Source organism: Streptomyces sp. B15, from assembly GCF_018070605.1.
In the GTDB taxonomy this organism is placed as follows: domain Bacteria; phylum Actinomycetota; class Actinomycetes; order Streptomycetales; family Streptomycetaceae; genus Streptomyces; species Streptomyces smyrnaeus.
In genome coordinates this window covers 54,860-111,865 of record NZ_JAGPXJ010000008.1, presented here as the reverse complement: position 1 = coordinate 111,865, position 57,006 = coordinate 54,860, and the positions used below count along the sequence as shown (strand labels likewise).

Genomic DNA, 57,006 nt, shown 5'->3' with positions numbered 1-57,006 from the left:
TTCGACGGCGCTGATCCTGCTGGTCTCCATGATGTTCGCGAGGACGAACGGACGCCGGTCGGTGTCTCGCAGCAGCGACCCGCGCCCCTCGACCTCGACCACATGTCCGTCCCGGTGGCGGATGCGCAGATTGCCGCGCCAGCTTCCGGTGCGACCGAGGCTGTTGCGGCGGGTGCGGCGCTCGACGTCGTCGCTCTCCAGGAAGTCCTCGATCGAGCGGCCCACGGTCTCCTCGGCCGGCCAGCCCAGGATCTCCTCGGTGGTCGGACTCCACACCAGCACGGTGCCGTGGCCGTCGAGCATGACGATCCCGACGCGGAGGGTGTCGAGGAGCGAGGTCGCCTCGTCGGCGGGTTCGGTGCTCACACGGCCCACGCCCCCGGTCGGGATCTGGATACGTCCAAGATGGACCAATTATCCACACGTCGAGCACGCTGTGCTGTCGTACGCACACGGAGCGTCGCAGGGGTACGGAAGTCCGATGCCCCGGTAGCCCACCCGGTGCCGGTTGGCCGAGATCCGCCGGTACCAGGCGTCAGGTGTCAGGCGTCGGTGACCGAGGCCCCGCCGGGCGCGGGTGCCGGGTGGTCGAAGTTCGTCCGGCGTCAGGCGTGGCCGTCGTCCGCGCGCTCGCCGTGCGCGGCGAGGCGGTCGCGGTGTTCCACCAGATAGCCCTCACCCTGTTCGCTCAGCCGTTCGGCGAGATGCTGCGCCTCACCCCGAGTGGCATAACTGCCGACGCGGTAGCGGTTGCCGTGGCAGTCCTGGCGGATGAGCTGCCAGGGCAGCACCGCTTCACTGTCGCCGCTCGCACTTCGCATATGCCAGAGCTTACGCCCGGCCCTCACTCACCGCATTCAGCTTTGCACACCGGGCCAAATCTTTCGGCCATCTGTTCGCTCTCGCGGAAAGTGCGCCGGCGCGCGGGCCGGGGAGCCAGAAGATCGCCCCCGAGCGGACGGCCATGGCGGAGGGAGACAGAAAGAGCCTGCTACTTCACCGGAAGGTGGTACGCCAGCCTGAAGCGGTCGGCGGGCACCACCACGTCCGCCGTCTCCACGGGCCGCTTGCCCGCCAAATACGTACGCGCGATGACCAGCACCGCATGACCCGGCACGCCTCCCAGCGCCGTCATCTCCTCGGCCCGGCCAGGACGGGTGCCGACCTCCTCGGTCACGTTGTCCACCACCAGGTCGATCGCCGCCATCCGCTCCACCACCCCCCGGCCGCCCAGCGGGCCCTCCTCCGGCAGCATCACCGGCGTCCGGCCGGTCACCGCCAGCGGCTCCCAGGAGGTGGAGAGCATCACCGGGGCACCGTCGACGTGGAAGACGTAGCGGGTGCGCATCACCCTCTCGCCCCGCTCGACGAACAGCCGCTCGGCGATGTCGGCCGAGGCGTCCTCCTGCTCGCTCTGCGACTCCCAGGTGCCCTGCACCCGCTCGTCGGACTGCTCCTGCCGGAAGGGGGTGCACTCGCCGAGCGAGCGGTAGCCCGTACGTGAGACCCGGCGCGCGGCCGGGAGCTCCCGTACATAGGTTCCGGAGCCCGAGCGACCCTCGACCAGCCCCTCGGCCATCAGCACCTTGCGCGCTTCCAGCGCGACCGTGTCGGAGACGCCGTACTCCTCGCGGATGCGGGCCTGCGAGGGGAGCCGGGCTTGCGGCGGCAGGGAACCGTCCGCGATCTTCTTGCGCAGATCCGAGGCCACACGCAGATACGCGGGCTGCTCACCGAATGGCACGTGTGCCCTCCCCGTTTCGGCCAGATACTGGGTGAAGCCGACTGGTGCTGAGTCCTGCTGACGGTCAGCAACAGCTTGGCAACAGAGGGTTGTTGGCCGCAACAGTCGGCCAAAGTTTCACCCGATGTGATGAGCGCCTGCTCAGACCCCTCACACCCCCTCCTTCCGCCCGCGCTCGGAACGGAACCGGGGCGCACGGGGAGTTCGGGACGGAGCGGGCCCGACGCGGACGCGCCCGGCGCCGAGCGCCCCGCTAGAGTTCCGCACCACCGGCCCTGGGAGCACGCTCGATGACCTTCCGACAGCACATGAGACAGATGGCGGTGGACGCCCTCGCGGAATTCCCCGATGCGGAGGAGTCCGGCCTCTACACCGTCACCTTCCGGATCGACAGCGTCGACCAGGACCCTCGCTTCCCCTGTCTGGCCCTCGGCTACAACACGGAGGCCGAGGTGGCCCGACTGCTCGCGGAGCCGAACCCGCCCGAGCCGTGGGACGCTCGCTGGAACTACGCGTACTTCCCGCCCTCCGGGCTGGAGGGCGTCCGCGTCATCGGACACGACGAGGAACACGACCCGCGCGGAGCCGCCTTGCACCGCCGGGAAGCAGCGTCCAACGGGCTCTGGTACGAGGACGACGCCCCGCAACCGCTCCAGGACGAGCGGGCGGACCTGCTCGACGCCGAGTTCCACGAGTTGTGCGTCGAGGTGGCGCGGCAGCTGCACGCCGACGGCGACCTCGTACGCACCCTGGGGCGACCGGTGCCCGTGATCCTCTACGACATGTTCGACCCGGAGGCGATGTTCGCCCTCACCCGCGCCGCCAACCCGCCGGAGCCGGCCGCCGACTTCCTCAGTGGACAACAGGCGGACGAAGAGGCAGCGGAGGAGACGGCACCGGACGTGTGACCGGGCCACCGGTCCGGCGTCGTGGCGGGTGGGAACCGCCCGCGCCGGCGCCGCCCGCTCCGGCGCCTCACCGCGCGGCCTCAGCCGCCCTCCGTCTCCCCCTGGCTCGCCTCCCGCGTACTGCTCTCCCCCTGGCTCGCCTCCCCTTTCATCGCGAACAGCACCATGGTGGCGCTGACCCGTACCGCGCCGTCCGTGCCGGGCGGGAGGGCGTGCCGATGCAGGTCCTCGCTCAGCTCCTTGGCGCTCTCCCGCACCCGCGCCCACACCTGCGGCTCCAGCCAGACCTCGGCGTCCGTCATCTCTCCCCGCACCTCGGTGTCCCGCTGCGCCGTTCGCCGCCGCAGTTCCTCGCCCAGCGCCCCCGCTAGAGCGAGGTACGCGTCGACGCCCTGCGGAGTACCACGACCCACGCGTTCCCCGCTGTCCGGATCGTGGCGGTACCGCTTGGCCGTGCCGCCGCGTACGGCGACCTCGGCCACCGCGTCCACCAGTCCGGCGGCGTGCAATCGGCGCAGGTGGTAGCTGACGTTGGCCTGTGACTGGTCGAGGACGCGCGCCGCCTCGGCCGCGCTGTACGCCTGGCCGGTCAGCAGCGAGAGCAGCCGCAGCCGCAGCGGGTGGGCCAGCACCCGCAGATCCGCGACCGAGGTCTCGGTCGCGGCCGAGCGGCCGGACGGTTCGGCAGGGCCGGACGGTTCGGCAGAGCCAGGTGGATCGGAAGGGCCGCGTGGGTCGGTGCGAGGTTCGGGCACCCGGTCAGTCTGCCTCACACCCCGACGTCTTCCCGAGCGCCCTGATCCGGCACCGCTCCACCCGTCGTCAGCCCCCGCACCTGGCTGCTGCACAGCGCACCCACCGTCACCAGCGCGACGAGCGCGACCCCGCACAGCAGCGTCGGGCGCACCCCGAAGCGTTCCGCCAGCGGTCCGGCCGCCATCTCGCCCATCGGGAGGGCGAGGGTGGAGCCGAGCGCGTCGTAGGAGTAGACACGGGCCAACTTCTCCTGCGGAACGTTCTCCTGGAGGGAGAGGTCCCAGGCGACGCTGAATTGCTCGATGGCGATGCCGTTCACGAACATCGCCGCCAGCAGCAGAGCCACATCGGCCGACTGCGCGAGGGCGAGGAGCGGGAGCGCGTCCAGCGCGACAACGGCGACACCGATCCGCAGCGCGTGCCGGGAACGGGAGCGGGCCACCAGCAGCCCGCCGATCAGCGCCCCGGCCATCTGGGCCGCCAGGACGAAGCCCCAGACGGTGCGGCCGAACGTCGCGTCGGCGACCGTCGGCCCCAGTACCTGGATGCCGCCGGCCGCGACCGCGTTCACCACGAAGAACTGGAGCACCACCACCCACACCCATGTACGGGAGACGAACTCAGTCCAGCCCTCGCGCAGTTCCTGCCAGGGCCGCACCGGCTCGCCGGCCGGGGCGGGTCCGGCGTCGTGCCGGGCCGGCTCGCGTCCTGCGAGACGGTAGGCGAGCGCGGCGCCCAGGAACGCCACCCCGTTGAGCACCATGCCCCATCCCGGCCCCGCGACGGCGGCCAGCAGCCCGCCGAGCGACGTGCCCGCGATCATCCCGGTGTTGATCCCCATCCGGGAGAGGGCGTTGGCGGGCCGCAGCTCATCGGGCGGCACCGTGAGCGGAAGCAGCGCGGCAGAGGCCGGTATGGAGACGGCGGCCACCGCTCCTTGCACCACGCTGAGCACGAGGAGCACACCCATCGGCGCCCTGTCCGCCAGCACCGCGAGCCCGACCCCGCCTTGTACCAGAGCGGCGGACAGTGCCGCGCCCTGCAGCACCAGGGCCCGGGGCAGCCGGTCGGCCAGCAGCCCGCCGAACAACAGCAGCACCACATTGCTGATCGACCGGGCCCCGACGACCAGCCCCACGTCCACCGCGGAGCCGCCCAGGTCCAGGACGGCGAAGGCCAGTACGACAGGCGCCATGGAGTTTCCGAAGAAGGAGAGCGCCCGGCCCAGCGCGAGTTGGCGGAAGCCGCGTCGGCGCAGCAGGTCGCGGAGCCCGGCACGGCCGGGGCGGGAAGCGTCGGAAGTGGTCACGCAGTGAGTGTGCGGCACACGGCGCCAACCGTCAAACACTTCTTTGAAGGTAGGGTCGGGAGCAGCCCGTCCCGCTTCCAAGGACGGAGCCCTCCTCCGCCCTGCGACCGAGGAACAGCGCCCGTCATCCGTGCCACCGTCACCCCATGAGCAGCAGCCCCCTCACCCACGCCTGGCCCGAGCACCTGTCCGTGGGCGCGGTGCGCTTCGCCCGCCCGACCGCCCACTTCGATGCCGTCCGCGCCTTCTACCGCGACGACCTCGGCCTGCCCGTCCTCGCCGAGTGGCGTGACCACGCGGGCTACGACGGAATCGTCCTGGGCCTCCCCGGCACCCCCGTCCACATGGAGCTGACCCAGCACGGCGACCCGCCCCACATCCCCGCCCCGCACCCCGAGAACCAACTGGTCCTCTATCTGACGGACCAGGCGGCCCACGACCGCGCGGTGGCCCGGCTGCGCTCCCGCGGCCACCGCCCCGTCCCCGCCGCCAACCCCTACTGGCCCGACCGCGGAGCAACCCTCTTCGAGGATCCGGACGGCTGGCACGTCGTCCTGGCCCCGTGGGTCTTCGGCCGCACCCCACCTTCGCCACAGCCGGCCACCGAAGACACGGACGAGGGGCGTCGGCCGCAGTGAGGCGACCCGCCCTGACCTGCGGCGCCTCCAGGAAACGCAACAGCTGCTGGTGACCGCGGCGGTCGCGGTCACCAGCAGCTGAAGCGGGCCGGTCGGACGGTGAGCCCTCCCCGCCGGACGGTGCGGGATCAGCCGACCGGGTCCTTCACCGCCCCGGCGGCCGGCGCCTCCGGCTCGGTCGGCGTCTGGGGGTCGATCAGCGCCTCCGGCTCGACCGTCGCCTCCGGCCCGACCGTCGTGCCGCCCCGCGCCTCCAGTTGCTTGGTCAGCGGATTGCGGCCCAACTCCGGGTAGTCCGACTTCAATGCCCGGAGCAGGGAGAACATCATCACGAAGGCGATCACGAAGAACGGCAGCCCGATGACCGTGATGACCTGCTGCAGGGCATCCAGCCCTCCCTTGCCGGTGGCCGCCAGCAGGGTGCCCGCGACCACGCCCTGGGTGACGGCCCAGAAGACACGCTGCCGGGTGGGGCTGGGCAGCTTGTCGTCCACCCGCTCACAGAGCATGTCGACCACCATGGCGGCGGAGTCGGAGGAGGTGGTGAAGAAGATGACCACGATCAGCACCGACAACGCCGACACGAGGGTGGCCGCCGGGTAGTTCTCCAGGAAGGCGAAGAGCGCGCCGGGGACGTCCCCTTCGTCCACGACGGCCTTGACCAGTCCGCCCGAGCCGTTCATCTCGATGTCGAACGAGCCCATGCCGAAGATGCTGAACCAGATCACGGTGAAGGCGGTGGGCAGCGCCAGCACGCCGAGGACGAACTCACGGATCGTACGCCCCTTGGAGATACGGGCGATGAAGATACCGACGAACGGCGACCAGGTGATGGTCCAGGCCCAGTAGAAGACCGTCCAGCTGCCCTGCCAGCCGCTGTCGGCGAAGGTGTCGTTCCAGAACGACAGCGGCACCACGGAGCTCACATAGGTCCCGGTCGTCTCGACGATGCCCTTGGCCATGAAGAGCGTGGGACCGGCGAGGAGGACGAAGAGCAGCAGGCCGATGGCCATCAGGATGTTGATGTTGGACAGGATCTTGATGCCCTTGTCCAGACCGCTCATCACCGAGGCGGTGGCGATCGCGGTGACCACGGCGATCAGCACCACCTGGACGAGCTTGTTCTCCGGGACGCCGAAGAGTTCGTTCAGCCCGCTGTTGATCTGCAGGGTGCCCAGCCCGATGGAGACCGAGACCCCGAAGAGGGTGCCGACCACGGCCGTGACATCGACGCTCTTGCCGATCGGCCCGTTGATCCGGTCGCCCAGCAGCGGGTGCAGGACCGAACTCAGCCGGAACGGCAGTCCCCGCTGGTAGACGAAGTAGGCGAAGGCCAGCGCCGGGAGGCAGAAGATGGCCCAGGTGTGCAGGCCGAAGTGGTAGAGCGCGAAGGCCATCGCCCGCTCGGCGGCGTGGGCCGACTCCGGCTCGACGCCCTGCTCGGGCGGTTTGGCGAAGTGGCTGATCGGCTCGGCGACCCCCCAGAACATCAGGATGGTGCCGATCCCGGCGGCGAAGAGCATCGCGAACCAGGCGCCGTTGCTGTATTCCGGCCGTGTGTTCTGCCCTCCCAGCCGCACATGCCCGTAGCGGCTGAGCGCGATCCAGATCAGGAAGATCACGAACGAGGTGACGCCCAGGATGTAGAACCAGCCCAGATTCTTGAGGATCCAGTCCGAGGCGGTGGTGAAGACGCTGTCCACCTGGTCGGTCAGCGAGATGGTGGTGAGGACGAAGAGGATCGTCAGGGCCGCGGAGGTGAAGAAGATGACCGAGTCGGTACGGAGACCCAGCCTGCGTTGCAGCTTGTCCAGCATGGAGTAGTCCCAAGAGGTGGGGAGGGAGTTCACTGAAGCGCTCCGGAACCAGCGGGCGTCATGGGATGTGCGTTCGCCAATGATCGTCCCGGCCGCGTTGAGCGTTGATGGTGGCACTCCCGATCAACCCCTCGCACCCCATGGCCCGTTCCGTTGCACATTCGTGACTCCTGAGGTAACTGCCCGGTGAGCAAGCGATGTTGGTGACCCTGAGTGCCAGTCGGGCGGTTACCGACGGTCGGATCAAATGCTCAGATTCCGCTCTTGCCCGGCCGCCGTCGGAATCCTCCCCCGGCGCCGGAGTTGATCGGTCACATAAACGGGCGCAAAGGGTTGCCGGACTGCGGCGGAGCGCGACGACCTGGCCGGGTGAGCGCGGGCGACCCACCAGGCGGCCCGGCCTGGGAACAGGCGAGGAGACAACCGTGAACTTTTGCGCCGGGTACGGCATCACACGTGGGGACGGGCCGGTGCGGCGCGGTGGTCGGACAGAGACGGACGGGACGGCGACCGACCGGCGACAAGCAGCGACGAGGGCAGGTGAGAGCAGTGGACGAGCCGAGCGACCCGGACACGAGGCGACGGTGGCGGACCCGCCACGACGGCGCAGCCGGGGACCAGGACGAGGACGAGGACGCGCGGCCGCCCGCCGAAGGGTGCCGCCGCCCCGGCGTTCAGGCCTCCGACGTGCTTGCCGCCCTCGCACTCGCCATCGGCGTCGTGCTGGGGACCGGCACCTGGCGCGCCTACCTCGCCCATAGCATGGCGCCGGAGGGCGAGGAAACGGCCGAGAGCCAGGGGCGGGCCCTGGCCGGGCCGAAGGAAGGCACCGGGCCGGCGAGGGTGACGGCGAACGCCGCCCCCGCGCACCGCTCCGGTGTACACCACTTCGGAACGCGGCGCCCCACGCGAGGCGTCATCCACCCTGCCCTGTGACGCGCGCTGTCCGGCGGCCGCTTCGCGGGCCCGGGCGCGCGGGCCGCCACGCGGCGGTTCGAAAAGAGGCGGCGGCGGTTCGCAAGACGCGGACCCGTGATGAACTTTCCTGTCGTGCCCATCATCAGACTGTGTACAACGGAAGAGCCGGGCGGAGGGGACTCGGCTCTCCGTATCAAGGGGACGCTCGCGCGGAATGATCAGGAAGTGACGACAGTGAGAGAACAGCAGCAGCACGCGGCGCGGACAAGCGGCCGGGCCCAACCAGCAGCCTCCGGGCGACGGCGCGTCGACCGGAGCACACGCCTGGCAGCGGTTGCCGCGGTGGGGGCTGCCGCAGTGCTGCTGACCGGCTGCGGGAGTGAGGGGTCGGGGTCCTCCGCGCCCAAGAAGGTGGCCGGAGAAGCGGCACCCGCACCCGCCGACTCCCCCAAGGACTCGTCGAAGAAGCGGAACACGTCCCCCTCGTCGTCGTCCGATCCACACGGCGGCGGCGCCAAGGACGACGACGCGCCGCCCGCGTCGTCGGACGACAAGAACGAGGACTCCGCAGGGGCGACGGGAGGAGGCTCCGGGGGCGGGGCGGCCGACTCCGGCTTCTGCAAGACCCCCGGGCTCGCGATGAGCACCTCGAGCGGCATGGCCGAGGGCACCCTTCTGGTGAACCTCAGGAACACCAGCTCCGCCACCTGCACCCTGCGGGGCTTCCCGGGGGTCGACCTCAAGAGCAATGCGGGCTCGTTCAACGCCGCCCGCAACAACACCGCACCCCCGACGGTCACGCTCCAGCCCGGCCAGACGACCCGCTTCACCCTTCACTACCCGCGCAACGACACCGGCGGCAGCGGTGTGACCGTCACCAGCCTCGTCGTCACCCCGCCCAACGAGACCCAGTCCAAGACCCTGCCGACCAGCATCAATCTGCCGGTCTCCGACAGCCCCACACCCCCGGTCACGGTCGGCCCCGTCGGCGCCGGCAAGTGACTGCCGGCGCCCAGTCCCTCCACCCGGGCGGCAGTTCTCACCGGGCGCGTGTGTCGGCCGCCGTCCCGGGCAGCCGCCGGGCGCACACGCCCGCTCCGGTCACCAGCACGGCCAGTCCGCCGATCACGAAGATCCCGGTCCACCCCAGCCGGGAGATCCGCGCGGTGTCGCACACACGGGTGCGCCAGGCCAGCGCGCTCTCGTCCCACTTGTCCTCGCCCCAGCGGGCGGGCCGCAGCACCGAGCCGCAGGTCACCGGCGAGCGCTTCGCCAACTCTCCGTCCGCGGCAGCCGGAACACGGGCCTCGATGCCGGTCGCCAGCGACAGCACGGCCGCGGCCAGGAACACGGCGGTGACGAGCAACCAGATGAGCAGAGGGTGTCTTCCGAAGGGGACCCGCCAGTGCGAGGGCGCCCGGATCTCCTCGCCGTCGAGCCGCATGCCCGCTCGCTCCGCACGAGTCGACTTCTCGAGGCGCCGCATGAGCCCCCCAGCACAGCACGAACAGTTCCCGGAGCCTACTGCACCGCGATCCGCGGAGTGTCCGGCCACCCGATGGCGCCGCCGGTGCGAGCGACGCGGTGCGGTGTCCGGATCGGCGGCTCAGCGGGAGGCGTGCGCGGCCCGGTCGAGGAGGCGTCGCCACACCCCGTAGGAGATCGCCTCCTCGGTGGGACGCAGCCCCATGCGGTTGCAGTGCATGTGCAGCAGGGCCAGGACGATGTCGCCGCGGTCCGCCTGGAGTTCGCCTCTCCCCTCCAGCTCGGACATCTGGCGGGTGAGCCGCTCCGCGGCCGGGCGCCACACGGCGGCGGTCCGGTCGAGCAGTTCACGGGCCGGGCCGTCTTCCGCGCGTGCGGCCCACAGACTCCGCCCGGCCGTCCGGTACAGGCCGCCGCCGGAGTTGCGCGACGCCGCGATGCGGGCGAGAGCGTGGCGGGCCTCGGGTTCGGGGATCAGGGAGGCGCACAGCCGGTCGAGGGTGAGGGTGACCAGCGCGGCACGTTCCTGGGACGCGTCCAGGCCCAGGTCCGGCAGTCCCGGCAGACCGGTCCCGGAGCGGCGCAGGTGCCCAAGAAGCTGGACGACGGCCGCGCTGTCCTGCCGGAACCATTCCTCGACGTCGGCGATCAGTTCGGGACCGCCGTACCGCTCGACCTCTCGCTGATAGCTGACGAAGGTGTGGTCCGAGATGTGTCCGCCCTGGGCGAGGTCGTAGGCCCAGGCGGTCACCTCGCGCAGGACGTCCGCTCGCGCGGCCTGATCGGGCACGAAGAACCGCACCCGCAGATGGGGGGCCGGATCGCCGTAGCGCAGGAAGAACGGGGCGGCCACGCCGTACTGTTCGGACAGTCGTCCGGCGAGGCCGGCCAGGCCCACGCCCAGCAGCGCGTCGTGCGCGTCCGGCTCGGCGTAGAGCTTCACGGCGAGCCAGTCGCTGCCGACCCGCTTGATCCGTGCCCCGGGATCCTCGGCGGCTTCGCGGACCGGGCGGGACCGCACATGCCGGGCCACGGGGCCCGGGTCCTCACCGGTCCGTACGAGGGGCACCACGATCTCGGAGGCGTACACCTCACCGGCGGCATCCCGCAGGAAGCCCTCGTCGGGCGCGGGCAGGACCTCCTCCAGGACGATCCCGTCCTCCGGAGCCTGTTCCAGGCTGTCGCGCAGCTCACGCAGGGAAGGAGCGCTGGTGAGATCGAGCAGCAACGTGTTGTCGTTGCTGGCGATGTTGACCAGGCGGGGCACCATCCACCTCTCGGCCCAGGCGCCGACGGCGTCGGCGAACGCGGCCAGTCCGACGCCGCCGCCGTCGCCGTCGGAGGGGCTGCCGGACGGTGTGAGCTCGCCCGGCCGCAGCCGCCACCGCGCCCGGCGCAGCACCAGGTTGCCCCGCTCGACACGGGGCAGGAACGGCATGGTCCAGATCAGACCTTCCCAGCTGAACCACGAGACCGTGCTGGAGAGGGACTCGGAGACCTCCAGCAGGAACCGGCACGGGTCCGGCGCGCCCGCCCAGGTGAGCATCGTGCGATCGGTGACGTGCAGCCGCCGGCCCAGGGTGCGGCTGCGCAGATAGAGCTTTCCGTCGGCCACGCCGACGAGGACGTCGTCCAGCCGGATGACATGACTCTCGTCCCGGCCCGGCGTGACGTTGACCGGTAGTTCCCACGTGTGCGTGGTGGGGCGGATCAGGACGTTGATGGACCGGGCGTCCTGAGGGAGGGAGGACAGCTCGGCGCAGACGGCGTCGCCCTGCCGCTGCTCCTCGGCGGCGGCCAGCTCCCGCAGCGACGCCCGGGTCCCGTCGTCGAGGAGATCGTGGAAACGGGAGAAGGTCCGACCGCCCATCCCCACCCCGGCGGTACCGCAGACACCGCGCCAGTGATCACGACCGGGCCCCGGTGGCAGCAGGCCCAGGTGCAGATCGAGGACGGGCATCGGCGGCCGGTGGTCGTCCTCGGCGGCCGAGGCCTCGGCGAGCTCGTCGAACAGCCGGTCGTCGAGCTGGACGCTCAGCTCCCGGCGGGCCAGGGCCCCGGTGACCAGCCGGGTCAGCACGGCCTCCCGTGACGACCCGTCCGGCACCTGAGGCCCGTCCGCGGACTCAGGGACGACACCGGGCAGCGGGTACGACCGTCCCGGGGAGCGGTATCTGCGCGGCGGGCCGAGGCCGGTCTCCGGGGTCAGCGCCTCCAGCAGGGGGATCTCGGAGCAGTGGCCGTACCGTTCGCAGAACGCGTCGGCGTACTCCTTGAGATGCGGCGGGTAGCGGTCCTCGGCGCCCACCCGCAGGAGCACATGGGCGGCCTCTTCGGCCAGGTCGGCCACCGGCCGGGGAAGGGCCAGCGGCGCGTCGAGGTTCAGCGCCGAGTCGAGCTGGAGGGTCGGGCCCCTATGACCGCCGATGGCATCGGGCATCGGCGCGCTCGCCGTGCCGAGCAACTCCGATGCCGGGATCTCGCCCTGGTTGAATGCGCCGATCGCCGCCTCCATACCGTCGACAGCGCGCGCGACGGCGGGGTCGGTGACGGGCGGCAGCACCGAGCGGAGCAGCGAGTCGGCCCGGTCCGTCCGGCCGGCCGGCGGGACGAGCAGCCGGGGGCGCTCGGCGGTGATGAGGATGTCGCTGTCGAACAGGCCCTCGATCAGCGTGGTGATCCGCTCGGCACCGGCGTTCGGATAGGCCTCGGTGAGCGCGGCGGTGAGGTCGCCGAGCGTCGTCGGGGTACGGGTGAGGTCGAGCACGGTCCGTATCGGCGCGGTCAGCCGTACGCTGACGGAGCGTCGGCCCTTGGGCGTGGCCCGCCCCTCGCCGTCGTTCGCGCCGGGGAGGGCGGGTTGCGCCCTGTCGTTGAGCCCATAGCCCTCGGCGGTGGACAGCCACACCCGGCCGCGGGCCACATGGAGCAGATCGTTGCGCCGCACCCGCAGATCGCGAGGGCGCTCCGCGCCGAAGGCGAGCCGCTTCACCAGATGCATGACCCACCCGGAGTCCGCGCGTGCGCGGGCCCTTCCGATGGCGCCGTGCCCGAGCCGGGTGCGCTGCTCGGCACCGAACACGCCGGTGGCCACGCCCGCGAAGAGGCCGAACGGTGTCGAGCGGAAGCTCATCCGGTTCAGGTAGCGGCTGAGGCCGCGCACCGCCTTGCGCCGATTCTTGCCGGTGAGACCGTCGAACCGCTCGACCGCGTCCGCCAGATGAGGCGAGGCGGCCCGCACAGCGTCCGGGACGCCCGGGGTCCACCACAGCTTGAGGAGCTGATCCGCGTAATCGTCCTGCCAGGCATCCGTGCGCACGGCGTCGACATCCGCCATGGGCAGCGACCTGAGCAGTTCGAGCATCGGGCGTGCGGGCAGGGCCGGCGCCCTGAGCATGAAGAACCCGCAGGCCCGGTAGATGTCGGCGCCCTTTTCGTTCATATCTCCCCCGCTCCTCGATCCCCGTTCGGTGCCGCCCCGCTCCCGCCCGGCCCGTACCCGCTCGGGGGCCTGGGGGTCAGGAACAGCACCTCGTCCCACTCGGCCGCCGCGTCGGACACGGCGCCCAGAAGGGCGAGCAGCACTCCGGCCGCACCGGTCAACAGGCCGGCGTTGTGCTCCTGCCGCCCCCACGGGTCGTAGTCGGGGAAGAGATAGGGGTGGTCCGGGTCCGCGTACGCGCACATCCGCGACAGGAACTCGTCGTGCATGCGCCGCAGATCCGGCAGGCCGGTCTGTGCGGCGGCGCGACCGTAGATGGTCACCAGCCCCGCCAGCCCGTGGCACAGCGTGGGCGAGTTGAGACGCTGATCCTCGGCAGGGGTGCGTTCGAGGCCGAGGAGCGTGGCCACCGCGAGGTCGGTCGGCTCCGGGTCGCCGCAGGCCGCCGAGGCAGGCAGCAGGGAGGCTGCGATGCCGGGCGGGCCGTAGCACCACGCGCTCCTGGCCGGTACCTGCTCAGCGTCGGTGTCGGGGCGCCCCGTGTCCGGGTGGGGCAGCAGAAGGTTGGCCCACGCCGGATAGTTGAGGCCGTCGATGCGCAGCGCGTCGAGCATCCGGGCGAGGTCGCGAACTCCCTGCCGTACTCGGCGCGACCGTGCTTCTTGCCCCGCGCTGCCGACCGCGCTGCCGACCGCGTTGGCGGCGTCGGGACGGCAGAGGGCCGCGAGAATACCCGGCGGCCCATGGGCGAATCCCAGGTTGTAGACGCCGTCGGGAAAGTTCTTCACATATCCCGGAAGGGGCGTCGGCTGTCCGTCGGGGCCCGGAATACTGGGGAAATGGGCGGGCGCGCAGAACCACCTGAGCGTGCCGCCGTCATCCTGGGACAGCTCCACCAGGTAGTCGACCAGGCGGCCCGTGGCCTCCCCGACCGCGTCCGTCGCGCGCCCGCCGAGGACACCCGCCGCCTTGGAGAGCGCAGCGAGCCAGCCGGCCGCGCCCCCGATGACGTCGTAGTCGTGCGAGGCGACGCTTCCCGCGGCGGTGTCGAGCTTGATCGCCAGCGTCTGCCGGGCGAGCTGGTCCGTCATCGTGGCGAGCGTCGGAAGGTAGCGCGGCTCCACTCGGGCGTACTCGGTCACCGCCCAGACGACACCCGCGGTGCCGAGGTACAGACCGGGCGCGTGCAAGGGCGCGGCGGCACTCGCCTCGGCGGTGCGGCGCAGTTGGAGCCGGCCGGCTTTGAAGTAGCGGTCGTCGTCGAAGACTTCGGCGGCATATCGGAGGGCGAGCGCGATGCCGGGGGCACCGTCGGCGAGATCCGCCTTCCCTTCGGCTTCCCCGGCCGATTCCATGAGCCGGTCAGCCACCTCGCGAGCCAGACGCAGAACCTCGTCGTCGGTCACTTTCCCCGCGGAACGGGACTCCATAGCGCGGCCGTTCCCTCTCTCAGCCCTCTCGGCCTTCTCAGCGAATCTCAGCCTTCTCGGCGAACGACCATACGGAGGGCTCGGAAATCCCCTGTGCACGGACTGCAGGGCCCTCCGCGTGGCTCGCCATGGATGTGCGTCACATCAGATGTGGCGTGTCAGCAGCACCCGCTGAGCGTGTCGGTGCACAGCGATGTGCGCGACGTCGCGCAACCGCCGTTGTCCGTGGCAGCGGCGGAACTGGTCGAAACCTCCGCGTGGCCAACACGCAGGTCGAGGGAGAATTCGTCTTCCAGCAGGTCTTCGCTCATTTTGTTCCTTCCGAATGGAAGTCAGCACGGACTTCCCTGTGACATCGACGCGTATGAACGCCGGACATCTCAGGGACTTCTGGAACGTAGTGGAGCATCATGAGCAGCGTCAACACATCTGTCACAGCTGCCACTTGAGGTATTCACCGCCCTGCGGGGAGCCCGCAACAGCGCTGAGTACCAAGACGTCGACAGACCGAGACGATTGCCAGTTCAGCCGACCGTGACGGCAGCGGGGAAAGCGGAATTCCACCGTGTTGACGTATCGGTATTGTCCCTTTTTGGAAGGATTGATATGCCGAACTGCTGCTGAAGTGAAATTTAGTCGGCCGTCTCGCTGTGCGGCCTGCGCGTCGAGCACGCCCCCGTGGGTCTTGCCGAGGCGGTCGAGCACCCACCGGGCAGTCGCCGCCCGGCGCGCGGCTGCGGGAGCTCGATGAGAACTGCACACGATGCGGCGATGAGTTTTCCCGTCCCGGCCGGTCCACCGTTCGTCGAGTGATCACAAAACGCGAAGCAGGGGGAGCGACATGAGCCAGTTGCTGCGGGTCCAGAACTTCACCGTCTCAAGCGACGGGTTCGGCGCCGGCGAGGGCCAGAGCCTCGAGAAGCCGTTCGGCCATGCCGATCCGGGAACCTTGCTCGCCTGGGCCTTCGCCACCGACCACCCACCCGTCAGCCGCTCCGGACCCGCCGGCAGCCGAGGCCTGGACGACTACTTCACGCGGGACCACCCCCGCAACATCGGCGCCGAGATCATGGGCCGCAACAAGTTCGGGCCGCAGCGCGGGCCCTGGCAGGACCACGAGTGGCAGGGGTGGTGGGGTGACGAGCCCCCGTTCCACACGCCGGTCTTCGTCATGACGCACCACAAACGCCCGTCGTTCACGCTCTCCGACACCACGTTCCACTTCGTCGACGACGACCCGGCCACGGTGCTCGCCCGGGCGAAGGAGGCGGCGCAGGGCCGGGACGTCCGGCTCGGCGGTGGGGCCACGACCATCCGGCGGTTCCTCGAGGCCGGCCTCGTCGACACCCTGCATGTGGCAGTCGCCCCGACGAAGCTCGGCTCCGGGTCCCGGCTGTGGGAGTCCCCCGACGAGCTGCTCGACCGGTTCCACCGAGACGTCGTCCCCAGCCCGAGCGGCGTGACGCACCACCTGTTCTGGCGCAAGTGAGCCGATCAGCCGTCGGGGCACGCCAGACGTTGCCCCGGAACTCCACCCCAAAGCTCTGACCTGCAAGAATGCCAGATCTTCCCACTGCCGCCGGCACGGGATCCGCGAGAGAGTGCCGGACGGGCTGAAATGCGGCCCGTCCGGCAGGACCGGGGCCTTCGGGGCGGGGGCCTCCGGGAGCAACGGGTAGGGCCGAGCCCCGGCAGTGCCGGCCTCAGCGCAGTCGGACCGGCAGTTCCTGGTAGCCGTTGATGCCCAGGGACGGCACCCGGGAGGCGGGCCGCCCCGTGAGAGCCACTCCCGGGAAGGCAGCGAAGAGCCGCTGCAGGGCGATCTCGGCTTCCAGCCGGGCCAGCGATGCACCGGGGCAGCGGTGCGGGCCGTAGCCGAAGGCGAGATGCCGGGAGGCGTCGGCGCGGCCGGGAGCGAAGACCTCCGGATCACCGTCCGGGAAGGCGTGCGGGCAGCGCTGAATGGCCGACAGCGGCACCAGTACGGCCTCTCCCTTGCGGATCGTGTCCCCCTCGACGTCCACGTCGTCGAGTGCGTAGCGGAACATCACATGACGAGTGGGCGACTCCCAGCGCAGCGCCTCTTCCACGATGCCGGGCCACGGGTCCTCCCCCGCGTCCTGCCGGGCTCTCGCGGCCTGGAGCGTCTCGGGGTGGGTCAGCAGCCCCTTGACGGCGTGGCAGATCAGATTGGCCGTCGTCTCGTGGCCGCCGATCACGGTGGTCACGAGGTTTCCGATGACCTCCGCCTCGCTCAGCTCCCCCTCGTCCATGGCGGTGACCAGGTCCATGGTGAGGTCGTCCCGGTCGCCACGGGCGCGCTTCTCCTCGATCAGTGCCAGCAGCGTCGCGGGGAAGCGGTGGGAGACCGTCTGCTGCACCTCTTCCGCGCTGGCCTCGGAGTTCAACGCCGCCGCCGACAGCTCGTGCAACTCCTTGCGCAGCGTGCCGTCTTCGGGTACGCCGAGCAGTGAGCAGATGACATCCAGCGGCAGCGGCAGCGCGAACCCGGCGAGCAGATCCGTCTCCTTCCCGGCGGGGACGGCGGCCAGCCCCGCCAGCAGACGGTCGGTAATGGCCTCGATCTGAGGACGCAGCGCCTCTACGCGGCGGGGCGAGATGGCGCGCTGGATGGGGAGCCGCAGCCGGCGGTGGGTCTCCCCGTCGGTGGTGAGCAGGCTCTTGCCCTCCACGATGAACAGCAGCGGCCAGTCGGCGGGTATCTCCCCGCGTGCGTGCGCGCCCCAGTGCTGGATGTCCTTGGAGAAGCGGGGGTCGCCCAGCACCAGGGCACCCGCCTCCCGGGTCGTCACCGCTTTGGCCACCACGCCACCAGGGAGCGCCACAGTGGCAACCGGCCCTGCGGCTCGGAGGGCTGCTCCTTCCGTTCCGTGGAGATCGGCCGGGGCGGGTTCGAGAGAAAGCGGTGCTGTGCGGTCCACTGCTGTCCGTTCGTGGGAGAAGTCGGCGGATAAGGGAATATCACGGGAAGCGCAGTGGGTGACCTGGCCATATACGGAAGGTCCCAGGTGAGGCTCTCCTTGGGAACGGCCAGCCGCATGCCCGGCAGCCTGTTCCACAGCACTTCGAGCCCCGTACGGACGATGAGCGTGCCCAGGTCCGGTACCGGGCAGCCGTGGGAACCGGCGCCCCAGGCCAGATGCGACCTGTTGGTGCGGGAGACGTCCCAGCTGGTCGACATCATCATCGGGTCACCTCCGGTCGCAGCGAGGCAGATGATCGCCATGTCCCCGCAGTTGACCGGATAGCCGCCCAGCGTGGTGTCCTGGGTGGCCCAGCGGCCGATGAGGTTCTGGACGGGCGCGTTGACCCACATGACGCGGTTCATCGCCTCTTCCATCTGACAGCGCCCGGCGATGACGTCGGAGTTGAGCTCCGGGTTGGTCAGCAGCTCCAACACGGTGTTGCAGATCCAGGTGTTGCCGGCGCCGCGCCCGCAGACGATCTGCAGCCATACGTCCTCGCTCAGCTCGTGAACATCCAGCTGCTGCTCCATCTGCCGGTTGTAGTGGTGCATCCAGGAGATGAGGTCGGGCCCCGGGGCCCGCTGCTTCTCCTCCACCAGGGCCCGCATCCGGACGTCGAGATCCGCGGCGGCACGGTGGGCCCCGGGACCGCCGCTGAGCATCTCGTGAATGGCGGTGCCGGTGGCCAGCGCGCTGGCCTCGTCCATACCCATCAGCCGCATCATGACCAGCAGCGGCAGCTGGAGCGCGTACTGGTCGAGGATGTCGGCCTCGTTCCATTCCCCGGGCCCTTCCGCGGGGAAGAACGAGGCGATGAGCTGCTCCGCGAGGTCTTCGATGAGGGTGCGGGTGAACAGCAGGTCGATCTTGGCCAGCGCCTTGTTACCCGGACTGGAGAGGCGTGAGTGCTCCATGCCCTCGGCGTAGAGGCGGCTGCGCCGGTAGGCGATCTGGGGGATCAGCGGGTGGTCGGGTAGCGCACCTTCGGCGAAGTCGCGGTACCAGCGGGAGTCCCGCGTCCACACATGGCCGCGGTTCTGGAGAATCTCCAGCTGGTAGGCGTGATCCAGGACGAGGTACCCGCGGAAGGCGCCGGTCTCCTCCAGGGTGACAGGCGCCACAGGACCGAAGGTCTTGCGCAGACTTTGGTAGTACGAGAACGGGTCGCGCGCGAAATCCTGGCCGTAGAGGGGGGCACTACGTGCCGGCCAGGCAGTACGGACATGCGGCCAGGGATCGCCAAGCGCAGTTCTTGAGGCATGAGTTGGCACGGCCACATCCTCCAGGGCAGTACTCACCTGAGGCAACTGTGACTGGAGGGGCAGAAGGTACTTCTGTGCTCAGAGGCCCGGTTCGACAGCGCCTTCCTCACCAGGCCATCAGAAGTACTCCACAGACCTTCCGAAGATAAGGGGGCGCACCGCCTCGGGAGGTGAAAGGTGAACCCGGGAGGTAAGGGGCGGCACCCGCAGCCCCCACCTCCCGCTGGCATCCGCGCTACCTCGCGGAGCGCAAACCCCTCAAGGGGCCAGCTCCTTGGTGATGCGGTCCAGCACCAGCGCCGAGGGCTCACGTGCCCGCTCCTCCCAGGCGAAGGACGTGGACATGCGCCAGCTTGTCGCCCAGTACCGCACCATGGCCGCGATGTCGGCGCCTACCTGCTCGGGTCCGGAGAGGTGGAAGGCGTGGGGGCGCAGTACCAGGCAGATCGTCCAGTCGCCGGCGAGCGCCTGCAGCCGGTCGACGCCATGCTCCCAGGCGCCCGGTGACGAGACATCAGTTCCACCAGCGACCATCCAGCGACCGGAATCCCGGCGGGGTGGGCCGGCATCGGACCCACCCCACCTGACCTGCTGGTTTGACCAGTCGCGGACGATCAGCTCTCCGTGCGCGCTACACGTTGAAGCGGAACTCCACCACGTCGCCGTCGCGCATGACGTAGTCCTTGCCCTCCATGCGGGCCTTGCCCTTGGCGCGGGCTTCGGCCACGGAGCCGGTTTCCAGGAGGTCCTCGTAGGAGATGACCTCGGCCTTGATGAAGCCCCTCTGGAAGTCGGTGTGGATGACGCCGGCGGCCTCGGGGGCTGTGGCGCCCTTCTTGATGGTCCAGGCGCGGGCTTCCTTGGGGCCTGCCGTGAGGTAGGTCTGCAGGCCGAGGGTGCGAAAGCCGACGTGGGCGAGGGTGGCGAGGCCGGGCTCTTCCTGACCGACGGTCTGGAGGAGCTCGAGGGCCTCGTCCTCGTCCAGTTCGACGAGGTCGGCCTCCAGCTTGGCGTTGAGGAAGACCGCCTCGGCGGGGGCCACCAGGGCGCGCTGCTCCTCCTTGAAGCCCTCGTCGGTCAGCTCGTCCTCGTCGACGTTGAAGACGTAGATGAACGGCTTGGTGGTCAGCAGGTGCAGCTCGTGCAGCGGCTCGGCGCGCTCGGTGCCCTGGGCGAGGCCGGCGGAGAAGAGGGTGCGGCCCTCCTCCAGGATGTCCTTCGCCTCCTGGACGGCCTTGACCTGCGGCTGCTTGTCCTTCTTGACCCGCGCTTCCTTCTCCAGCCGGGGAAGGACCTTCTCGATGGTCTGGAGGTCGGCCAGGATCAGCTCGGTGTTGATCGTCTCGATGTCGTCCTTGGGCGAGATCTTTCCGTCCACGTGTACGACGTTGTCGTCCTTGAACGCGCGGATGACCTGGCAGATGGCGTCGGACTCACGGATGTTCGCCAGGAACTTGTTGCCCAGGCCCTCGCCCTCGCTCGCGCCACGCACGATGCCGGCGATGTCGACGAAGTCGACGGTGGCGGGGAGGACGCGCTGGGAGTCGAACAGCTCGGCGAGCTTCCCCAGCCGGGGATCGGGGACGCCCACGACGCCGACGTTCGGCTCGATGGTGGCGAACGGGTAGTTGGCCGCCAGCACCTCGTTCTTGGTCAGGGCGTTGAAAAGGGTCGACTTGCCGACGTTCGGCAGGCCGACGATTCCGATCGTGAGCGACACGTTGCGACTACTTCCCGTTGCCCCTGGCGGGGGTTCTCCATAGTGGGGTCTCTGCGCGGACAGACGGCCCGGAGGCCGACCACCCAGTCTACGGGCGCCCGCACCCGCGCTGCCGGGCCCTGCCCGGAGCCGCACAGTGCCGGTTCGGTGGTATTGGCGGAATCCGCGTGTCCATGACCTCGCCTGCGCCCCTACAGCACCTACCGTGGCCAGGTGGAGCAACGCAGCGCGCGCACGACCCAGCACGATCCGTACGAGCGGTACGGTGCCGCTCCCCCGGGCAGCGGCACCGACGGGGGCGGGGCCGCCGTCCGGCACAGCCCCCGGCTCCCGCACCCGGCCGCACCCGCGCCCGCGGACCCCAGGGCCCAGGCGCATGCCCCAGCGCAGGCGGGGCCCTCGGCCGGTGCGAGCGGCGCCGCATCGAGAGCCGCCCCCCGGCGGGCGGCTTCCCGGCAGACGGCGGACCGGCGGTCGACCGACCGGCAGTCGGCCGACCGCAAGCGGACGCCGCGGCCTGGGACGGCCCGGCAGGCACCGCGGCTGACGGGGCTGGGCGTCGGAGTGTTCGCCTCGCTGCTGATGGTGCTGCTCGGCGGTCTGGTATCGCTGATGCCCGGCGGGGCGCCCGCGTTCTACGGCATCGGTTTCCTGCTCGTCGCCATGGCCGCCGCGGTGTGGGTACGGCCGGCGGAGCTGTTCGCCGCGCCGGTCGCCGCTCCCCTCGCGTACACGATCGGACTGTTCTTCGCCGGGGGCACCGGCGACGGCTTCACCGGTGTCCTGCAGAACGTCTTCACGGGCCTCGCCCTGCACGCGGTGTGGCTGTACGCGGGCACGCTGGCCGCCACCGCGATCGCGCTCATCCGGAAGGGAGTACTCAGCCTGGAGCGCCGCCGTGCCTGGCGGCGCGCCGGGAAGAGCGGGTGACGGGCGGCCCCGTCGGGGTCAGGCCCGCAGCCGTTCGGCGGCCTCGGCACGCAGATCGCGGCGCAGTTCCTTGGGAAGCGAGAACTGCATGTGCTCGTCGACCGGCTTGACGATCTCGACCTCGTCCCAGCCGCGCTGCGCCAGCCACTCCAGGACGCCGTCGACCAGCACCTCCGGCACGGAGGCTCCGGAGGAGAGGCCGATCGTCTCGACACCCTCCAGCCATGCCTCGTCGATCTCGTCCGCGTTGTCGACCAGGTGGCCGTCCTTGGCGCCGTGCGTCAGGGCCGTCTCGACCAGGCGTACGGAGTTGGAGGAGTTCTTGGAACCGACCACCAGCACCAGGTCGGCGTCGGCGGCGACCTGCTTGATGGCGGTCTGGCGGTTCTGGGTGGCGTAGCAGATGTCGTCGCTGGGCGGCGAGAGGAGGTTCGGGTAGCGGCCCTTGAGCGCGTCGACCGTCTCCATGGTCTCGTCCACCGAAAGGGTCGTCTGGGAGAGCCACACCACCTTCTCGGGGTCGCGGACCTCGACGTTCTCCACGTCCTGGGGCCCGTCGACCAGCGTGATGTGGTCGGGGGCCTCGCCGCTGGTGCCGATGACCTCTTCGTGGCCGTCGTGGCCGATCAGGAGGATATCGTAGTCCTCCTTGGCGTACCGCACGGCCTCCTTGTGCACCTTGGTGACCAGCGGGCAGGTGGCGTCGATGGTGGCGAGCTTGCCGCGCTCGGCCTCCTGGTGGACGGTGGGCGCCACGCCGTGCGCGGAGAAGATGACGATCTCGCCCTCGGGTACCTCGTCGGTCTCCTCGACGAAGATGGCGCCCTTCTTCTCCAGGGTCTGGACCACGTACTTGTTGTGCACGATCTCGTGTCGCACGTAGATCGGAGCGCCGTACTGTTCCAGCGCCTTCTCCACGGCGATCACCGCGCGGTCCACGCCCGCGCAGTAGCCACGGGGGGCCGCGAGCAGGACGCGGCGGCGGCCCGGAGCGGTGGATTGCGGAGCGTCGGCTTCCGGTGCGTCGTCGGGCCTGCGGTCGGGCGAACCAGTCATGGCTCCATCGTAAGGGCCGTACTCGTGTCCTTCCGGGGACCACCGGGAGCGTGGAAGCGCGGAGGACGCGCGGTCGCGCAGCGCGCACGGGGCCAGGCGTGTGTCCGCTGCCGACAGGTGTGATCTGCGGCAAGCTGGCTCCATGCCTTCAGCTCGCTCGCACACAGCCGACATCCTGGGAGGCGGACCGGGCGGCTCCCTGCGGCGCAGCCTGTCGCTGCGCGACCTGATCGTCTACGGGCTGCTGTTCATCGCGCCGATGGCGCCGGTGGGGATCTACGGTGCGCTGGACGCGCGCAGCCACGGTGTGGTCCCGCTGGTGTACGTGGTCGCGACGGTGGCCATGTCGTTCACGGCCTACTCGTACGCCCGGATGATCCATACGGTGCCGCAGGCGGGCTCCGTGTACGCGTACGCGCGCGTGGGCCTCGGAAACGGCCCCGGCTTCGTGGCCGGCTGGATGATGATGCTCGACTATCTGCTCATCCCGGCTGTCGCCTACCTCTTCTCCGGGATCGCCATGGCGCAGCTGGTGCCCGAGGTGGACCAGTGGATCTGGACGGCCATCGCGATGGTGGTGACAACAGCGCTCAATCTCTCGGGCGTACGCCGTGCGGCAGTGGTCGGTTTTCTGGTGCTGGCCATGGAGATCCTGGTGCTGCTGGTGTTCGTCGTCGCGGCACTCGTCGTCCTGGCGCAGGACGGGCCCCAGCGCGGCTGGCTCTCGCCCCTCACCGGGGACCGCGCCTTCTCGATGACGGCACTGCTGGGCGCGGTATCCGTCGCGGTGCTGTCCTTCCTGGGCTTCGACGCCATCGCGAACTTCGCGGAGGAGGCGGTGGGCGGCAAGGGGAACAGCGCCCGGCTGGTCGCCCGGGCACTGGTGTGGTGCCTGCTGGTGACCGGTGTGCTCTTCGTGCTCCAGACGTATCTGGCCGCGCTGCTGTCCCAGGACTCCTCGCGCCATCTCGCCGAGAACCCGGCCGAGCAGGGGGCTGCCTTCTACACCGCGACCGAGTCGGCGATCGGGGGCTGGCTGGAGACGACGGTGGCGGTCAGCAAGGCGATCGGCGCGGCGTTCGCGGCGCTGGCCGGGCAGGCGGCGGCCTCCCGGCTGCTGTACGCCATGGCGCGGGACCGGCGGCTGCCGCGCTTCCTGGGCAGCGTCGGGCTGCGTACCGGAGTGCCGGGGCGGGCGCTGCTGCTGAGTGCGGTGCTGACGATGGGTGCCGCGGTGTGGGCCGCGCGGTCCGCCGACGGTCTGGACCGGCTGGTCTCCATCGTGGACATCGGCGCTCTGTTCGGTTTCGGCATGCTCCATCTGTCGGTCATGGGCTACTACGGGCTGGGACGGCGCGGGGGTGGGCGGCCGGCGGCCGAGAGCGGACAGGCCGGGGGCGGACAGGCCGGGGGCGGACAGGCCCAGGGCAGGCAGGCAGGGGGCAGCACCGAAGGCGGCGCAGGAGGCAGTGCCGGAAGCAGTGCCGAGCGGCATCGGATGAGCGTGGTGTGGGACTGGGTGGTGCCGCTGGTGGGGCTCGCAATCGTCGTCGCGGTGATCGTCACCGCCAACCGTGAGGCGCACTGGGTGGGACTGGTGTGGCTGGTGATCGCACTGGTGGCGCTGGCAGTGCTGCGCCGCCGGGACAAGCGGGAGGCGGCGGCCGACTGACCCGCTCCGGAGGCTCCCGGCCCCCGGGTGGGCAGGGTGGGGCTGTCGGTGGCAGGGCCTAGCCTTCTCGCATGGCTCTCACCACGTCCGCCGAATCCCCGATCCCCGTCAGCGAGGTCTCCCGGCTGATCCGCGGCTGGATCGACCGGTTGGGCGCCGTCTGGGTCGAGGGACAGATCATCCAGCTCTCCCCCCGACCGGGCGCCGGAATGGTCTTCTTGACCCTGCGCGACCCCTCCCGCGAGGTCTCGCTGAGCGTCACCTGTTTCCGCCAGGTGTACGACCAGGTCAAGGACGTCATCAGCGAGGGCACCCGGGTGATCGTCCACGCGAAGCCGGAGTGGTATGAGAAGACGGGACGGCTCTCGCTGCGCGCCGCCGAGATCCGGCCGGTGGGTGTGGGCGAGTTGCTGGTCCGGTTGGAGCGGCTGCGCAAGGCGCTGACGGCCGAGGGGCTGTTCGCGGCGGAGCGCAAGAAGCGGCTGCCGTTCCTGCCGCAGCGGATAGGGCTGATCACCGGCCGCGCCTCGGACGCCGAACGGGATGTGCTGCACACCGCGCGGGAGCGCTGGCCCGCCGTGCGCTTCGAGGTGCGCAACACGGCGGTGCAGGGCGCCTACGCGGTCCCGCAGATCATCGAGGCGCTGCACGAACTGGACGCCCGCGAGGACGTGGACGTGATCATCGTGACGCGGGGCGGCGGCGGGATGGAGGATCTGCTGCCGTTCTCGGACGAGCGCCTGGTGCGCGCCGTCGCCGCGGCACGCACCCCGGTGGTCTCCGCGATCGGGCACGAGGCGGACTCGCCGCTGCTGGACCTGGTGGCCGACCTCCGCTCCCGCACGCCCACCCACGCGGCCAAGGACACCGTTCCCGACGTCGGCGAGGAGCACGAGCGGGTGCGAGCGCTGCGGGAGCGCGCCTGGCGAGTGGTCAACGGGCTGCTGGACCGCGAGGAGCGCGGCCTGGCCGAGGTGATGAGCCGACCGGCGATGGCCGACCCGCACGTCATGGTGGAGGACCGCGAGGAGGAGATCGCGGCGCTGCTCGACCGCTCCCGGCGCGTGCTCGACCACCGGCTGGCCCGCGCCGAGGACGCACTGACGCACACCCGTGCCCGAGTCGTCGCGCTGTCACCGGCCGCGACGCTGCAGCGGGGCTACGCGGTGCTGCAGCGGGAGGACGGCGCCGTGGTGCGGGACGCCGCCGAGGTCGCGGAGGGCGACCGGCTGCGGGCCCGGGTGGCAGAGGGAGAGTTCGGTGTCGCTGTCGCACCCCCCGCATAGGCTTGCGGGCATGACGACGGAAACGGAAGGTCAGGCGGCCGGGAGCGGCCCGGCGGCCGCCGCGGCGGACGCGGCGGCCGACGCGTCCCAGGCGGAGCTGGCCACGGCGGACGCGCTCAGCTACGAGCAGGCGCGGGCCGAGCTGGTCGAGGTCGTACAGCGCCTGGAGTCCGGCGGCTCGACGCTGGAGGAGTCACTGACGCTGTGGGAGCGCGGCGAGGAGCTGGCGGGCATCTGCCGTGCCTGGCTGGAGGGGGCACGGGCCCGGCTGGACGCGGTGTTGGAGGAGGAGGAAGAGGAAGCCGCGGAGGAGGACGAAGAGGAGCGGTGAGCGGGAACCGGTGAGCGGTGGGACAGGGGCGGGAGGGTGTTCGCCAGGACGGCACCCCCGGGCGGCGGGTCCGGAGCCCGGACCGGGGGCCTTTGTTCAAGGTTGAACTAGTGCTGGTTACACTTGCCTGACCACCCTGTACGTCGTACGAAAAGGCAAGGCACCCGACCATGGCTCTCGCCCTCGACCCCGCAGCCCAGGACCTCCTCTTCCGTGAGGCCCGTACCGCCAACACGTTCACGGACGAGCCGGTCACCGAGGAGCAGGTCCAGGCGATATACGACCTGGTGAAGTACGGGCCCACGGCGTTCAACCAGTCGCCGCTGCGTGTGACGCTGCTGCGCTCCTCCGAGGCCCGCGAGCGGCTGCTGGCGCACATGGCCGAGGGCAACGTGCCCAAGACCCGCACGGCGCCGCTGACCGCGATCCTCTCCTACGACCTGGACTTCCACGAGCGGCTTCCCGAGCTGTTCCCGCACGCCCCGCACATCAAGGACGCGTTCTTCGCCGAGGAGAGCGCGCGCGAGGGCGCCGGTGCCCTCAACGCCACGCTGCAGGCCGGGTACTTCATCCTCGGCGTGCGCGCCGCCGGGCTCGCGGCCGGGCCGATGACCGGCTTCGACCCGGAGGGCGTCGACAAGGAGTTCTTCGGCGACGGCCGCCAGCGCGTACTGCTGGTCGTCAACATCGGCAAGCCGGGCCCCGACGCGTTCGCCCCCCGCTCGCCCCGGCTGTCCTACGACGACGTCGTGACCTCCCTGTGAGGCGACGACCTGCCGGCTGCCAGCCGCACGGCTGACAGCCGGCCCACAGACGGCCCCCCGCGCACCCCCCTCGCGCGGGGGGCTTTCGTTTCTCGAGGGTCCAGAACCGGACCGTCCCCTTCGCGCCCCTACGCTCCATGGCGACCATGGGGCCGGACCATGGCGACCGCCGTGGGACCCGTCTACTCGGCTGCGGGCTGTGCGGAACCGCTCCCGTCGGGCTTCTGGGAGTTCCCCGGCTTCAGGGACTTGGCCTCCAGCGCTTCGGCGAGCTCGCCCAGCTGCCGGAAGCTCGCCGTGCCCGTGACCACCGTCACCGACTTGCCGTCGGCGGCGGGCCGCACCAGCGCGTCGTACTTCTGGCCCTGGTAGCGGGTCCACTCCTCGCCCGCGACGCGCTGCTTCTTCGACGTCTTCTCGGCACCCTGTGTGACGTCGTCGATGAACCGGACCGGCCGCTCCTGGTCGCTCTGTTCGACGGCGGCGTACTCGTTGTCCGGCGTCATGAAGCCCAGGTGCCAGACGGAGCCCTTGGGGCCGTCCGCCGTGTAGCGGACGGAGGTGGCACGCCACTCCTTGGACAGCCCCTGCGGTGCGGCCACCGGGTACGGTGCCGCGCGCCGTGCCGATGCCAGCTCCACGCGATAGCTGACCGACTTGACCGGGTCCTTGTTCTCGTCGTGCGGGATGAACAGGTAGATGACCCAGGCGGCGAGGATGATCACCGCCAGCGAGATCACCATGTCACGCACGGCCTGGGCGCCGCGCTTCTTGTCTGCTGCCACGCCCCCATCGTCCCTTATGCCGGTCGGCGGCTTGCGTGAGGGGGCGGCCGGTCCGGTGCCGCCCCTGCTGCTGCGGCGTCGCCTCCGGCCCTCCACGCCGCCGCCTCGGCCCTGCTCATCCGTGGGCACCCCTGCTCAGTCTGCGACGTACAGGTAAAATCTTGCCCACCCTCGCCGAATCGGCACAGCTCGCGTCGCCGTAGTGGCCGTCCAGAGTCGCCGTACAGAAAGGTGTGTTCCGATGACTGAACACAACCACCTGCCCTCCCCGCTCGAAGTCAGCCCGGAGGCCCCGGACCGCAACCTGGCGCTGGAGTTGGTGCGGGTCACCGAGGCGGGGGCGATGGCGTCGGGCCGCTGGGTCGGCAAGGGCGACAAGAACGGCGCCGACGGGGCGGCCGTCAAGGCGATGCGCACCCTCGTCTCCACGGTCTCGATGAACGGCGTCGTGGTGATCGGTGAGGGCGAGAAGGACGAGGCCCCGATGCTCTACAACGGGGAGCGCGTCGGGGACGGCACGGGCGCCGAGTGCGATGTCGCGGTGGACCCGGTCGACGGTACGACGCTCACCGCCAAGGGCATGGGCAACGCCGTCTCGGTGCTGGCGGTGGCCGAGCGCGGCTCGATGTTCGACCCGAGCGCGGTCTTCTACATGGACAAACTGGTCACGGGTCCCGAGGCGGCGGAGTTCGTCGACATCACGGCACCACCGGCGGTGAACATCCGGCGGATCGCCAAGGCCAAGGGCTGCGGGGTCGAGGACGTCACCGTCGTCGTGCTCGACCGCCCGCGCCACGAGGGGCTGGTGAAGGAGATCCGCGAGGCGGGCGCACGGATCAAGTTCATCTCGGACGGCGATGTCGCGGGCGCCGTGATGACCGTGCGCGAGGAGACCGGCGTCGACCTGCTGCTGGGCGTGGGCGGCACTCCCGAGGGCATCATCGCGGCCTGCGCGATCAAGTGCCTCGGCGGGACGATACAGGGCAAATTGTGGCCCAAGGACGACGAGGAGCGGCAGCGCGCGCTGGACGCGGGCCACGACCTGGACCAGGTGCTGTTCACCGACGACCTGGTCGGCGGCGAGAACGTGTTCTTCGTCGCCACCGGCATCACCGACGGCGACCTGCTGCGGGGCGTCCACTACCGCGGCGAGCGGGCCTTCACGCAGTCGCTGGTGATGCGCTCGAAGTCCGGCACCATCCGTCAGATCGAGTCCGTGCACCGGCTCTCGAAGCTGCGCGCCTACAGCGCCATCGACTTCGACCGCGCGCGCTGAGGGCGGCGCCGCTGGAGCCGGTTCCGGCCGGGGGCCCGCCCGCTGTGGGCTCCGCTCCCGGCCGGCGCCGTGCTGGCCGGGCCCTCACCCGGTGGGGCCACCCGGGGCCCGGGTGCGGTCGTGTCGCGTTCGCGGTCCCGGTTGCGCCCAGCCGTTCCGCCTCGTGGAACGGTTGCCCACAACCGGGCCGAGTACCCCGCCTTTACGCGGCCGCGGCCTGTGCGGCGCGGCGGCGACGGGAGAGTACGACGCGGCGTTCGGCGGCGGTGAGGCCGCCCCATACGCCGTAGGGCTCGGGCATCACCAGGGCGTGCTCGCGGCACTCGACCAGGACAGGGCAGCGGGCGCAGACGCGCTTGGCGGCCTGCTCACGGGAGAGCCGGGCGGCCGTGGGCTCCTTGGAGGGGGCGAAGAAAAGGCCCGCCTCATCGCGGCGGCAGACGGCGTCCGCGTGCCAGGGGCCCGCTTGATCATCTCGCTCAGGCGTTCGCTGTACGGGGATGGTGGCGGCGGCCTGCAGGGACTGATGCGGCGTGTGCAGCACGGTCTGCTCCTGACGCGACGACGGAGGTTTGTTTCCCCTTCACCCGTCTTGCGGCGCACAGCAGTCCACGTTCCCCCACGGACCCTCTCGGGGAGGGCCGGCTCGCGAACTCTCGCTGTGCGCAAGACGATGCCCGAGCCCTACCCGCTGTACGCGCCGGTATGCATTGCGTGTAGTCCGATACGCGCCCAGGCGTACGCTCCCCAGCGCGCGCAAAACCTTCGGTGCGCCCGCGTACTCACAGCTCCTTGCGGAACCGGTCGCGCAGATTCTGAATGACGCGGCCGCGCTTCGGTTTGGCGTCCACACCGCCGAAGATCGCGGCCCCCTCCACCAGCACGACCGGCGCGGTCGGGTCCGTGGAGTCGGTCACCTGGACGTCGAACCCACCGAAGATGCCGGCACCCTTCTGCTGCAGGGTGACGTTCTCCGGGACCCGGATCTCGATTCCCCCGAAGATCGCAGTGGCGTTGATCTGCACATGCGGGTGCTCGAACAGCGCCTCGGTCAGATCGATCTCGATACCGCCGAAACAGGCGAACGCGTTGATCTTCCGCGGAACCCGCCAGCGCCCCTTGCGCCCGGTGCCGCTGAAGATGGCGACCAGGTTCTCCTTGGGGCCGCTGCCGTGCATGGCATGGCTGGAGGTGTGGGAGGCGGCGAAGGTCGCGAACGAGGTGCCGTAGGAGCGCTGGCCGCTTCCGCCCGGCTGCCCGTCACCGTCCTGCGACCCGACGGTGCCCGAGCGGCCCGCCGGCAGATCGCGGACGAGCGGTTCCAACTCGCCCATCGTCTTGGCCGCGTAGGCGGCCTCGACCCGCTCGCTGTGCTCCTCCGCGTCCAGCCTGCCCTCGGCAAGGGCCTCGCGGAGGATGTCGGCGACCCGGTCCCGGTCGGCGTCCGAGGCACGGACAGCGGCCTCCGCGGCAGGAGCGGGCGCGGCCGCGGGCTTCGGGGACCGCTCGGCGGACGGCTGCTTCTGGAGCGAAGTGCGCGAAGAGTCTTCAGTCACAACAGCAGCCTACCCAAACGCGATAGATCGCGACTACCCCCGCAGCCGCCTCTTGCGGGCGGGTTCTACGCTGTGAGGCGCGCTCCCATCGTCGAGAGCCGGGCTCTTGTCGTCGAGCATCGTCGAGAGTCGCAAGTGTGAGAGGAAGAGTCCCCGTATGTCTGCCAGCTCCCAACCGGCCAGCCCGGAGTTCTCCTACACGGATCTGCTCCCCACCGGTGCGGACCCCACACCGTACCGCCTGATCACCAGCGAGGGCGTGAGCACTTTCGAGGCGGACGGGCGCACCTTCCTCAAGGTGGAGCCGCAGGCACTGCGCAAGCTGGCGGCCGAGGCCATCCACGACATCCAGCACTATCTGCGCCCCGAGCACCTGGCACAGCTGCGCCGGATCCTCGACGACCCCGAGGCCAGCGCCAACGACCGCTTCGTCGCCCTCGATCTGCTCAAGAACGCCAACATCGCGGCGGCGGGCGTGCTGCCGATGTGCCAGGACACCGGTACGGCGATCGTGATGGGCAAGCGCGGCCAGCAGGTACTCACGGCGGGCGGCGACGAGGAAGCGCTCTCGCGCGGCATCCACGACGCCTACACCCAGCTCAACCTGCGCTACTCGCAGATGGCTCCGCTCACCATGTGGGAGGAGAAGAACACCGGCACCAACCTGCCCGCCCAGATCGAGCTGTACGCGACGGACGGCGACGCCTACAAGTTCCTGTTCATGGCCAAGGGCGGGGGCAGCGCCAACAAGTCCTTCCTCTACCAGGAGACGAAGGCCGTGCTCAACGAGGCGAGCATGATGAAGTTCCTGGAGGAGAAGATCCGTTCGCTGGGCACCGCCGCCTGCCCCCCGTACCACCTGGCGATCGTCGTCGGCGGCACCAGCGCCGAGTACGCGCTCAAGACGGCCAAGTACGCCTCCGCGCACTACCTCGACGAGCTGCCCTCCTCCGGCTCGCCCTCCGGGCACGGCTTCCGGGACAAGGAGCTGGAGGAGCAGGTCTTCGAGCTGACGCAGAAGATCGGCATCGGCGCCCAGTTCGGCGGCAAGTACTTCTGCCACGACGTACGCGTGGTGCGGCTGCCGCGGCACGGCGCCTCCTGCCCCGTGGCCATCGCGGTCTCCTGCTCCGCCGACCGCCAGGCCAAGGCGAAGATCACCGCCGAGGGCGTCTTCCTGGAACAGCTGGAGACCGACCCGGCGCGCTTCCTGCCGGAGACGACGGAGTCCGAGCTGACCGAGGGCGCGGGCCCGGACCTCGAAGCTGTCAAGATCGACCTGTCCCGTCCCATGGACGAGATCCTGGCCGAGCTGACCAAGCACCCGGTCAAGACCCGGCTGTCCCTGACCGGCACACTGGTGGTCGCCCGCGACATCGCCCACGCGAAGATCAAGGAGCGGCTGGACGCGGGCGAGGAGATGCCGCAGTACCTCAAGGACCACCCCGTCTACTACGCGGGCCCGGCCAAGACGCCCGAGGGGTACGCCTCCGGCTCCTTCGGCCCCACCACGGCCGGTCGGATGGACGCCTACGTCGAACAGTTCCAGGCCGCCGGCGGCTCGAAGGTGATGCTCGCCAAGGGCAACCGCAGCAAGCAGGTCACCGACGCGTGCGCGGCGCACGGCGGCTTCTACCTCGGCTCGATCGGCGGCCCGGCGGCCCGGCTGGCCCAGGACTGCATCAAGAAGGTGGAGGTCCTGGAGTACGAGGAGCTGGGCATGGAGGCGGTCTGGCGGATCGAGGTGGAGGACTTCCCCGCCTTCATCGTCGTCGACGACAAGGGCAACGACTTCTTCGCGGACCCCGCTCCCGAGCAGCCGTTCGTCACCTCGATCCCGGTACGCACCGGATCCTGACGGCCACCGGCCCCCGCGGTTGCGGGGGCGCTCCCGGCACCCCAGGGCTAGGATCCTGCTTCTGACGGGTCGTGGGGCGGGGGGTGACCGGTGGCCCCGGATGGGACGGACGGCACGCCCCGCTGGGGGAACCGGATCGACGGCGGCACGTTCGGCACCGTCATCCAGGCCGAGCGGATCGACGCCGTGCACATCCACGTGCACGAGGAGACCGCCGAGCCGCCCCGGTCGCCGCTGCGCCTGTTCGTACTGGCGGGGCTGTTGCTCTGCGTCAGCGGCGGGCTGTGGGTCGTTCAGCCTCTGGTACCGGACGCGGTGCTGGCGGAGCAGCGGCGGCTGCCGGCGCTCGCCGCGCTGTTCGCGGCCCTGTCGGCGGGTGTCGCCGCAGTCGGCCGGATACGCGACCGGCGGCGGCTCACCCGCCCGCGGGCCACGCACTCCGCGCACCGGCTGGACCGGGCCGCCGAAGGGCTGGCCGAGGCACTGGTCCGGCAGTACGGCAGACAGGACCAGCTCGCACTCGCTCCGGTGCACACCCCCACGCCCATTCCCGTGCGGTGGACGGCCGCCGACCCGCTGGTCACCGATCATGTGCCGAACGTGGTGGGCGCCCCGGCCCGGCACGACCTCCCGGCCGGGGACGACGCCGTCGCGGGCGGGCTGGAGACGGAGGGCGAGTTCGCGGGAACGGCGGCGTTCTTCACCTCGCTGCCCAGGCAGCGGCTGGTCATCCTGGGAGCACCCGGCGCGGGCAAGACCGTGCTCGCCTACCGGCTCGCTCGTACGCTCCTGGAGGCGCGGGGCCCCGCGTCGGCGGCACCCGTCCCGGTCGTCCTGCCGCTGGCCTCCTGGAACCCGGGTGGCGGACGGGGGCTGTGGCGCTGGGCCGCCGAGCGGCTGTGCGCCGAGCACCCGGTGCCGCTGCCCACGGTCGAGGTCGCCCTCGACCTGATCGAGTCCGGCCGTGTCCTGCCCGTGCTGGACGGCTTCGACGAACTCCCGGACTCCGCGCAGGCGTACGCGCTCCGGCAGCTGCGCACCAGTCTGACCAGCCACGCGCGCTGCGTCCTCACCAGCCGCACGGCCGAGTACGCCCGGGCGGTGGAGGGGGCCGCCCTCCCGCTGCCCGGTGCCGTGGCGGTGGAACTGTGCCCGCTGACCACGGACGACCTGTGGCGCTATCTGCCCCGTACCAGCCGCCGCACCAGCCGCAGCGACCCGGCGCACACCAAGTGGTCGCCGGTACTGGAGCGGCTTGCCGACGCCGACGACACGAGGCGCGAGACGCGGGTGCTGCGCCGGGTACTCAGCACCCCGCTGATGGTGGCACTCGCCCGCGTCGCCTACAGCGAAACGGACGCCGACCCCGCCGAACTGCTCGGCGCTGGACGCTTCACCATCCGGCAGGCCGTCGAACGGCACCTGTACGACGCGTTCCTGACCGCCGCCTACGCGGACGCCTCGGGTGCGAGCGCGGCGAAGACACGGGAGCACGCCTCCTTCCTGGCCGCGCTCACCGGCCGCCTCGGCGGGCAGGAGGTCGCCTGGTGGCGGCTGGAGGAGGCACTGCCGACCTGGCTGCGACGGCTGAGCGTGCTGCCCGCCGCTCTGACGGCGACGCTCACCGTGTCCATGGCGGACTTCAGCGCGCCCTGGTGGGACCGCTGGGTGCCGGTACCGCTGTGGGCCGGATTCGGGCTGGGACTGTGCGCGTACGCGACCGCCAGGTACGGGGGCAGCGCCGCGCGGGCCCCGCAGCAGGTGCGGCTGCCACGCCCCGCGGACGTGCGGCAGGCACTGCGCTGGACGGCGGTGGGGAGGCTCACCGGCTGGACCCTGGGCGCCGGCTGCCTGGTCTACCTGCTGGCGCTGGCCGGCGAACCGGGGCAACTGAGCCTCGCACTGCTGCTGTACGCCGTCTTCTTCGCACGCTCCGTGGCCCGCTGGTGGCTCGCACGGGCCCGGCCGCCCGCCGATCCGGAGACGGCGTCGGAACCCGCCCAACTGCTGCACCGGGACCGGCGTACCACGCTGGCCCTCGGCGCGGCACCCACCTACCAGCCTGAAGAGATCCCTCTCGTGTGGGCCGCCCCCGTGCTGATGCTGGGCCTGTGGCAGCTGTCCCTCGGACGGGACGTGGTGACGGCCGGGACGTGGCTGGTGACCGCCGCCGGGACCCTGCTGAGCGGCTGGCTGTGCGAGATCGCCACCTCGGCCTGGGGCCGTTACACCCTCGCCCGCATCTGGTTCGCCGCGACCGGACGCCTGCCGTGGCGGCTGATGGACTTCCTCCGCGAGGCGCACGCCAAGGGCGTGCTGCGCCAGGCGGGCGGCGTCTACCGCTTCCGCCACATCGAACTGCGCAACCAACTGGCCGCCGACGTCCCCGCTCCGCGGAAGCCCCGTCACCGGTTCCCGAAGCTGGCCGAGGCGGCCCAAAACGGGGTCGTGGGCCTGGCCGGACTGCTCCTTTGCACCGCCGTGGTCCCCGGCGTGCTCGCGACGGGCCCCGCTCCGGGCCCGTATCCGGTGCCCGGCTCCGTCTGCGCGGCGCTGCCCACCGAGGTGCTCGACGCGCTGATGGACGATCCGCGCCGGGTCGCCGACGGTGACACCTGTGCGGCGGGTGAGCAGGCGCCCTTCCGGCCGGAGGTCCAGGTGCGGGTGCGGGTGCAGGCCCTGGCGGGCGATTGGACGGACAGCGGCCCGGCCAAGGCACGCCGGCGGTTCGCGCTCCTGATCGGTAGCGAGCGCAGCGCCTGGAAGGTCCGGCGGGCGGGAACGGGAGCCGCTCAGATGTCCTTCGACGCCGCACCGGCCCCGGCCGACCAGGCGGTCCGGGTGGTGACCGTGACCCGATTCACGGACACCGGACGCCCCGCCCTGCGGCAGGCCCGGTACGCGGCACGCGACGGGAACCTGCTGGTGACCGTGGAGTTCGCCGAGGAGTTCGCCTCCCGGCGCAGGGTCGCGGCGGTCGCCGAGTCGCTGCTGCGCCGGGCGCTGGGCCGCACCGACGCCCGGGACCTGGCGGACATCCCCCGCACCGAGGTACCCAAGACCTCCCGGCTCGCCCGCTACCGGCGCTCCGAGCAGCGCCTGTACGGTGCGGTGTGGGGCCGCGCGGAACGCTCGTTCGTCTGGAAGTTCTCCCTCTTGGCCCTTCCGGTGCGCGCACCGAAGCACATGACGTGCACCTGGGCCCCGGAGGAGAAGGACCACGTGCGCACCTACAACTGCGAGAACGCCACCTCTCCGCCTCCCACCTATCCCGCCGCCACCGAGCCGCCGGGCAACGCCCCCTGGTTGCGCCTGTACGCCGCCGAGCTGTCCTGCGGTGCCAGCTGCGGGGACAAGGAGGTCCGCGCCTTCGTCCGGGAGCGCCCCACCGGGAAGAGGCAGGGATGGCGCCGGGCCTCCGACGCCCTCTACTCGGTCCGGCGCACCGACGACGAGTACGAGCTGCGCATGTGGGGTGAGTACCGGTACGGGCACGGCGAGCGACGGCAGATCTGGCTGCGGGTGCGAGTGCGGCCCGAGCATGCCGAACTCGCGCAGAAGATCGTCAACAGTGTGTACACCCAGGCCGGCGGTGGCCGGTGAGTCGCGCTGCCGCAAGCCGCACAGGCCCCGACCGGTGCGGCGGGGCGGGCCTCACAGGTCCTGCATCGTCCGGTGCAGCAGGCAGAACTCGTTGCCCTCCGGGTCGGCCAGCACCGTCCATGAGGCGTCCGGGGGCTGGCCGACGTCGACCCCGGTGGCGCCCAGTTCCAGCAGGCGTCGCAGCTCCTGCTCCGTGGTACTGCCGTCGGCACGCAGATCCAGGTGGAGACGGTTCTTTCGGGGCTTGCGCTCCGGGACGGGCAGCACGTCGATGCCCGGCTGCGCCGGGTCGGCCGGGCCGATCTCGATGCCGCCCTCGGACTCGTCCCTGACCTGCCAGTCCAGCACCCGGCACCAGAAGTCCGCCACGGCCGGCGGATCCACGGCGTCGATGCACAGCACCGCGATACGACTCGTCATGGGACGGACCCTAGCCAGGAATGCGACCGGGATACGGGATGCTGAACCGCACGGAGGTGTAGACGATGACCGACAGCACCAGCGGCACCAGCAGCGCCGCATACCGGATCGAGCACGACTCGATGGGCGAGGTACGGGTGCCCGCGCACGCCAAATGGCGGGCGCAGACGCAGCGGGCCGTGGAGAACTTCCCCCTCAGCGGGCAGCGGCTGGAGCGTGCGCACATCGAGGCGCTGGCCCGGATCAAGGCGGCGGCCGCCACCGTCAACGCCCGCCTCGGGGTCCTCGACCAGCGGCGGGCCGACGCCGTGCGGGAGGCGGCCGAGGAGGTCGCCGAGGGGCGGTGGGACGAGCACTTCCCGGTCGATGTGTTCCAGACCGGCTCGGGCACCTCGTCCAACATGAACATGAACGAGGTGCTGGCGACGCTGGCCACCGAACGGCTGGCCGCCTCGGGCGGTGAGGCGCCCGCCGTGCATCCCAACGACCACGTCAACGCCAGCCAGTCGTCCAACGACGTCTTCCCGTCCTCCATCCACATCGCCGCGACCGCCGCCGTGACCGCCGATCTGATTCCGGCCCTGGAGCATCTGACGGCGTCGCTGGAGGGCAAGGCGGGCGAGTTCGCCGATGTGGTCAAGAGCGGGCGCACCCATCTGATGGACGCCACGCCGGTGACGCTCGGCCAGGAGTTCGGGGGCTACGCGGCCCAGATGCGGTACGGGGTCGAGCGGCTGCGTGCCGCGCTGCCCCGGCTCGCCGAACTGCCGTTGGGCGGTACGGCCGTGGGCACCGGCATCAACACTCCGCCCGGCTTCGCCGCCGCCGTCATCGAGGAGGTGGCCCGCTCCACGGGGCTCCCGCTGACCGAGGCGCGCGACCACTTCGAGGCGCAGGGCGCCCGGGACGCGCTGGTGGAGACCTCCGGACAGCTGCGGACCATCGCGGTCGGGCTCACCAAGATCTCCAACGATCTGCGCTGGATGGCTTCCGGGCCGCGGACGGGGCTGGCGGAGATCGCACTGCCCGATCTGCAGCCGGGCTCCTCGATCATGCCGGGCAAGGTCAACCCCGTCGTCCCGGAGGCGGTGCTGATGGTCGCCGCGCAGGTCACGGGGAACGATGCGACGGTGGCTGCGGCGGGCGCCGCGGGCAACTTCGAGCTGAACGTGATGCTGCCCGTCATCGCCAAGAACCTGCTGGAGTCGGTGCGGCTGCTGGCCAACGCGGCGCGGCTGCTGGCCGACCGCACCGTCGACGGCGTCACCGCGAACGTGGAGCGGGCGCGCCAGTTCGCGGAGTCCTCCCCTTCCGTGGTCACTCCGCTCAACAAGTACATCGGCTACGAGAACGCGGCCGCCGTCGCCAAGACGGCCATGGCGCAGCAGCTCACCATCCGCGAGGCGGTACTGGCCGCCGGCCATGTCGAGCGGGGTGAGCTGACGCTGGAGCAGCTGGACGAGGCCCTGGACGTCCTGCGGATGACGCATCCCTGAGGGGGCGGCACTTCCGGTGGCACTTCTCGGGCGCGTTCCGGGCTGTCCGGCGGAACCGAGGGTTCCGGGCCCGTTGTGGGCGCGCTGCGGCGCAGCTCACGGCGGGCCGGTGGGTCGCGCACCTAAGATCCCGTCATGACAGCGGAACAGGCGGCGCCCCCGCACCGGTGGCCCACAGGCACCCCGATCCTGTGGCGCTACCGCGCCAACGGCGGCGCGTACCCCCACATCTGCCGTCCGGTCACCGTCGTGCGCGACACGGCCGAGCTGCTGGCGGTGTGGATGGCGCCCGGCACCCTGTGTGTCAGGCCCGAACTCGCCGACGGCACCCCCGTCCACCACGAGCCGCTGGCCACCCGCTACACCAAGCCGCGCCGGGTCGCCTTCACCCGCTGGTTCGGCATGGGCGTGCTGAAACTGGCCCGGCCGGGGGAACCGTGGTCGGTGTGGCTGTTCTGGGAGCGCGGCTGGCTGTTCAAGAATTTCTACGTGAACCTGGAAGAGCCCCGGCTGCGCTGGCCGGGCGGGGTGGACTCCGAGGACCACTTCCTGGACCTCGAGGTCGGCCCCGACGGCCGTTGGGAGTGGCGGGACGAGGACGAGTTCGCCCAGGCGCAGCGCGCGGGGCTGCTGGACGCGGAGCAGGCCGACCGGATCCGCGCGGCGGGGCGGCGGGCCGTGGAGGCGGTACGGTCCTGGGGCTCGCCGTTCGCGGACGGCTGGGAGCGGTGGCGGCCCGACCCGGAGTGGCCGGTGCCCGCGTTGCCGGACGACTGGGACAGGCCGCCGTTCGGTGGGCAGGACAGGCCGCCGTCCGGCGCGTGTCTGCACCGACCTCCCGATGCCCCTTGATACGCCCCCATACTGCAAACGTAGGATCAACGTCCGTAAACGTACGCTGCACAACTCCCCTCACCCCCCGGGGACTTGACCGGCAGCCAGGAAGGAGCCCAGCCGTGAGCAGCTCTGCGGGTTTTGGGGCTAGCGGGAGATCCGGGGCAGGTGCCGGGGCATATGACGGATTTGACCGTACGAACATCGACCGTTCGGGCCAGTCCGAGGCGTTCGACGCCATCGGGGACCGCTACGACGAGGCGTTCCCGCACAAGGAGGGCCAGATCGCCTGCGCCGCCTGGCTGGCCGACCGGCTGCCGACCGGCTCCCGCGTGCTGGACGTGGGCTGCGGCACCGGACTGCCGACGGCCCGCCAGCTCACCGAAGCGGGACACAAGGTCGTCGGTATCGATCTGTCGCCCTCGATGCTGAAGCTGTGCCGCGACAACGTCCCGGAGAGCGAATGCCGCAAACTGGACGTGGCCGACCTGGAGTCGTCGGGCCTGGGCCCGTTCGACGGAGCCGTCGCCTTCTTCTCGCTGCTGATGCTGCCCCGACCGGAGATCCCGTTCGCCCTGCGGGCCCTGCACGGGCAGCTGCGTGGCGAAGCACCGCTGGTACTGGGAATGGTGGAGGCGGACGTGAACGATTTCGCCATCCCGTTCCTGGGCAACTCGATCCGGGTATCCGGCTATCTGCGGGACGAATTGCGCGGGGTGGTCCAGGACGCGGGATTCGATGTCGTAGGAGAGGACGCACGCGCGTACGCTCCTGCGAGCACGGATGTACCTCCCGAGATTCAGCTCTTCTTGCAGTGCCGACGACGCCCATAGACCGCGAGCACCCAGCGCAGGGCGTGCGCCGACGCGCAGCCCCGGATGGATGGAAACCGAACGCGTGACGGAGCACGAGAAACCTGCGGCGAACAGCACGACCGAACCGACGCACCCCGCACCGGCGGGCGGCGCCCACGACGGCACCGCCGACGCCGGCGGTCAACCGCCTCGGCGGGGGCGCGACGGCGCCCCGCCGCGACCGCGGCCGCACCCCCCGCAGCCGGGCGAGCCGGACGTGCCCGCCGGGCCGGTGCCCGACGACGAAGCGGGCAACGAGCGGTCCGAGCGGGAGCGCAGGGGCGGGGACCGGCTGCGGTTCGTCGGCGCGGCGACGCGGCGCATCGCCCGCGGTGTCGACCTGGACGAGACGGTGCTGGGCCTGTGCCGGGCCAGCGTGCCCGCGTACTCGGACGCGATCCTCGTCTATCTGCGCGACCCGCTGCCGGTCGGTGACGAGCGCCCCACCGGCCCCTTCATGCTGCGGCTGCGGCGCAGCGACCGGATTCCCGAGGACCCGCTGGCCGCGCAGGCGTTGCAGGCCGCCCAGCCGGCGGCGCCCGGCGTGCGCACGACGCAGGCGACCGGACATCCGACCCAGGCCGCCGACTACCCCGGACACAGCGCGGCCGAGGCGGCCGGTCTCTCGTTGGGAATGGTCACGGGCGCGGCGGCCGGCGGGACGGGCACGACCGCGTCCAAGCTCACCGAGGTGCGCCCGGGCGGCCCGCTGGCCGAAGTGCTGCGCGGGGTACGGCCGGTCTTCGCCGACTCCCCCGCCGCCAGCGCCGCACTGCCCGAACTCCTCGGCCCGGAGCGGGACGTGCCCGCCGGGCACCGCGCCATCCTCGCGCCGTTGCGGGGACGGCGCCGGGTGATCGGCGCCGCGGTCTTCCTGCGCCGCCCGGACCGGCCCGCGTTCGAGCCCGACGACCTGCTCATCGCGGCGCAGCTGGCCACCCACACGGCACTCGGCGTGGACAAGGCCGTGCTGTACGGACGCGAGGCGTACATCGCCGACGAGCTGCAGCGCACCATGCTGCCCGACGAACTGCCGCAGCCCACGGGCGTCACCCTCGCCAGCCGCTATCTGCCCGCCGCCGAGACGGCACGGGTGGGCGGCGACTGGTACGACGCCATCCCGCTGCCCGGCTCGCGGGTGGCGCTGGTGGTGGGCGATGTGATGGGCCACTCGATGACCTCCGCGGCGATCATGGGCCAGCTGCGCACGACGGCGCAGACCCTGGCCGGGCTGGATCTACCGCCCCAGGAGGTGCTGCACCACCTGGACGAGCAGGCGCAGCGGCTGGGCAGCGACCGCATGGCCACCTGCCTGTACGCCGTGTACGACCCGGTGGCGCACCGTATCGTCGTCGCGAACGCGGGCCACCCGCCGCCGGTCATGCTGCACCGCAGCGGACGGGCGGAAGTACTGCGGATACCGGCGGGCGCACCGATCGGTGTGGGCGGCGTCGACTTCGAGGCCGTCGAGCTGGACGCGCCGGCGGGCGCCACACTGCTGCTGTACACCGACGGGCTGGTCGAATCGCGGCAGCGCGACGTGTGGACGGGTATCGAGCATCTGCGCGAGAAGCTGGCCGCCACCGCGCGGCTCACCCGGCCCGGCGCCTCGGCCCCGCTGGAGCCGCTGTGCGACGAGGTGCTGGACATCCTCGGACCCGGCGACCGGGACGACGACATCGCCCTGCTGGCCGCCCGGTTCGACGGCATCGCACCCAGCGATGTGGCGTACTGGTTCCTCGACCCGCGCGCCCAGACGGCACGTCAGGCCCGGCGGCTGGCCCGAAGAGCGCTGGCCCGCTGGGGCCTGGAGGAGCTGTCGGACTCGGTCGAACTGCTGGTGAGCGAGATCGTCACCAACGCCGTACGGTACGCCGAACGCCCCATCACGCTGCGGCTGCTGCGCACGGACACGCTGCGCTGCGAGGTGGGGGACGACGTACCGCAGCTGCCCCGGCTGCGGCAGGCCCGCGCCACCGACGAGGGCGGGCGCGGGCTGTACCTGGTCAACCGGCTGGCCCGGCGCTGGGGCGCCACACGGCTGTCCACGGGCAAGGTCGTCTGGTTCGAGCTGCCGGTCCCGGAACCGGAACCGGAGCTGTGACCCCCTGCGCTTGGACCCGCGCCCCTTCTGCGCTTGAGAGGGCTCAGGCACCTTGCTGCGCTTGGGAGGTCTACGCGTGGGGGCACCTCCCGGACGGAGTCCGGGGGAGCAGACCTCCCAAGCTCAGCGGTAGCGGCGCAGCCGCACAGCACGGCGCAGGGCGCAGCCGCGAAACGCGGCGTCAGGCGTTGAGGTGGGCCTCGGCGTCGAGGGTGGTGGCGACCGCCTGGACGACCGCGGCGATCTTGAACGCCTCCTGGATCGTCTCGCGGTCGACGCCCGCCTTGCGCAGTACCTGCTCGTGCGAGTCGAGGCACTGGCCGCAGCCGTTGATGGCGGAGACGGCGAGCGACCACAGTTCGAAGTCCGTCTTCTCGACACCGGGGTTGCCGATGACGTTCATCCGCAGCCCGGCGCGCAGCGTGCCGTACTCCGGGTCCGACAGCAGGTGCCGGGTGCGGTAGAAGACGTTGTTCATCGCCATGACGGCGGCGGCCGACTTGGCGGCCGTGTACGCCTCGTCGCTCAGGTTCTCCTTGGCCTCCGGCTCCAGCGCGCGCAGCACGATCCCGGAGCGGGACGCGATGGCGCAGGCCAGAACGGTGCCCCAGAGCTGCTGCTTGGGCAGCTCGGAGTTGCCTATGACGGAGCCGAGGTTGAGCTTGAGGTCCTTCGCGTAGTCCGGAAGGGCCGACTTCAGTTCATCGAGCGCCATGGTTGCTCACTCACCAGCCAGCAGCTTGACCGGGTCGAGGGTCTCCTCGCCCTGCGTCCAGTTGCAGGGGCACAGCTCGTCGGTCTGCAGCGCGTCGAGGACCCGCAGGACCTCCTTGGGGTTACGGCCGACGGAGCCGGCGGTCACCATCGTGAACTGGATCTCGTTGTTCTGGTCCACGATGAAGACGGCGCGCTGCGCGAAGCCGTCCTCGCCCTCGATGCCGAGCGCGCGCATCAGCTCGTGCTTGGAGTCGGCCATCATCGGGAAGGGCAGGTCGGTCAGGTCCGGGTGGTCCTTGCGCCAGGCGTGGTGCACGAATTCCGAGTCACCGGAGAAGCCGAGGACCTGCGCGTCGCGGTCGGCGAACTCCTCGTTCAGCTTGCCGAACGCGGAGATCTCCGTCGGACAGACGAAGGTGAAGTCCTTGGGCCAAGCAAAAACGACCTTCCACTTGCCCTCGTAGGTCTTGTGGTCGATCGTCTCGAACTCCTTGCCCTTCTCCAGAGAGACACAGGCGGTCAGCTCGAACTCAGGGAACTTGTCACCGACAGTGAGCACGTACACACTCCTTGCACTTGCGGCCAGGATGCCCGTATTGCATGCATTCCTGGAGGTTGGTCACCACCACCTAACCACATGCGCCATTGATCGCGGAAATAGCCCACAGCGAGTTGATTGATCGGGCAAAACTATCGGCCGTTGCCACGGGAGTTCACAGCAGACCGGGGGCCCGGACCGGCAGAACCGGTCCGGGCCCACCTGCGGGGCGGTTCGCTCAGGCGTTCTCGCCCTGGTCCTGCTCGGCGCCCTCGACCTCGTTGGTGACGGTGGCCTGGCCCACCTTGCCGAGGATCTTCGTGATGATGTCGCCCGCCCGCACGGACTTGTCCAGCTGCGACGTCTTCACGCCGTAGGAGTCCTCCACGTTGGTGTAACCCAGGTCGCCGGGGCCGCTCTCGTGGAGGGTCGGACCGGCCTTGTTGATGAGATTGACGTCGGCCATGGCAGCCGGTGCCGAGAGACCACCGAGAGCGACGGTCAGACCGACGACGGCTGCGGCACGCGCGCATCTCTTCATTACTGACTCCTTCTTCTGCGTGTCGAGTATGTCCTGTCTTGTAGGACAATGCACTTATTCGCACTTGATGGAGTATTTACGCAATATATGGAGATGATTCACCTGTCAGGCGGCAGCACGCAGTGTGGCCTCTCCCTTCGAACCCTCGGTTGACCTGCCAGAAGGCCGCTCAAGGAGGAACGGGGGGGCGCGCCGGTCCTGTCAGCCGACTGAGAACCTGTGAGCGCGGGCGATAGCTACAGTGGCTGTGTTTGATTGGAGCGCACTATCAATGACCGCCGCCACTGTCCCCGCGCAGCCGACCCGTCCAGCGCGCGCACGCCAGCCCAGCCTCGCCCAGCTGCGTGCCTTCGCCGCCGTCGCCGAGCATCTGCACTTCCGGGAGGCCGCAGCGGCGCTCGGCATGAGCCAGCCCGCGCTCTCCGGCGCGGTCGCCGCATTGGAGGAGACCCTGGGCGTGCAGTTGCTGGAGAGAACCACTCGAAAGGTGCTGCTCTCCCCCGCCGGTGAACGCATGGCCGCCCGCACCCGGGCCGTGCTGCACGCCGTGGGCGAGCTCATGGAGGAGGCCGAAGCGGCCCAGGCGCCGTTCACCGGTGTGCTGCGGCTGGGGGTCATCCCGACGGTCGCGCCGTATCTGCTGCCCACCGTGCTCGGCCTCGTCCACAAGCGCTACCCGGACCTGGACCTGCAGGTCCACGAGGAGCAGACCGCCTCACTGCTGGAGGGGCTGGGCCACGGGCGGCTGGACCTGCTGCTGTGCGCCGTGCCCCTGGGGGCCTCCTGGGTGCGTGAGGTGCCGCTCTTCGACGAGGACTTCGTGCTGGTCACCCCGTTCGACCACCCGGCCGCCGGGCGCACGGACCTGCCGCGCTCCATGCTGCGCGAGCTGGATCTGCTGCTGCTCGACGAGGGGCACTGCCTGCGCGACCAGGCGCTCGACATCTGCCGTGAGGCGGGACGCACCGAGTCGGCCAGCGTGACGACCAGTGCGGCCGGCCTCTCGACGCTGGTCCAACTGGTGGCCGGCGGCATGGGCGTGACCCTGCTGCCGCGGACGGCCGTAAGAGTGGAGGCCGGACGCAACGAGGTCCTGCGTACCGCGCACTTCGCCGACCCGGCTCCCTCGCGGCGGATCGCGCTGGCGATGCGGGAGGGCGCGGCGCGCGAGGAGGAGTTCCGCGCCTTCGGTGACGCCCTGCGGGCCGCCATGCGCTCGTTGCCCGTACGGACCGTACTGCCGTAGGAGCACGCCCCCGCTCAGCCCTCGCGCGGCGGACGGCCCCTGCGGGGGTGGGGGCGGGCCTCCTTGGGCAGCCGGCCGGCCTCTTTGAGGGCCCGGCGCAGCAGATAGTCGATCTGCGCGTTGGTGGAGCGCAGTTCGTCGGCCGCCCAACGGGCGAGGGCGTCGTACATCGCGGGATCGAGCCGCAGCAGCACCTGCCTGCGCTGCCGGGAGCCGCCCTTCGCGTCCTTGTCCGACCGGCTTCGCGCCGCAGGCTTCCCCGCCCGGTCCCCCGCCGGCTTCTCCGATGCCGTCCGCTCGGGGTCCGGGGCGGTGTCCTCGCCCTCGCCGTCGGCCGTCACTGGTAGAGCGACCCCGTGTTCAGTACGGGCTGCGGGGAGCGGTCGCCGCACAGCACCACCAGCAGGTTGCTGACCATGCTGGCCCGGCGCTCCTCGTCCAGCTCCACGAAGTCCTGTGCGGTGATCCGGGCCAGCGCGTCCTCGACCATTCCGCAGGCGCCCTCCACGATCTGCTTGCGGGCCGCGACGACCGCGCCGGCCTGCTGCCGCTGGAGCATGGCGGAAGCGATCTCCGGCGCGTAGGCGAGGTGGGTGAAGCGGGATTCGACGACGGACACCCCGGCCGCCCGCACCCGGGCCGTCAGCTCCGCGGCCAGCTTCTCGGTGATCTCCTCGGCGTTGCCGCGCAGTGAGAGGCCGGCCTCGTCGTGTGCGTCGTACGGGTACTCGATGGCGATATGGCGGACGGCGGCCTCCGTCTGCGTGGAGACGAACTCCGCGTAGTCGTCCACCGAGAAGGTGGCCTGCGCGGTGTCCCGCACCTGCCAGACCACGACCGCGGCGAGCTCGATCGGATTGCCGTAGGCGTCGTTGACCTTGAGGACCGCCGTCTCGTGGTTGCGGACCCGGGTGGAGATCTTGGTGCGGCTCGTCAGCGGATTGACCCAGCGCAGTCCGTCGGCGCGGATGGTGCCGGTGTAGCGGCCGAACAGCTGGACGACACGCGCCTCGCCGGGCGCCACCATGTTCAGCCCCGCCATGGCGAAGACGGAACCGATCACCAGCACCACGCCGAGAGCGATCAGCACTCCGCCGCCCGCTCCACCCCCGTCCGACGCCGAGCCGCCTCCCGCGACGACGGCGCCGACGCCGAGCAGGAAACCGATCAGACCCAGCAGCAGGGCGAGCCCGCCCGGGATGCTGTGCGCTGCCGTCTCCCGCACTTCGGGTGTGGGCATCTCAGGTGCGTCCGTCGGCTGGTCAAGGCTCATCGCGATCCCCCGGTCCATTCGTTCCCGCATTATCAAAGTGCTAGCACTTTAATACGAAGGACCGGCCCCTGGCCAGTACGCGGCCAGGGCGCCGCCGGCTCCCCCGGCCCTCTCAGGACCGCACAAGAGCAACCCCGTCGCTTCTGGCTGCGTCAGCCAACGGGACCGTCATAGCCGGACGGTCCCGGCACCTTGGACAGACCTCGAGCGGGAAAGTGGGCGATGGGACAGGCAGCGGACGACCGGCTCGCACCGCCCCCACGCGCAGAGCCGCCCGAAGAGACCGAGCCGACCGGTCGGTTGGAGCCGCCCCGTTCCGGCGCACGGACCCGGCGCGGCGCACCGACCCGCCCACCCCGGGTGCCCCGCCTCGCCGGGCCACCGCGGCGTACCCGCCCGGTGGGTCGCCTGCGCTCGCTGAGCAACACGCCACCGGTGCGCCGGATACGGCGGCGCGCGCTCACCCTCCTCTCACAGCCGTACTGGGAGGCGCCCAGCTCCGCGTACGTCGTCCGGCGCTGGCCCGGCCTGACGGCGATGTGCTGCGCGACGCTGTTCTTCTGGCTCTCGCTGACGCCGTCGCTCGTGCCCCGGCCCTGGCTGCTGCAAGGGGTGATCGGCGGAATAACGGCCGCCATCGGATATGCCCTCGGGGCGCTGGTGGAGTGGCCGGCACGGCTCTGCCTCGGGCCGCTGTACCGCCGGTACCGGAGCCGGGTGCTGCGTCGGCTGCCGGGCCGGCCCGGTCCGCACTGGCGGGCGCGCGCCTGGCTGGCGTACTACCTGCTCAGCACCGGCCTTACCATCGCGGCCCTGTCCTGGAGCGCCGACGCGCAACGGGAACTGCGCCGCCTCCAGGAGATGCCGGAGACCCTGACCTGGCACTCCATGATGATCGCCCTGCTCGCCATGGCGATCTGCTTCGCGCTGGTGGCGGTCGGCCGCGCCGTACGACTCGGGACCCGGGTGCTGATCCGGCTGCTGGGCCGCTTCGTGCCGCGCCCTGTGGCCATCGTGGCGGGGCTGCTGGTCAGCGCCACCGTCGTCGTCTTCGGCACCCGCGACGTCGTCTTCGACCGCGGCATCATCGACGTCGCCGCGCGACTGGCCGAGAACACCGACAAGAGCACCAAGGACGGCATCGTCCGGCCCACCTCGCCGCTGGTCTCCGGCAGCTCCGCCTCCCTGGTGCGCTGGGACGAGCTGGGCTACGAGGGCCGGAACTTCACCGGCTCGTCGCTGTCGCCGCACCAGATCAGCACCGTCACCGGCAAGCGGGCCGTGCAGCCCATCCGGGTCTACATCGGCCAGGAGGCGGCACCGACCTTCACCTCCCGCGCGAAGCTCGCGGTACGGGAACTGGAGCGTACCGGCGCCTTCGACCGGGACGTGCTGGCCATCGCCGGCACCACGGGGCGCGGCTGGGTCAACTCCACGGACGCCGAGCCGCTGGAGTACATCCACGGCGGAAACACCGCGATCGTCGCCGTGCAGTACTCCTATCTGCCCAGCTGGGCCTCGTTCCTGGTGGACAAGGAGCAGGCCGGCCGCGCCACCCGGGCACTGGTGGAGGCGGTACGTGCCCGCTGGCTGCGGATACCGGCCGACGAACGGCCGAAGCTCGTCGTCTTCGGCGAGTCCCTCGGCGCCTACGGGATCGAGGCCTCCTTCGACGGCCCCGACGACATGCTGGCCAAGGTGGACGGCGCACTGCTGGCCGGAGCGCCCAACTTCTCCCCCATCCGCCGGCAGCTGACCGCGCACCGCGACCGGGGCAGCCCGGTCTGGCGGCCCGAGTACCGGAAGGGGCGCCACTTCCGGTTCGCGCAGTGGCCCCGCGAGGACCTCGCCCGGCCCGGTCCGGAGTCCGCGTGGAAGCAGCCGCGCGTCGTCTATCTGCAGAACGCCTCGGACGCGATCGTGTGGTGGTCGCCCGACCTCGCCCTCGAACCGCCCCGCTGGCTGCGGAAGCCGCTGGGCCCGGACATCACCGACGAGGTCAACTGGTTCCCGCTGGTCACCTTCTGGCAGACGACGGTGGACATGGCCGTCTCCTACGGCGTCGGAGCCCCGCACGGACACCGCTACGGCAACGGCTCGGTCGAGGGCTGGGCCGCCGTCGCGCCCGCCGAGGGGTGGACGCGGCAGGACACCGAGCAACTGCGGCGGTTCATGGACCAGCGCGAAGCGCCCTACTGAGCACCCTGCGACGCGCCCGGATGCGGACTGCTCACCGCTGCGGCGGCCCCGCGTCACCCGGGGCCTCGCCCCCGGGCTCCTGCTCCGGTGCGGCTCCCTCGGTCGGGGCGTTCGGCTGCGGGGTGGCCTCCCGCAGCCGGCTGAGGGTCTGTTCCTGGGCGTAGCCGCGCAGATAGCCGACGACGGTGTTGGTGACGGCGACCAGCGGCACGGCCACCACGGCGCCGGGAATGCCGGCGATGAGGCTGCCGCCGGTCACGCCGAGGACCACGGCGAGCGGATGGACGCGCACCAGGCGGCCGAGGATGAACGGCTGCAGGATGTGGCTCTCGATCTGCTGGACGGCCAGCACCACGGCCAGCGCGAGCAGCGCCGTGACGATGCCGTCGGTCACCAGCGCGACCACGACGGCGAGCGCCCCGGAGACCACGGCACCGATGATCGGGACGAAGGCGAAGAGGAAGATGAAGACGGCGAGCGGCACCGCCATCGGGACATTGAGGATGTACAGCCCAACTCCGATGAAGACCGCGTCGATCAACGCGACTATGACCGTCCCGCGCACATAGCCGGTGAGCGTCGCCCAGGCGCGCGGACCGGCACCGGCGACCCCGTCCCGGGCGGCGGCGGGGACGAACTTGAGCGTCCATTCCCAGATGCGGCGGCCGTCGTAGAGCAGGAAGAGCGTCACGAACATCGCCAGCAGCGCGCCGGAGAAGAACTCCAGGATGACGGTGACGCCCTCGATACCGGCGGTGGTCAGTTCCTTGCTGTTGTCGCCGATCCAGTCGCTGAGGTTCTGCGCGATCTCGTTGATCTGGTCCTCGGAGACATGGAACGGGCCGTTCAGCGCCCAGTTCTTCAGCTCCTGGATACCGTCCTGCACCTTGTCGGTGAGGGTGTCCAGGTTCTCCATCACCTGCCAGACCACGAACCAGCCGACCAGACCCATGATGACGAAGCCGCCGATGAAGGTGATGGCGGTGGCCAGTCCGCGCCCCAGGCCGATCCGCCGCAACCGGGCGACGGTGGGCTGGAGCAGCGCGGTGATCAGCAGACCGGCGGAGAAGGCGATGATCACCAGGCTTATCGTGCTGACGACCTTCATCAGCACCCAGATGACCCCGGCGAGCACCAGCAGTCGCCAGCCGGCCTCGGCGGCGACCCGCACTCCCCACGGGACGGCGGCCGACGGCTCCGGCTTGGCCGCTATGGCGGGCGCGTACTGCGGGGGCGGCGGTACATAGCCGCTGCCGTCGGCGGCTCCGCCCGCCTCCGCCTCGGCCTGTGCCCGGCCCGCCTCGGTGTTGGAGAGCTTGGGGTCGATGCCGTCGGCCCTGCGCGCGGCAGCAGAGCTCCGCTCCGCTTCGGCACGCCGCTCGGCGGCCTTCGCGGCCCAGCGGCCCACGGCCGCCCTGAGCCTGTCCATGCTGCTCGTCATTCCGGTTCCTCCGCCCCCGGGCCAGTGGCTTCGCCGTGTGAGGGACGACGTTACCCGGGCCGATGGTTGCTTTCCGAACCGGAAACCTCGGCCGAAGCGCTCCTGGCGGGAAGCCGGGCACGCCGCACGGCGGTGCCCGGACATACGAGATGCCCCCTGGGCCGATCCTCACAGATCGCCACGAGGGGGCATCCCGTCCGGACTCGTCAGCCTCCGGTCGGCCGCTGCGGACCGGTGCGGCTCAGTACCAGTGGTTGGCCTGCCAGAAGTCCCATGCACCGCAGGGGCTTCCGTACCGGTCGTTCATGTAGTTGAGGCCCCACTTTATCTGGGTGGCCGGGTTCGTCCGCCAGTCGGCGCCCGCCGAGGCCATCTTGGAGCCGGGCAGCGCCTGGACGAGGCCGTAGGCACCCGAGGAGGCGTTGGTCGCCTTGTAGTTCCAGCCCGACTCCCGCGAGACGATCTCGGAGAAGCACTGGTACTGGCCGCCACCGACGATCTGCTTGGCCATCGACTGGACCTCGGCGGTCGTGTACGACGACTTCTGGGCGAAGTCCGTACGCTCGCTGGACCGGCTCGCGGCCGTCTTGAGCTTGTCCCGCTCCTTGGCCTTCTCGGCGGCCGCCTCGGCAGCGGCCTCCTTCTCGGCCTTCGCCTTCTTGGCTGCCGCGTCCTTGGCGGCCTGCTTACGGGCGGCCTCTTCGGCCGACTTCCTCGCCTCGGCGTCGGCGGCCGACGACGCGGCGTCGGCCTGCTGCGTGAGGGAGGCGGTCTGCGCCGCGGCCTGCGACCCGGCTGGTATGTCCTCTAGGAGCGTCGCCTGGGCGGCGGTGGCCTCGGCGTCACCGGACGCCTGGCCCTGGTCGGCGCCTGCGGCAACACCGACGACGGCGCCGACGGTGGTGACCGCGGTGGCGGACGCCACGGCGAATCCCCGGACCGAAATCCGAGCAGTCACACGGTTTCCTTCCAACATGCCCGCTGGGGTGACCTCGCGGACGCAATCGTGCCCCTGACACTGACCTCCCTCGTACTGGCCACGGGAGGTACTGGCCCGGTGGGTCTCCCCGACAGGAGAGCCCGCGTGGTGCTTCGGGCGGCATACGGCGCTACTGCTGTTCAGTTCTGTACTGCTTTGCGGTGTCGCACCGTTGGTGGTGCGGGTGTGCCGTATGCGGGGCCTGACAGGAACCACACCCTGCCGGAACCGGACGCGCCGAAGCAATTCCGTGTTGAGTGGGAAAGCTCACACGGCGTTTGGGGCACAGGAATCCCGGAAATAGGCGCGCGGCCGGGCCCCGTGCGGCTAAGGTGCTGTGCCCTTTGCGCACGGGGCCCGGTTCCGACGGAGCTTGCTATACGGCTTTGTTGAACATCACTGCGGAGGCCGTGCCGGTCAAACGCGGCCTTCCTCCAGCATTTCGGTCACCAACGCGGCAATCGGAGAGCGCTCCGAGCGCGTCAGAGTGATGTGCGAGAAGAGCGGATGCCCCTTCAACCGCTCGACCACGGCCACGACTCCGTCGTACCGGCCCACCCGGAGATTGTCCCGCTGGGCCACATCGTGGGTGAGCACCACCCGCGAGTCGGTGCCGATCCGGGACAGGACGGTCAGCAGTACGTTCCGCTCCAGCGACTGCGCCTCGTCGACGATGACGAACGCGTCGTGCAGCGAACGGCCCCTGATGTGGGTGAGCGGCAGCACCTCCAGCATGCCCCGGGCCACGACCTCTTCGATGACCTCCCGGCTGGTGACGGCGGAGAGCGTGTCGAAGACGGCCTGCGCCCACGGGCTCATCTTCTCCGCCTCGGTGCCCGGCAGATAGCCCAGATCCTGCCCCCCGACCGCGTACAGCGGGCGGAAGACCATCACCTTGCTGTGCTGCCTGCGCTCCAGCACCGCTTCCAGCCCGGCGCCCAGCGCCAGGGCGCTCTTCCCGGTGCCCGCACGGCCACCCATCGACATGATGCCGACCTCGGGGTCGAGCAGCAGATCGAGCGCGATGCGCTGCTCCGCGCTCCGGCCCTTGATGCCGAACGCCTCACGGTCGCCGCGCACCAGCCTGATCCGCCCGTCCGGAGCAACCCGGCCGAGCGCTTTGCCCTTCTCCGACTGGAGCACCAGCCCGGTGTGCACGGGAAGTTCGGGAGCGTCGTACGGCATGGCCACGCTCTCCGCCGTGAACAGCTCGTCGATGTCCTCACCCGGAAGGGTGAGTTCCGCCATCCCCGTCCAGCCGGAGTCGGTGATGGCCAGCTCCGCGCGGTACTCCTCGGCCAGCAGCCCCACGGACGACGCCTTGATACGCAGCGGAAGGTCCTTGGAGACCACCGTGACGTCGTATCCCTCCGCCTGCAGGTTCCGGGCGACGGCGAGGATGCGGGAGTCGTTGTCACCCAACTGGCCGTGCCTGTTCAAGAAGGCAGCCGGCAGCACGGCCGGATCCGAGTGGTTGAGCTCGACCCGGAGCGTGCCGCCCGTGTCGTTGATCGGGAGCGGCGCGTCGAGCCGCCCGTGGCGGATGCGGTACTCGTCGAGCCGACGGAGGGCCTGCCGGGCGAAATAGCCCAGCTCTGGGTGGTTGCGCTTGGCCTCCAACTCGGTGACGACGACCACGGGGAGCACGATCTCGTGCTCGTCGAACCGGTCCATGGCGGCCGGATCCGCCAGCAGCACGCTCGTGTCGATGACGTACGTGCGTCGGTCGGACTCACTGCGCTTCTTGCTGATCACCACGGTGGGACGAACCCCCTCGGATGAGGTCGGGGAGCGACGGCGTCGCGGGGGAAGAGACCGGAGAAGACCCGCACCACACGGGCCGGACTCCGGCCCTCCGCGTCCTGCACCCGGCCCGCGCGCGTCACTCCGCGCGGCCCGGAGGCATCCGTGGTGTCCAAAGGGCCTCCCGGCGACCGCGACCCGTGGAAGGGGCACGGTCGTGAGGGATATTCCCCCGCGAGTGGCGAGCCATGCAATGCCACTGCGCTCCGCCCCGCCGCCCCACCATTCACGGGGCCCCTTTTCTCTTGTGCTCCCGCACTGCGCGCCGTGCGAGCTGCGGCCCGGTGGGCTGCACCAAGCGAAGGGCAGCGCAGGGTGCTGCGCCAGGCGTGGGGCGGCGTGGGGGCGCCGTCAGCCCCCGTACCGGCGGTGCCGCGCGGCGTAGTCGCGCAGGGCGCGCAGGAAGTCGACCTTACGGAAGCCGGGCCAGAGCACTTCGCAGAAGTAGTACTCGGAGTGTGCGCTCTGCCAGAGCATGAAGCCGGACAGCCGGGTCTCACCGCTGGTGCGGATGATGAGGTCGGGATCGGGCTGGCCGCGGGTGTAGAGGTGCTCGGAGATGTCCTCGACGGTGAGGCGGTCCGCGCACTCGTCGAGGCTTATCCCGCGCGAGGCGCGGTCCATCAGCAGCGAGCGGACGGCGTCGGTGATCTCCTGCCGGCCGCCGTAGCCGACGGCGACGTTCACCAGTATTCCGTCGACCTCGCCCGCCTGCTGCTCGGCCTCCTTGAGCACCTTCTGCGTGCTGGCGGGCAGCAGGTCGAGCTGCCCCACGTGGTGCACCCGCCAGCGCCCGTCGGCCGCCAGATCACGCACCGTGTCCTCGATGATTCCGACCAGCGGGAGCAGCTCGCTGTCGGGGCGGTTCAGGTTGTCCGTCGAGAGCAGCCAGAGGGTGACGACCTCGACATCCGTCTCGTCGCACCAGCCGAGCAGTTCCTGGATCTTGGAGGCGCCGGCCTTGTGTCCCTGCTCGGTCGTCCCGCCGGCGGCCCGCGCCCAGCGCCTGTTGCCGTCCAGGATGACGCCGATGTGCTTGGGCACCTGGGCGTGGTCGAGACGGTCCTCCACCCGGCGCGCATAGAGCTTGTACACCAGGTCGCGCAACTTCATGGGAACGGCCAGCCTCTCCGTGCCGAGTCGGGATTCCCAGCACCTTACTGCCGTTCGCCCGAGCGTACGAACCGAGCCGGTCACGGGTGCGAGGGGACCCCCATGGGGGCGACAGGGGCCGGTGAGGACGCGGTGATAGGAAATGGCATATGACGCACGGCACACACCGCACCGCTCCCCCTGTCCCTGACCCCACGGCCGTCCCGTCCGACACGCTTCACCGCGCGGACCCCAGCCGCTACGACGCCATGGAGTACCGCCGCACCGGTCGGTCCGGGCTGAAGCTGCCCGCGATCTCCCTCGGCCTGTGGCACAACTTCGGTGACGACCGCGCACTGGACACCCAGCGCGCGATCCTGCGCCGCGCCTTCGACCTTGGGGTGACCCACTTCGACCTGGCCAACAACTACGGCCCGCCGCCCGGCTCGGCGGAGCTGAACTTCGGCCGTGTCTTCGCCCAGGATTTCCGGCCTTACCGCGACGAACTGGTCATTTCGACCAAAGCGGGCTATCTGATGCACCCCGGTCCGTACGGGGAGTGGGGCTCGCGCAAATACCTGCTCTCCTCGCTCGACGCCTCGCTCAGCCGGATGGGCCTCGACCACGTCGACATCTTCTACTCCCACCGCTTCGACCCCGACACCCCGCTCGAAGAGACCATGGGCGCGCTCGCCAGCGCCGTCCACCAGGGCAAGGCGCTCTACGCCGGCATCTCCTCCTACAGCGCGGCACGCACCCGCGAGGCCGCCCGGCTGCTGCGCGAGATGGGGGTGCCCGCGCTCATCCACCAGCCCTCCTACTCGATGATCAACCGCTGGACCGAGGAGGACGGACTGCTCGACGCGCTGGAGGACGAGGGCATGGGCTGCATCGCCTTCGCGCCGCTCGCCCAGGGACTGCTCACCGACAAGTATCTCGACGGCGTCCCCGAGGGCTCCCGGGCCAGCCAGGGCAAGTCCCTGGACCCGGGGCTGCTGACGGAGGAGGTCGTACGGCGGCTGCGGGGGCTCAACGCCATCGCCCAGCGGCGCGGACAGTCCCTCGCACAGCTGGCGCTGAGCTGGGTGCTGCGCGATCCCCGGATGACCTCCGCGCTCATCGGGGCCAGCTCCGTGCGGCAGCTGGAGGCCAATGTGGCCGCCCTGCGCGCAGGGCGGCTCACCGAGGACGAGCTGCGCGAGATCGACGAGCTGGCGGTGTCCGAGCCGGGCACCAACATCTGGTCGGCCAGCAGCGACGCCTGAGAAACATAAAGCGGGCCGGTCCGTGGGGGGATACGGACCGGCCCGAGGGGGGGTTCCCACCATAGCCCCTCGGGCACGATGTTCCGCACACGAACGACCGTGTCGCGCAAGCGGATCCGCCGCCTCGCCCGCCGCCGTCAGACGGCCAGCCCACCGAGGGCGACCCCCGCCATCGCTCCGAGCACCATGAAAGGGCCGAAGGCCATGGCGCTGTTGCGGCGGGCCCGCCCGGTCGCCATCAGCGCGAAGCCATAGCCGGCTGCCGACAGAAAGCCGAGAAAGGCTCCGGTGAACAGCACCCCCCATCCGTACCACCCAAGGGCTACCCCGACCGACAGCGCGAGCTTGACGTCGCCGAAGGCCACCGCCCGTGGGCTGATCACGAACAGCACGAGGAACGCCCCGGCCAGCACGAGACCGCCCCACAGCGCCCGGCGCCAACTGCCGCCCGCGTCCGGCAGCAGGGCCGCCAGCCCCAGCAGGGCGGCGGTGCCGGCCGCGAGCGGCAGGGTCAGCATGTCCGGCAGCCGCATCACCGCGAGGTCGACCGTCGCGAGCAGCAGGGCGACGGGCACGACCAGCAGCCACACCGCCAGTTCCGGGCGCAGTCCGACAGCCGCCGTCAGCCCGGCGCAGCTGAGTGCCCCCCATACGGCGGGAGCGCGCCGCCCACGTCCGTACGCCTCCTGAGGCTCCTGGCTCGCGGCGCACGCGTCGCACGTGGCGGGGCCCAATGCGCCGCGCACTCCCCCGCCCAGCGGATGTCCCTGCGGGCAACTGCGCCGCCACGGCTCCCCGGGCTCCACGGAGAGCCGGTAGGTGGCGCGTGGCAGCAGAGAGCCGGCCGCGGCACCGTAAGCGGCGGCGGCCACGATCGCTGTCCACTCCAGCAACGGCACACCGCGAGCTTACGTCGGGCTTACCCCGGGCTTACGGGACGGCTCCGTACTCGCCCGTACGGAGGGGTTCCGGAGCGATTCATCTCACACCCGGTCGGAGCATCTCGGAGCCGGACAGCGCCGACACCTGCGACGCAGCACCAACCGGCCGTCCCGGGCGCCTCGTTATCCAACTGCCGTTGTCAGTGGGGGGCCGTACTGTAGTCCGTATGACATCGACTTCCACCGGGCCCGGAGAGCCCGGACGGTCCCGGGCGACCGACGCGGGCCGTGCGCCCTCGCCGGAGCTCTCCGTCACCGCGGCCAACGAGGCGATCAGGGAGTACGTCGCGGGCCGCACCCTCTGGTCCAAGGAAGCACTCGCCGAGCTGGACCGGCTGCGCGGGCAGTGGCAGCGCGCCGTTCGTGCCGAGATGGTCAAGGCGGCGTGAGGGCCGCCGCCTTGGCCATCTCCTCTCCGTGAGCTTCCCGCTCGCCGCCAAGAACGGGGTCTCGTCACCCGCCCGTTGATCCGCAAGCATGTACGGGTGAGCGGCACGCGCGGGGGGCGCGGGCCCATGGGGAGACGGAGCGTGCGGTGCACAAACGCGGACTGTGGCGGCGATCGGAACGGGCGGAGCGCGCGCCGGAGGTCGAGTACGACAGCGACGGTCCCCAGGAGCGGGCCCGGCGCGGCAGGCGGCGACTGCTGGTCGCCGGAGCGCTGTTCGCGACGCTGATCCTCCCCAGGGTCGTCAGTACCCCCGGTTACGCGGACGGCGCGGAAGCCGTCCGGCCCTCGCCCGGCGCCACCGACGTCCCCGCCCACCCGCAGCCCTCCCCCGAAGACGGCCGAGGCCCCACGACCCCACCCGCCCCCACGCCCTCCCCTCCCGGGACCGGCCCCGGCGGCGCACTGCCCGACCCGCCCACCGGGGCGCCCTCGCCCGCCGGGCCGCGCTCCGGGACAGAGCCGGAGTCCGACTCCGCCGCGCGCGCCTTCCGTTCGGTCCGGGCAGGACAGTGCCTGACGGTGCACGGCAACGGCTCGGGGTGGAGCCGTCCGGCGCCCACCGAGGCCACCCGGGTGCCCTGCGGGGACGATCGTGCCTACACCCGGGTGACGGCCGTACGCCGCGCCGGTGCCGGCGGCGAGCCGCACCGCGCGTGCCCGACCGGGAACGGGCGCGCCACCTGGACGCACGGCGACACCACGCTCTGCATCACCCGCCAGTTCCGCACCGACCAGTGCCTGCTGGCCGAATCGAAGGGCGGCGAAGTGCGCGCCGCGCTGATGTCGGCGCCCGCGTGCTCGACGGAACCGCCCTCGGGCACCGGCAGATACGACAGGCTGCTGAAGATCACGGGTGTCCACGACGAGCCGGCCCCCTGCCGGGAGGGCGACTCGCAGGGGCACTCGCGCTACTGGACGTGGCGGATCGACGGCGGCGATCGGACCCTGTGCACGGCGGACGCCACCGAGTGACACCCCGCCGTCGTCGGCCCGCTCATCCGGTGAGGCGGCGCCAGGCCCCCGGAGCGGCCGTCGCCAGTACGACCGCCAGCGCGCCGACGAGCAGCGCGAAGGGGAGCGCCGCACCCGCCAGGACGAGGAACGGGACCGCGGAGAGCGCCGCGACGGCGCAGTAGCCGGCGCCCGCGAGGGAGAGGAAGCACTGGGTGCGGGGCGGACCGTCCACGTTGAGGCGTACGACCAGCGCGGCACACACCGCCGCCCACAGCGCGGCGCGCGGCTCCCCGAAGCTGACGGCGTCCCGCACCGCTTCGGCCGT

The 57,006-nt window shown here is 71.1% G+C and carries 52 protein-coding genes (2 of these 52 only partly in view); 22 read left to right on the top strand and 30 right to left on the bottom strand.

Translation table 11 applies throughout. The annotated features are described in order from the left end of the window. The 3 genes from KBY19_RS06435 to KBY19_RS06425 form a co-directional block, all read right to left on the bottom strand. Positions 1–366, bottom strand: partial view of a SpoIIE family protein phosphatase gene (locus tag KBY19_RS06435; protein WP_307842653.1) — the start only. 2,220 nt of this gene lie to the left of the window's left edge; only the first 366 of its 2,586 coding nucleotides appear in the window; the start codon lies at positions 364–366; its stop codon lies off the left edge, out of view. A gap of 239 nt (positions 367–605) precedes the next feature. Continuing rightward, positions 606–821 carry a hypothetical protein gene (locus KBY19_RS06430; RefSeq protein WP_099883781.1) on the bottom strand — a complete coding sequence of 72 codons (216 nt, stop codon included), beginning with the start codon at positions 819–821 and terminating at the stop codon, positions 606–608. A gap of 170 nt (positions 822–991) precedes the next feature. Then, the gene (locus tag KBY19_RS06425; RefSeq protein WP_210957001.1) at positions 992–1,744 is read right to left on the bottom strand and encodes a GntR family transcriptional regulator; all 753 of its coding nucleotides are present in this window, start codon (positions 1,742–1,744) and stop codon (positions 992–994) included. Positions 1,745–2,052: 308 nt separating this feature from the next. On the opposite strand from KBY19_RS06425, the gene KBY19_RS06420 reads away from it, so the two are divergent. Next, positions 2,053–2,652 carry a hypothetical protein gene (locus tag KBY19_RS06420; protein ID WP_247690658.1) on the top strand — a complete coding sequence of 200 codons (600 nt, stop codon included), beginning with the start codon at positions 2,053–2,055 and terminating at the stop codon, positions 2,650–2,652. A gap of 80 nt (positions 2,653–2,732) precedes the next feature. On the opposite strand, the gene KBY19_RS06415 is transcribed toward KBY19_RS06420, so the two are convergent. After that, the gene (locus tag KBY19_RS06415) at positions 2,733–3,407 is read right to left on the bottom strand and encodes a helix-turn-helix domain-containing protein (RefSeq protein WP_210965338.1); all 675 of its coding nucleotides are present in this window, start codon (positions 3,405–3,407) and stop codon (positions 2,733–2,735) included. 14 nt (positions 3,408–3,421) lie between these two features. After that, positions 3,422–4,717 (bottom strand): MFS transporter, encoded by a 1,296-nt coding sequence (locus KBY19_RS06410; protein WP_307843449.1) that lies wholly within the window; start codon positions 4,715–4,717, stop codon positions 3,422–3,424. A gap of 146 nt (positions 4,718–4,863) precedes the next feature. Between KBY19_RS06410 and KBY19_RS06405 the strand changes: the two genes are divergently transcribed. Beyond that, positions 4,864–5,355 carry a VOC family protein gene (locus KBY19_RS06405; RefSeq protein WP_210965336.1) on the top strand — a complete coding sequence of 164 codons (492 nt, stop codon included), beginning with the start codon at positions 4,864–4,866 and terminating at the stop codon, positions 5,353–5,355. Positions 5,356–5,483: 128 nt separating this feature from the next. Here the strand turns inward: KBY19_RS06405 and KBY19_RS06400 are convergent, their stop codons facing one another. Further along, entirely contained in the window at positions 5,484–7,205 is a 1,722-nt protein-coding gene (locus KBY19_RS06400; protein ID WP_307843448.1) for a BCCT family transporter, read from the bottom strand. A gap of 516 nt (positions 7,206–7,721) precedes the next feature. Between KBY19_RS06400 and KBY19_RS06395 the strand changes: the two genes are divergently transcribed. After that, positions 7,722–8,108, top strand: coding sequence for a hypothetical protein (locus tag KBY19_RS06395; protein WP_210965335.1), 387 nt, complete (start codon positions 7,722–7,724; stop codon positions 8,106–8,108). A 207-nt stretch (positions 8,109–8,315) separates the two neighbouring features. Next, positions 8,316–9,092, top strand: a complete 777-nt coding sequence (locus KBY19_RS06390; RefSeq protein ID WP_307843447.1) for a DUF4232 domain-containing protein — start codon at positions 8,316–8,318, stop codon at positions 9,090–9,092. 37 nt (positions 9,093–9,129) lie between these two features. On the opposite strand, the gene KBY19_RS06385 is transcribed toward KBY19_RS06390, so the two are convergent. The 4 genes from KBY19_RS06385 to KBY19_RS06370 all read right to left on the bottom strand — a co-directional run bounded on the left by KBY19_RS06385 (position 9,130) and on the right by KBY19_RS06370 (position 14,758). After that, positions 9,130–9,534: a hypothetical protein gene (locus KBY19_RS06385; RefSeq protein WP_210965333.1), complete on the bottom strand. Its 405-nt coding sequence runs from the start codon at positions 9,532–9,534 to the stop codon at positions 9,130–9,132. Positions 9,535–9,696: 162 nt separating this feature from the next. Further along, the gene (locus KBY19_RS06380; protein ID WP_210965332.1) at positions 9,697–13,017 is read right to left on the bottom strand and encodes a lantibiotic dehydratase; all 3,321 of its coding nucleotides are present in this window, start codon (positions 13,015–13,017) and stop codon (positions 9,697–9,699) included. Next, the gene (locus tag KBY19_RS06375) at positions 13,014–14,447 is read right to left on the bottom strand and encodes a lanthionine synthetase C family protein (protein ID WP_210965331.1); all 1,434 of its coding nucleotides are present in this window, start codon (positions 14,445–14,447) and stop codon (positions 13,014–13,016) included. The genes KBY19_RS06380 and KBY19_RS06375 overlap by 4 nt, the downstream gene beginning before the upstream one ends. A 158-nt stretch (positions 14,448–14,605) precedes the next feature. Beyond that, a complete protein-coding gene (locus KBY19_RS06370; protein WP_180289747.1) occupies positions 14,606–14,758 on the bottom strand; it encodes a hypothetical protein in 153 nt (50 codons plus the stop codon). Between the two features lie 530 nt (positions 14,759–15,288). On the opposite strand from KBY19_RS06370, the gene KBY19_RS06365 reads away from it, so the two are divergent. After that, entirely contained in the window at positions 15,289–15,936 is a 648-nt protein-coding gene (locus KBY19_RS06365; protein ID WP_099883760.1) for a dihydrofolate reductase family protein, read from the top strand. A gap of 214 nt (positions 15,937–16,150) precedes the next feature. On the opposite strand, the gene KBY19_RS06360 is transcribed toward KBY19_RS06365, so the two are convergent. The 4 genes from KBY19_RS06360 to ychF form a co-directional block, all read right to left on the bottom strand. Beyond that, complete coding sequence (locus tag KBY19_RS06360; RefSeq protein WP_307842657.1) at positions 16,151–17,260, bottom strand: cytochrome P450; 1,110 nt, start codon at positions 17,258–17,260, stop codon at positions 16,151–16,153. After that, positions 17,257–18,555 carry a cytochrome P450 gene (locus tag KBY19_RS36265; RefSeq protein ID WP_307842658.1) on the bottom strand — a complete coding sequence of 433 codons (1,299 nt, stop codon included), beginning with the start codon at positions 18,553–18,555 and terminating at the stop codon, positions 17,257–17,259. The genes KBY19_RS06360 and KBY19_RS36265 overlap by 4 nt, the downstream gene beginning before the upstream one ends. Positions 18,556–18,954: 399 nt before the next feature. Further along, entirely contained in the window at positions 18,955–19,230 is a 276-nt protein-coding gene (locus KBY19_RS06355; protein WP_099883756.1) for a hypothetical protein, read from the bottom strand. Between the two features lie 97 nt (positions 19,231–19,327). Next, a complete protein-coding gene (gene ychF, locus KBY19_RS06350; protein WP_210965330.1) occupies positions 19,328–20,416 on the bottom strand; it encodes a redox-regulated ATPase YchF in 1,089 nt (362 codons plus the stop codon). Positions 20,417–20,629: 213 nt separating this feature from the next. Between ychF and KBY19_RS06345 the strand changes: the two genes are divergently transcribed. After that, on the top strand, positions 20,630–21,346 hold the full coding sequence (locus tag KBY19_RS06345) for a DUF6542 domain-containing protein (RefSeq protein ID WP_210965329.1): 717 nt from the start codon (positions 20,630–20,632) through the stop codon (positions 21,344–21,346). An 18-nt stretch (positions 21,347–21,364) separates the two neighbouring features. On the opposite strand, the gene KBY19_RS06340 is transcribed toward KBY19_RS06345, so the two are convergent. Next, positions 21,365–22,402, bottom strand: coding sequence for a 4-hydroxy-3-methylbut-2-enyl diphosphate reductase (locus KBY19_RS06340; protein WP_099883750.1), 1,038 nt, complete (start codon positions 22,400–22,402; stop codon positions 21,365–21,367). Positions 22,403–22,544: 142 nt separating this feature from the next. On the opposite strand from KBY19_RS06340, the gene KBY19_RS06335 reads away from it, so the two are divergent. The 4 genes from KBY19_RS06335 (at position 22,545) to KBY19_RS06320 (ending at position 26,455) form a co-directional block, all read left to right on the top strand. Continuing rightward, on the top strand, positions 22,545–24,074 hold the full coding sequence (locus KBY19_RS06335) for an APC family permease (protein WP_210965328.1): 1,530 nt from the start codon (positions 22,545–22,547) through the stop codon (positions 24,072–24,074). A 71-nt stretch (positions 24,075–24,145) separates the two neighbouring features. Beyond that, entirely contained in the window at positions 24,146–25,360 is a 1,215-nt protein-coding gene (gene xseA / locus KBY19_RS06330; protein ID WP_210965327.1) for an exodeoxyribonuclease VII large subunit, read from the top strand. A gap of 10 nt (positions 25,361–25,370) precedes the next feature. After that, the gene (locus KBY19_RS06325) at positions 25,371–25,691 is read left to right on the top strand and encodes an exodeoxyribonuclease VII small subunit (RefSeq protein ID WP_247698259.1); all 321 of its coding nucleotides are present in this window, start codon (positions 25,371–25,373) and stop codon (positions 25,689–25,691) included. Positions 25,692–25,861: 170 nt separating this feature from the next. Next, entirely contained in the window at positions 25,862–26,455 is a 594-nt protein-coding gene (locus tag KBY19_RS06320; RefSeq protein WP_099883744.1) for a malonic semialdehyde reductase, read from the top strand. 182 nt (positions 26,456–26,637) lie between these two features. Here KBY19_RS06320 and KBY19_RS06315 read toward each other — a convergent pair whose 3' ends face one another. Next, entirely contained in the window at positions 26,638–27,240 is a 603-nt protein-coding gene (locus KBY19_RS06315; RefSeq protein WP_307843446.1) for a DUF4245 domain-containing protein, read from the bottom strand. A gap of 241 nt (positions 27,241–27,481) precedes the next feature. On the opposite strand from KBY19_RS06315, the gene glpX reads away from it, so the two are divergent. Then, a complete protein-coding gene (gene glpX, locus KBY19_RS06310) occupies positions 27,482–28,516 on the top strand; it encodes a class II fructose-bisphosphatase (protein WP_099883739.1) in 1,035 nt (344 codons plus the stop codon). A gap of 202 nt (positions 28,517–28,718) precedes the next feature. Here glpX and KBY19_RS06305 read toward each other — a convergent pair whose 3' ends face one another. Both KBY19_RS06305 and KBY19_RS06300 read right to left on the bottom strand, forming a co-directional pair. After that, on the bottom strand, positions 28,719–29,060 hold the full coding sequence (locus KBY19_RS06305; RefSeq protein ID WP_099883737.1) for a WhiB family transcriptional regulator: 342 nt from the start codon (positions 29,058–29,060) through the stop codon (positions 28,719–28,721). A gap of 238 nt (positions 29,061–29,298) precedes the next feature. Then, positions 29,299–30,072 carry a DUF1707 domain-containing protein gene (locus tag KBY19_RS06300; RefSeq protein ID WP_099883735.1) on the bottom strand — a complete coding sequence of 258 codons (774 nt, stop codon included), beginning with the start codon at positions 30,070–30,072 and terminating at the stop codon, positions 29,299–29,301. A gap of 157 nt (positions 30,073–30,229) precedes the next feature. Between KBY19_RS06300 and KBY19_RS06295 the strand changes: the two genes are divergently transcribed. Both KBY19_RS06295 and KBY19_RS37165 read left to right on the top strand, forming a co-directional pair. Further along, on the top strand, positions 30,230–31,930 hold the full coding sequence (locus KBY19_RS06295; protein WP_185018028.1) for a fumarate hydratase: 1,701 nt from the start codon (positions 30,230–30,232) through the stop codon (positions 31,928–31,930). A gap of 90 nt (positions 31,931–32,020) precedes the next feature. Next, positions 32,021–35,533 (top strand): NACHT domain-containing NTPase, encoded by a 3,513-nt coding sequence (locus tag KBY19_RS37165; RefSeq protein WP_210965326.1) that lies wholly within the window; start codon positions 32,021–32,023, stop codon positions 35,531–35,533. A gap of 51 nt (positions 35,534–35,584) precedes the next feature. On the opposite strand, the gene KBY19_RS06285 is transcribed toward KBY19_RS37165, so the two are convergent. Continuing rightward, positions 35,585–35,953 carry a VOC family protein gene (locus tag KBY19_RS06285; protein WP_185018026.1) on the bottom strand — a complete coding sequence of 123 codons (369 nt, stop codon included), beginning with the start codon at positions 35,951–35,953 and terminating at the stop codon, positions 35,585–35,587. Between the two features lie 65 nt (positions 35,954–36,018). Here KBY19_RS06285 and KBY19_RS06280 point away from each other — a divergent pair, with 65 nt between their 5' ends. The 4 genes from KBY19_RS06280 to KBY19_RS06265 all read left to right on the top strand — a co-directional run bounded on the left by KBY19_RS06280 (position 36,019) and on the right by KBY19_RS06265 (position 41,241). After that, positions 36,019–37,449: an aspartate ammonia-lyase gene (locus KBY19_RS06280; protein WP_185018025.1), complete on the top strand. Its 1,431-nt coding sequence runs from the start codon at positions 36,019–36,021 to the stop codon at positions 37,447–37,449. 135 nt (positions 37,450–37,584) lie between these two features. After that, on the top strand, positions 37,585–38,301 hold the full coding sequence (locus KBY19_RS06275; RefSeq protein ID WP_185018024.1) for a DUF402 domain-containing protein: 717 nt from the start codon (positions 37,585–37,587) through the stop codon (positions 38,299–38,301). A gap of 104 nt (positions 38,302–38,405) precedes the next feature. Further along, complete coding sequence (locus KBY19_RS06270; RefSeq protein ID WP_099883723.1) at positions 38,406–39,116, top strand: bifunctional 2-polyprenyl-6-hydroxyphenol methylase/3-demethylubiquinol 3-O-methyltransferase UbiG; 711 nt, start codon at positions 38,406–38,408, stop codon at positions 39,114–39,116. A 49-nt stretch (positions 39,117–39,165) separates the two neighbouring features. Further along, the gene (locus tag KBY19_RS06265) at positions 39,166–41,241 is read left to right on the top strand and encodes a SpoIIE family protein phosphatase (RefSeq protein WP_185018023.1); all 2,076 of its coding nucleotides are present in this window, start codon (positions 39,166–39,168) and stop codon (positions 41,239–41,241) included. Positions 41,242–41,422: 181 nt separating this feature from the next. Here KBY19_RS06265 and KBY19_RS06260 read toward each other — a convergent pair whose 3' ends face one another. From KBY19_RS06260 to KBY19_RS06250, 3 genes are all read right to left on the bottom strand, one after another. Next, positions 41,423–41,956 carry an alkyl hydroperoxide reductase gene (locus KBY19_RS06260; RefSeq protein WP_099883719.1) on the bottom strand — a complete coding sequence of 178 codons (534 nt, stop codon included), beginning with the start codon at positions 41,954–41,956 and terminating at the stop codon, positions 41,423–41,425. 6 nt (positions 41,957–41,962) lie between these two features. After that, entirely contained in the window at positions 41,963–42,517 is a 555-nt protein-coding gene (locus KBY19_RS06255; RefSeq protein WP_099886757.1) for a peroxiredoxin, read from the bottom strand. A 217-nt stretch (positions 42,518–42,734) separates the two neighbouring features. Continuing rightward, positions 42,735–43,037, bottom strand: coding sequence for a hypothetical protein (locus tag KBY19_RS06250; RefSeq protein ID WP_099883717.1), 303 nt, complete (start codon positions 43,035–43,037; stop codon positions 42,735–42,737). Positions 43,038–43,308: 271 nt separating this feature from the next. On the opposite strand from KBY19_RS06250, the gene KBY19_RS06245 reads away from it, so the two are divergent. Continuing rightward, a complete protein-coding gene (locus KBY19_RS06245; protein ID WP_099883715.1) occupies positions 43,309–44,283 on the top strand; it encodes a LysR substrate-binding domain-containing protein in 975 nt (324 codons plus the stop codon). Between the two features lie 14 nt (positions 44,284–44,297). Here the strand turns inward: KBY19_RS06245 and KBY19_RS37460 are convergent, their stop codons facing one another. Beyond that, entirely contained in the window at positions 44,298–44,624 is a 327-nt protein-coding gene (locus KBY19_RS37460; RefSeq protein WP_099883712.1) for an AT hook motif protein, read from the bottom strand. Next, positions 44,621–45,556: an SPFH domain-containing protein gene (locus KBY19_RS06235; RefSeq protein WP_099886756.1), complete on the bottom strand. Its 936-nt coding sequence runs from the start codon at positions 45,554–45,556 to the stop codon at positions 44,621–44,623. Before KBY19_RS06235 ends, KBY19_RS37460 begins: the two co-directional genes overlap by 4 nt. A gap of 222 nt (positions 45,557–45,778) precedes the next feature. Between KBY19_RS06235 and KBY19_RS06230 the strand changes: the two genes are divergently transcribed. Beyond that, positions 45,779–47,755 (top strand): alpha/beta-hydrolase family protein, encoded by a 1,977-nt coding sequence (locus KBY19_RS06230; RefSeq protein ID WP_247690657.1) that lies wholly within the window; start codon positions 45,779–45,781, stop codon positions 47,753–47,755. 31 nt (positions 47,756–47,786) lie between these two features. Here KBY19_RS06230 and KBY19_RS06225 read toward each other — a convergent pair whose 3' ends face one another. The 4 genes from KBY19_RS06225 to KBY19_RS06210 all read right to left on the bottom strand — a co-directional run bounded on the left by KBY19_RS06225 (position 47,787) and on the right by KBY19_RS06210 (position 53,091). After that, complete coding sequence (locus KBY19_RS06225; protein WP_210957014.1) at positions 47,787–49,196, bottom strand: AI-2E family transporter; 1,410 nt, start codon at positions 49,194–49,196, stop codon at positions 47,787–47,789. Positions 49,197–49,437: 241 nt separating this feature from the next. After that, positions 49,438–50,172, bottom strand: coding sequence for a transglycosylase SLT domain-containing protein (locus KBY19_RS06220; RefSeq protein ID WP_180289746.1), 735 nt, complete (start codon positions 50,170–50,172; stop codon positions 49,438–49,440). A 420-nt stretch (positions 50,173–50,592) separates the two neighbouring features. Then, positions 50,593–51,933 (bottom strand): PhoH family protein, encoded by a 1,341-nt coding sequence (locus KBY19_RS06215; RefSeq protein ID WP_099883708.1) that lies wholly within the window; start codon positions 51,931–51,933, stop codon positions 50,593–50,595. A 396-nt stretch (positions 51,934–52,329) separates the two neighbouring features. Further along, positions 52,330–53,091, bottom strand: coding sequence for an isoprenyl transferase (locus KBY19_RS06210; RefSeq protein WP_099883706.1), 762 nt, complete (start codon positions 53,089–53,091; stop codon positions 52,330–52,332). 149 nt (positions 53,092–53,240) lie between these two features. Between KBY19_RS06210 and mgrA the strand changes: the two genes are divergently transcribed. Further along, the gene (mgrA, locus tag KBY19_RS06205) at positions 53,241–54,335 is read left to right on the top strand and encodes an L-glyceraldehyde 3-phosphate reductase (RefSeq protein ID WP_210957015.1); all 1,095 of its coding nucleotides are present in this window, start codon (positions 53,241–53,243) and stop codon (positions 54,333–54,335) included. Between the two features lie 137 nt (positions 54,336–54,472). On the opposite strand, the gene KBY19_RS06200 is transcribed toward mgrA, so the two are convergent. Next, entirely contained in the window at positions 54,473–55,234 is a 762-nt protein-coding gene (locus KBY19_RS06200) for an A24 family peptidase (RefSeq protein WP_180289745.1), read from the bottom strand. A 209-nt stretch (positions 55,235–55,443) separates the two neighbouring features. Between KBY19_RS06200 and KBY19_RS06195 the strand changes: the two genes are divergently transcribed. Together KBY19_RS06195 and KBY19_RS06190 are read left to right on the top strand one after the other, a co-directional pair. After that, positions 55,444–55,665: a hypothetical protein gene (locus KBY19_RS06195; protein WP_099883702.1), complete on the top strand. Its 222-nt coding sequence runs from the start codon at positions 55,444–55,446 to the stop codon at positions 55,663–55,665. Between the two features lie 146 nt (positions 55,666–55,811). Next, entirely contained in the window at positions 55,812–56,699 is an 888-nt protein-coding gene (locus KBY19_RS06190) for a hypothetical protein (RefSeq protein WP_210965325.1), read from the top strand. A 22-nt stretch (positions 56,700–56,721) separates the two neighbouring features. Here KBY19_RS06190 and KBY19_RS06185 read toward each other — a convergent pair whose 3' ends face one another. Next, positions 56,722–57,006, bottom strand: the 3' end of a protein-coding gene (locus tag KBY19_RS06185) for a hypothetical protein (protein WP_185018019.1). The gene runs 294 nt beyond the window's last position; only the last 285 of its 579 coding nucleotides appear in the window; its start codon lies off the right edge, out of view — the gene reads right to left on this strand; the stop codon is at positions 56,722–56,724.

Coding starts and splice junctions, on each gene's coding strand:
- KBY19_RS06430 (WP_099883781.1), bottom strand. CDS start 821: ATGCGAAGTGCGAGCGGCGACAGTGAAGCGGTGCTGCCCTGGCAGCTC.
- KBY19_RS06420 (WP_247690658.1), top strand. CDS start 2,053: ATGAGACAGATGGCGGTGGACGCCCTCGCGGAATTCCCCGATGCGGAG.
- KBY19_RS06405 (WP_210965336.1), top strand. CDS start 4,864: ATGAGCAGCAGCCCCCTCACCCACGCCTGGCCCGAGCACCTGTCCGTG.
- KBY19_RS06385 (WP_210965333.1), bottom strand. CDS start 9,534: ATGCGGCTCGACGGCGAGGAGATCCGGGCGCCCTCGCACTGGCGGGTC.
- KBY19_RS06380 (WP_210965332.1), bottom strand. CDS start 13,017: ATGAACGAAAAGGGCGCCGACATCTACCGGGCCTGCGGGTTCTTCATG.
- KBY19_RS06375 (WP_210965331.1), bottom strand. CDS start 14,447: ATGGAGTCCCGTTCCGCGGGGAAAGTGACCGACGACGAGGTTCTGCGT.
- KBY19_RS06370 (WP_180289747.1), bottom strand. CDS start 14,758: ATGAGCGAAGACCTGCTGGAAGACGAATTCTCCCTCGACCTGCGTGTT.
- KBY19_RS06365 (WP_099883760.1), top strand. CDS start 15,289: ATGAGCCAGTTGCTGCGGGTCCAGAACTTCACCGTCTCAAGCGACGGG.
- KBY19_RS06355 (WP_099883756.1), bottom strand. CDS start 19,230: ATGGTCGCTGGTGGAACTGATGTCTCGTCACCGGGCGCCTGGGAGCAT.
- KBY19_RS06340 (WP_099883750.1), bottom strand. CDS start 22,402: ATGACTGGTTCGCCCGACCGCAGGCCCGACGACGCACCGGAAGCCGAC.
- KBY19_RS06335 (WP_210965328.1), top strand. CDS start 22,545: ATGCCTTCAGCTCGCTCGCACACAGCCGACATCCTGGGAGGCGGACCG.
- xseA (WP_210965327.1), top strand. CDS start 24,146: ATGGCTCTCACCACGTCCGCCGAATCCCCGATCCCCGTCAGCGAGGTC.
- KBY19_RS06325 (WP_247698259.1), top strand. CDS start 25,371: ATGACGACGGAAACGGAAGGTCAGGCGGCCGGGAGCGGCCCGGCGGCC.
- KBY19_RS06320 (WP_099883744.1), top strand. CDS start 25,862: ATGGCTCTCGCCCTCGACCCCGCAGCCCAGGACCTCCTCTTCCGTGAG.
- glpX (WP_099883739.1), top strand. CDS start 27,482: ATGACTGAACACAACCACCTGCCCTCCCCGCTCGAAGTCAGCCCGGAG.
- KBY19_RS06295 (WP_185018028.1), top strand. CDS start 30,230: ATGTCTGCCAGCTCCCAACCGGCCAGCCCGGAGTTCTCCTACACGGAT.
- KBY19_RS06285 (WP_185018026.1), bottom strand. CDS start 35,953: ATGACGAGTCGTATCGCGGTGCTGTGCATCGACGCCGTGGATCCGCCG.
- KBY19_RS06280 (WP_185018025.1), top strand. CDS start 36,019: ATGACCGACAGCACCAGCGGCACCAGCAGCGCCGCATACCGGATCGAG.
- KBY19_RS06275 (WP_185018024.1), top strand. CDS start 37,585: ATGACAGCGGAACAGGCGGCGCCCCCGCACCGGTGGCCCACAGGCACC.
- KBY19_RS06265 (WP_185018023.1), top strand. CDS start 39,166: ATGGAAACCGAACGCGTGACGGAGCACGAGAAACCTGCGGCGAACAGC.
- KBY19_RS06260 (WP_099883719.1), bottom strand. CDS start 41,956: ATGGCGCTCGATGAACTGAAGTCGGCCCTTCCGGACTACGCGAAGGAC.
- KBY19_RS06250 (WP_099883717.1), bottom strand. CDS start 43,037: ATGAAGAGATGCGCGCGTGCCGCAGCCGTCGTCGGTCTGACCGTCGCT.
- KBY19_RS06245 (WP_099883715.1), top strand. CDS start 43,309: ATGACCGCCGCCACTGTCCCCGCGCAGCCGACCCGTCCAGCGCGCGCA.
- KBY19_RS06235 (WP_099886756.1), bottom strand. CDS start 45,556: ATGAGCCTTGACCAGCCGACGGACGCACCTGAGATGCCCACACCCGAA.
- KBY19_RS06230 (WP_247690657.1), top strand. CDS start 45,779: ATGGGACAGGCAGCGGACGACCGGCTCGCACCGCCCCCACGCGCAGAG.
- KBY19_RS06225 (WP_210957014.1), bottom strand. CDS start 49,196: ATGACGAGCAGCATGGACAGGCTCAGGGCGGCCGTGGGCCGCTGGGCC.
- KBY19_RS06220 (WP_180289746.1), bottom strand. CDS start 50,172: ATGTTGGAAGGAAACCGTGTGACTGCTCGGATTTCGGTCCGGGGATTC.
- KBY19_RS06210 (WP_099883706.1), bottom strand. CDS start 53,091: ATGAAGTTGCGCGACCTGGTGTACAAGCTCTATGCGCGCCGGGTGGAG.
- mgrA (WP_210957015.1), top strand. CDS start 53,241: ATGACGCACGGCACACACCGCACCGCTCCCCCTGTCCCTGACCCCACG.
- KBY19_RS06195 (WP_099883702.1), top strand. CDS start 55,444: ATGACATCGACTTCCACCGGGCCCGGAGAGCCCGGACGGTCCCGGGCG.